Annotated in this window: 49 protein-coding genes and 1 riboswitch (1 of these 50 running past the window's edge); of the genes, 27 read left to right on the top strand and 22 right to left on the bottom strand. The window is 59.8% G+C overall.

The window, feature by feature from the left end; all coding sequences use genetic code 11:
• A protein-coding gene (gene betT / locus CQ009_RS28350; protein WP_064388136.1) for a choline BCCT transporter BetT crosses the window boundary here: on the bottom strand, positions 1-803 show its start. It extends 1,195 nt beyond the left edge of the window; only the first 803 of its 1,998 coding nucleotides appear in the window; it begins with the start codon at positions 801-803; its stop codon lies off the left edge, out of view.
• Positions 804-1,232: 429 nt separating this feature from the next.
• Between betT and betI the strand changes: the two genes are divergently transcribed.
• The 9 genes from betI to yccS all read left to right on the top strand — a co-directional run bounded on the left by betI (position 1,233) and on the right by yccS (position 15,077).
• Entirely contained in the window at positions 1,233-1,826 is a 594-nt protein-coding gene (gene betI, locus CQ009_RS28340; RefSeq protein ID WP_034153602.1) for a transcriptional regulator BetI, read from the top strand.
• An 88-nt stretch (positions 1,827-1,914) separates the two neighbouring features.
• Positions 1,915-3,387, top strand: a complete 1,473-nt coding sequence (betB, locus tag CQ009_RS28335) for a betaine-aldehyde dehydrogenase (RefSeq protein WP_077574839.1) — start codon at positions 1,915-1,917, stop codon at positions 3,385-3,387.
• Between the two features lie 180 nt (positions 3,388-3,567).
• Complete coding sequence (gene betA, locus CQ009_RS28330; RefSeq protein WP_105709360.1) at positions 3,568-5,271, top strand: choline dehydrogenase; 1,704 nt, start codon at positions 3,568-3,570, stop codon at positions 5,269-5,271.
• Between the two features lie 257 nt (positions 5,272-5,528).
• The gene (locus CQ009_RS28325; protein ID WP_105709359.1) at positions 5,529-6,971 is read left to right on the top strand and encodes a TldD/PmbA family protein; all 1,443 of its coding nucleotides are present in this window, start codon (positions 5,529-5,531) and stop codon (positions 6,969-6,971) included.
• Positions 6,971-8,308 carry a TldD/PmbA family protein gene (locus tag CQ009_RS28320; protein WP_064388131.1) on the top strand — a complete coding sequence of 446 codons (1,338 nt, stop codon included), beginning with the start codon at positions 6,971-6,973 and terminating at the stop codon, positions 8,306-8,308. Before CQ009_RS28325 ends, CQ009_RS28320 begins: the two co-directional genes overlap by 1 nt.
• Before the next feature lie 112 nt (positions 8,309-8,420).
• Positions 8,421-9,848 carry a multidrug transporter subunit MdtD gene (gene mdtD, locus CQ009_RS28315; RefSeq protein ID WP_105709358.1) on the top strand — a complete coding sequence of 476 codons (1,428 nt, stop codon included), beginning with the start codon at positions 8,421-8,423 and terminating at the stop codon, positions 9,846-9,848.
• Between the two features lie 128 nt (positions 9,849-9,976).
• Positions 9,977-11,314, top strand: coding sequence for an ATP-dependent RNA helicase DbpA (dbpA, locus tag CQ009_RS28310; protein WP_230669476.1), 1,338 nt, complete (start codon positions 9,977-9,979; stop codon positions 11,312-11,314).
• A gap of 137 nt (positions 11,315-11,451) precedes the next feature.
• Positions 11,452-12,630 carry an NAD(P)/FAD-dependent oxidoreductase gene (locus CQ009_RS28305; protein ID WP_064388128.1) on the top strand — a complete coding sequence of 393 codons (1,179 nt, stop codon included), beginning with the start codon at positions 11,452-11,454 and terminating at the stop codon, positions 12,628-12,630.
• A 254-nt stretch (positions 12,631-12,884) separates the two neighbouring features.
• Entirely contained in the window at positions 12,885-15,077 is a 2,193-nt protein-coding gene (gene yccS, locus CQ009_RS28300; RefSeq protein ID WP_105709357.1) for a YccS family putative transporter, read from the top strand.
• Between the two features lie 112 nt (positions 15,078-15,189).
• Here yccS and CQ009_RS28295 read toward each other — a convergent pair whose 3' ends face one another.
• Entirely contained in the window at positions 15,190-15,927 is a 738-nt protein-coding gene (locus tag CQ009_RS28295) for an ABC transporter substrate-binding protein (RefSeq protein ID WP_105709356.1), read from the bottom strand.
• Positions 15,928-16,182: 255 nt separating this feature from the next.
• Between CQ009_RS28295 and CQ009_RS28290 the strand changes: the two genes are divergently transcribed.
• Positions 16,183-16,635 carry a GNAT family N-acetyltransferase gene (locus CQ009_RS28290; RefSeq protein ID WP_064388125.1) on the top strand — a complete coding sequence of 151 codons (453 nt, stop codon included), beginning with the start codon at positions 16,183-16,185 and terminating at the stop codon, positions 16,633-16,635.
• Positions 16,636-16,820: 185 nt separating this feature from the next.
• Here CQ009_RS28290 and CQ009_RS28285 read toward each other — a convergent pair whose 3' ends face one another.
• Genes CQ009_RS28285 through CQ009_RS28275 form a run of 3 tightly spaced genes read right to left on the bottom strand, consistent with a single transcriptional unit; the run spans position 16,821 to position 19,804 of the window.
• A complete protein-coding gene (locus CQ009_RS28285; protein WP_008081019.1) occupies positions 16,821-17,117 on the bottom strand; it encodes a helix-turn-helix domain-containing protein in 297 nt (98 codons plus the stop codon).
• A gap of 24 nt (positions 17,118-17,141) precedes the next feature.
• The gene (locus CQ009_RS28280) at positions 17,142-17,636 is read right to left on the bottom strand and encodes a M48 family metallopeptidase (RefSeq protein ID WP_105709365.1); all 495 of its coding nucleotides are present in this window, start codon (positions 17,634-17,636) and stop codon (positions 17,142-17,144) included.
• 44 nt (positions 17,637-17,680) lie between these two features.
• The gene (locus CQ009_RS28275) at positions 17,681-19,804 is read right to left on the bottom strand and encodes a bifunctional diguanylate cyclase/phosphodiesterase (protein WP_064388124.1); all 2,124 of its coding nucleotides are present in this window, start codon (positions 19,802-19,804) and stop codon (positions 17,681-17,683) included.
• 321 nt (positions 19,805-20,125) lie between these two features.
• Here CQ009_RS28275 and CQ009_RS28270 point away from each other — a divergent pair, with 321 nt between their 5' ends.
• Positions 20,126-20,794: a polysaccharide lyase family 7 protein gene (locus CQ009_RS28270; RefSeq protein ID WP_064388123.1), complete on the top strand. Its 669-nt coding sequence runs from the start codon at positions 20,126-20,128 to the stop codon at positions 20,792-20,794.
• 185 nt (positions 20,795-20,979) lie between these two features.
• Here the strand turns inward: CQ009_RS28270 and CQ009_RS28265 are convergent, their stop codons facing one another.
• From CQ009_RS28265 to tkt, 7 genes are all read right to left on the bottom strand, one after another.
• Entirely contained in the window at positions 20,980-21,354 is a 375-nt protein-coding gene (locus tag CQ009_RS28265; protein WP_105709355.1) for a DUF6124 family protein, read from the bottom strand.
• A 397-nt stretch (positions 21,355-21,751) separates the two neighbouring features.
• A complete protein-coding gene (gene fba, locus CQ009_RS28260) occupies positions 21,752-22,816 on the bottom strand; it encodes a class II fructose-bisphosphate aldolase (RefSeq protein ID WP_008081027.1) in 1,065 nt (354 codons plus the stop codon).
• A 252-nt stretch (positions 22,817-23,068) separates the two neighbouring features.
• Positions 23,069-23,401, bottom strand: coding sequence for an MliC family protein (locus tag CQ009_RS28255; RefSeq protein ID WP_105709354.1), 333 nt, complete (start codon positions 23,399-23,401; stop codon positions 23,069-23,071).
• 57 nt (positions 23,402-23,458) lie between these two features.
• On the bottom strand, positions 23,459-23,680 hold the full coding sequence (locus tag CQ009_RS28250; RefSeq protein ID WP_064119176.1) for a hypothetical protein: 222 nt from the start codon (positions 23,678-23,680) through the stop codon (positions 23,459-23,461).
• Positions 23,681-23,714: 34 nt separating this feature from the next.
• Entirely contained in the window at positions 23,715-24,878 is a 1,164-nt protein-coding gene (locus tag CQ009_RS28245; RefSeq protein WP_007913753.1) for a phosphoglycerate kinase, read from the bottom strand.
• 12 nt (positions 24,879-24,890) lie between these two features.
• Complete coding sequence (epd, locus tag CQ009_RS28240; protein ID WP_093429868.1) at positions 24,891-25,943, bottom strand: erythrose-4-phosphate dehydrogenase; 1,053 nt, start codon at positions 25,941-25,943, stop codon at positions 24,891-24,893.
• Positions 25,944-26,093: 150 nt separating this feature from the next.
• Positions 26,094-28,091, bottom strand: coding sequence for a transketolase (gene tkt / locus CQ009_RS28235; RefSeq protein ID WP_064388119.1), 1,998 nt, complete (start codon positions 28,089-28,091; stop codon positions 26,094-26,096).
• A gap of 259 nt (positions 28,092-28,350) precedes the next feature.
• On the opposite strand from tkt, the gene CQ009_RS28230 reads away from it, so the two are divergent.
• The 4 genes from CQ009_RS28230 (at position 28,351) to CQ009_RS28215 (ending at position 32,969) form a co-directional block, all read left to right on the top strand.
• Positions 28,351-29,346, top strand: a complete 996-nt coding sequence (locus CQ009_RS28230; RefSeq protein ID WP_105709353.1) for a metalloregulator ArsR/SmtB family transcription factor — start codon at positions 28,351-28,353, stop codon at positions 29,344-29,346.
• An 18-nt stretch (positions 29,347-29,364) separates the two neighbouring features.
• On the top strand, positions 29,365-30,555 hold the full coding sequence (gene metK / locus CQ009_RS28225) for a methionine adenosyltransferase (RefSeq protein ID WP_016987231.1): 1,191 nt from the start codon (positions 29,365-29,367) through the stop codon (positions 30,553-30,555).
• Between the two features lie 245 nt (positions 30,556-30,800).
• Positions 30,801-32,477, top strand: a complete 1,677-nt coding sequence (gene ligB / locus CQ009_RS28220; protein ID WP_105709352.1) for an NAD-dependent DNA ligase LigB — start codon at positions 30,801-30,803, stop codon at positions 32,475-32,477.
• Positions 32,478-32,573: 96 nt separating this feature from the next.
• Positions 32,574-32,969: a DUF1090 domain-containing protein gene (locus CQ009_RS28215; RefSeq protein ID WP_064388116.1), complete on the top strand. Its 396-nt coding sequence runs from the start codon at positions 32,574-32,576 to the stop codon at positions 32,967-32,969.
• 167 nt (positions 32,970-33,136) lie between these two features.
• Here CQ009_RS28215 and CQ009_RS28210 read toward each other — a convergent pair whose 3' ends face one another.
• On the bottom strand, positions 33,137-33,586 hold the full coding sequence (locus CQ009_RS28210) for a cytochrome c (RefSeq protein ID WP_105709351.1): 450 nt from the start codon (positions 33,584-33,586) through the stop codon (positions 33,137-33,139).
• A 128-nt stretch (positions 33,587-33,714) separates the two neighbouring features.
• Here CQ009_RS28210 and CQ009_RS28205 point away from each other — a divergent pair, with 128 nt between their 5' ends.
• Entirely contained in the window at positions 33,715-34,893 is a 1,179-nt protein-coding gene (locus tag CQ009_RS28205; RefSeq protein WP_105709350.1) for a murein transglycosylase A, read from the top strand.
• A 124-nt stretch (positions 34,894-35,017) separates the two neighbouring features.
• Here the strand turns inward: CQ009_RS28205 and CQ009_RS28200 are convergent, their stop codons facing one another.
• Together CQ009_RS28200 and CQ009_RS28195 are read right to left on the bottom strand one after the other, a co-directional pair.
• On the bottom strand, positions 35,018-35,401 hold the full coding sequence (locus tag CQ009_RS28200; RefSeq protein ID WP_064388113.1) for an MAPEG family protein: 384 nt from the start codon (positions 35,399-35,401) through the stop codon (positions 35,018-35,020).
• Positions 35,402-35,440: 39 nt separating this feature from the next.
• Positions 35,441-36,274 carry an EamA family transporter gene (locus tag CQ009_RS28195; RefSeq protein ID WP_105709349.1) on the bottom strand — a complete coding sequence of 278 codons (834 nt, stop codon included), beginning with the start codon at positions 36,272-36,274 and terminating at the stop codon, positions 35,441-35,443.
• Between the two features lie 317 nt (positions 36,275-36,591).
• Here CQ009_RS28195 and CQ009_RS28185 point away from each other — a divergent pair, with 317 nt between their 5' ends.
• Positions 36,592-37,761, top strand: a complete 1,170-nt coding sequence (locus CQ009_RS28185; RefSeq protein ID WP_105709348.1) for an MFS transporter — start codon at positions 36,592-36,594, stop codon at positions 37,759-37,761.
• A gap of 289 nt (positions 37,762-38,050) precedes the next feature.
• Positions 38,051-39,313 carry a sodium:proton antiporter gene (locus CQ009_RS28180; RefSeq protein ID WP_105709347.1) on the top strand — a complete coding sequence of 421 codons (1,263 nt, stop codon included), beginning with the start codon at positions 38,051-38,053 and terminating at the stop codon, positions 39,311-39,313.
• Positions 39,314-39,344: 31 nt separating this feature from the next.
• Here CQ009_RS28180 and CQ009_RS28175 read toward each other — a convergent pair whose 3' ends face one another.
• Positions 39,345-40,208 carry a LysR family transcriptional regulator gene (locus CQ009_RS28175; protein WP_064388109.1) on the bottom strand — a complete coding sequence of 288 codons (864 nt, stop codon included), beginning with the start codon at positions 40,206-40,208 and terminating at the stop codon, positions 39,345-39,347.
• Positions 40,209-40,299: 91 nt separating this feature from the next.
• Here CQ009_RS28175 and CQ009_RS28170 point away from each other — a divergent pair, with 91 nt between their 5' ends.
• Positions 40,300-40,713 (top strand): VOC family protein, encoded by a 414-nt coding sequence (locus CQ009_RS28170; protein ID WP_064388108.1) that lies wholly within the window; start codon positions 40,300-40,302, stop codon positions 40,711-40,713.
• Positions 40,714-40,751: 38 nt separating this feature from the next.
• Positions 40,752-42,041 (top strand): cation:dicarboxylate symporter family transporter, encoded by a 1,290-nt coding sequence (locus CQ009_RS28165; protein ID WP_256585516.1) that lies wholly within the window; start codon positions 40,752-40,754, stop codon positions 42,039-42,041.
• Between the two features lie 2 nt (positions 42,042-42,043).
• On the opposite strand, the gene CQ009_RS28160 is transcribed toward CQ009_RS28165, so the two are convergent.
• Positions 42,044-42,940, bottom strand: coding sequence for a formate/nitrite transporter family protein (locus tag CQ009_RS28160; protein ID WP_105709345.1), 897 nt, complete (start codon positions 42,938-42,940; stop codon positions 42,044-42,046).
• 198 nt (positions 42,941-43,138) lie between these two features.
• Entirely contained in the window at positions 43,139-43,546 is a 408-nt protein-coding gene (locus tag CQ009_RS28155) for an acyl-CoA thioesterase (RefSeq protein ID WP_007913723.1), read from the bottom strand.
• Between the two features lie 198 nt (positions 43,547-43,744).
• A riboswitch (S-adenosyl-L-homocysteine riboswitch) is annotated at positions 43,745-43,844 on the top strand.
• Positions 43,845-43,867: 23 nt separating this feature from the next.
• On the opposite strand from CQ009_RS28155, the gene ahcY reads away from it, so the two are divergent.
• The 4 genes from ahcY to CQ009_RS28135 all read left to right on the top strand — a co-directional run bounded on the left by ahcY (position 43,868) and on the right by CQ009_RS28135 (position 49,391).
• Positions 43,868-45,277 carry an adenosylhomocysteinase gene (gene ahcY, locus CQ009_RS28150; protein WP_105709344.1) on the top strand — a complete coding sequence of 470 codons (1,410 nt, stop codon included), beginning with the start codon at positions 43,868-43,870 and terminating at the stop codon, positions 45,275-45,277.
• Positions 45,278-45,433: 156 nt separating this feature from the next.
• Positions 45,434-46,279: a methylenetetrahydrofolate reductase [NAD(P)H] gene (metF, locus tag CQ009_RS28145; protein ID WP_064388104.1), complete on the top strand. Its 846-nt coding sequence runs from the start codon at positions 45,434-45,436 to the stop codon at positions 46,277-46,279.
• Between the two features lie 193 nt (positions 46,280-46,472).
• Entirely contained in the window at positions 46,473-47,285 is an 813-nt protein-coding gene (locus tag CQ009_RS28140) for an ABC transporter substrate-binding protein (RefSeq protein WP_064388103.1), read from the top strand.
• 222 nt (positions 47,286-47,507) lie between these two features.
• Complete coding sequence (locus tag CQ009_RS28135) at positions 47,508-49,391, top strand: DEAD/DEAH box helicase (protein WP_064388102.1); 1,884 nt, start codon at positions 47,508-47,510, stop codon at positions 49,389-49,391.
• 259 nt (positions 49,392-49,650) lie between these two features.
• On the opposite strand, the gene CQ009_RS28130 is transcribed toward CQ009_RS28135, so the two are convergent.
• From CQ009_RS28130 to CQ009_RS28120, 3 genes are all read right to left on the bottom strand, one after another.
• Positions 49,651-50,226 carry a YceI family protein gene (locus tag CQ009_RS28130; protein WP_007913714.1) on the bottom strand — a complete coding sequence of 192 codons (576 nt, stop codon included), beginning with the start codon at positions 50,224-50,226 and terminating at the stop codon, positions 49,651-49,653.
• A gap of 31 nt (positions 50,227-50,257) precedes the next feature.
• A complete protein-coding gene (locus CQ009_RS28125) occupies positions 50,258-50,809 on the bottom strand; it encodes a cytochrome b (RefSeq protein WP_007913713.1) in 552 nt (183 codons plus the stop codon).
• A gap of 347 nt (positions 50,810-51,156) precedes the next feature.
• Positions 51,157-52,914: a flavin monoamine oxidase family protein gene (locus CQ009_RS28120; protein WP_105709343.1), complete on the bottom strand. Its 1,758-nt coding sequence runs from the start codon at positions 52,912-52,914 to the stop codon at positions 51,157-51,159.
• A 222-nt stretch (positions 52,915-53,136) separates the two neighbouring features.
• On the opposite strand from CQ009_RS28120, the gene CQ009_RS28115 reads away from it, so the two are divergent.
• Complete coding sequence (locus CQ009_RS28115) at positions 53,137-54,543, top strand: adenosylmethionine--8-amino-7-oxononanoate transaminase (protein ID WP_105709342.1); 1,407 nt, start codon at positions 53,137-53,139, stop codon at positions 54,541-54,543.
• A 132-nt stretch (positions 54,544-54,675) separates the two neighbouring features.
• A complete protein-coding gene (locus CQ009_RS28110; RefSeq protein WP_007913710.1) occupies positions 54,676-55,395 on the top strand; it encodes a 16S rRNA (uracil(1498)-N(3))-methyltransferase in 720 nt (239 codons plus the stop codon).
• Between the two features lie 131 nt (positions 55,396-55,526).
• On the opposite strand, the gene CQ009_RS28100 is transcribed toward CQ009_RS28110, so the two are convergent.
• Positions 55,527-56,144 (bottom strand): hemolysin III family protein, encoded by a 618-nt coding sequence (locus CQ009_RS28100; protein ID WP_007913708.1) that lies wholly within the window; start codon positions 56,142-56,144, stop codon positions 55,527-55,529.
• A 187-nt stretch (positions 56,145-56,331) separates the two neighbouring features.
• Between CQ009_RS28100 and CQ009_RS28095 the strand changes: the two genes are divergently transcribed.
• The gene (locus CQ009_RS28095; RefSeq protein ID WP_105709341.1) at positions 56,332-57,252 is read left to right on the top strand and encodes a LysR substrate-binding domain-containing protein; all 921 of its coding nucleotides are present in this window, start codon (positions 56,332-56,334) and stop codon (positions 57,250-57,252) included.
• The last annotated feature ends 419 nt before the right edge of the window (positions 57,253-57,671 follow it).

Below are 57,671 nucleotides of genomic sequence, written 5' to 3'. Positions count from 1 at the left end.
TTCAGGTTGGACAGACGACGGATGCCGTTTTCCACGCCGGACACGGCAGCGATGGTCGCCACGGTGCTCATCACGATGATCACGATCAACAGGTTGGTGTTGCTGTGTTCCATGCCGAACAGGTTTTCCAGGCCCGACGACACTTGCAGCGAACCGATCCCCAGGTTCGTCACCAGACCCAGCAGCGTTACGAACATGCCGAAACCGTCCACCGCATGACCGGCCGCGCCTTTGACCCAACGCTCGCCGACCAGCGGATACAGCGCCGAACGCAGGGCCAGCGGCTGATTATGACGGTACGCAAAGTACGCCACGGCCAGACCGACCAGCGCATAGATCGCCCAGCCGTGCAGGCCCCAGTGCAGGAAAGTCAGTTGCACCGCCTGACGTGCGGCCAGGTTGCTGGCCGAGGCGCCTTCCGGCGGATTGAAGTAGTGATCCAGTGGCTCGGACGCGCCGAAGTACAGCAGCGAAATACCGATACCCGACGAGAACAGCATCCCCGCCCAGGCGCCGTAACTGAAATCCGGGGTGTCGTCCTTGCTGCCCAGTTTGAGTTTGCCGTACGAGGAAAACGCCAGGCCCACCACAAACACCAGGTAGGCGGCGATGACCACCATGTAGTACCAGCCGAAGCTGCGCGACAACCAGGCCTGAGCGATACCCAACAGTCTGCCGGCCTCTTGCGGGGCGATAATCAGAATGGCGGTCAACAACAGAATCAGCGCGGTAGAGGTGTAAAACACCCAACCGTTGACCGTCACCTTCTCGGGCGGGGTCTTTATAAGCGAGGCAGAACTCATGGCACAAATGCTCCAGGCAGTGCGAGAGAAGAACACAAGGCAACACGGAACCCGACCAATCGGTTAGTTGGCAGCCGACCGGCGGGTGATATAAAGACACCCCGAAAAAAGCCCGAACCTGCCGAAATGGCGCTGCGAATCGCTTTCGTGGCCGAAGGTGGACGGACGTTCATCCGAAACCTGGCCCTGAGCGTCTTGCCCTTTCAACACGTCCATCGAATCGCGAACCGCGCCATGCCCCACGCAGGTTTCGAGCATTTTCGGATGTCGGTTTTATCGCCACTTACACGTAGGAAAAATCTGTAGGCAGCGACGATTTGTCGCAGATCTTATTCTTTGTTGATTGAACGTTCAATCAAAACAAAATAGACTGGCCGTCAATCCGATAGGCGTGATTCGCCGCTCGGAAGGCCTAAGGAGATGTGCAAGATGCCCAAGGTCGGTATGCAACCCATCCGCCGCCAACAACTGATCGAAGCCACTTTGCAGGCGGTCGATCAGGTCGGAATGGGGGACGCCAGCATTGCGCTGATCGCCCGTTTGGCCGGTGTCTCGAATGGCATCATCAGTCATTACTTTCAGGACAAGAACGGCCTGATTGCCGCCACGATGCGGTATCTGATGACAGCCCTCAGCGAGAGCGTCACCGCGCGCCGTCAGGCGCTGGCAGATGACAGCCCACGGGCGCATCTGCAGGTGATCATCGAAGGCAACTTCGACGCCAGCCAGGTCAATGGCCCGGCAATGAAAACCTGGCTGGCCTTCTGGGCCACCAGCATGCACCAGCCGTCTTTGCACAGGTTGCAGCGGATCAACGATCACCGTCTGTATTCCAACCTGTGCTGCGAGTTCCGCCGCGTGTTGCCGCTCGAAGATGCGCGCACCGCAGCACGTGGCCTGGCCGCGTTGATTGACGGTTTGTGGTTGCGCGGCGCTTTGTCGGGAGACGCTTTCGACACGGCGCAGGCGCAACAGATCGCTTACGAATACATGGATTTCCAATTGGCCAAGAAGGTGAGCTAGAGCACACAGAAAACGCTCGGCCCCTCACTGCCACCGCAGCCTTATCGCGGTGGTCAACGCCAACCACCAATGCACTTGCGAGGACACTATGGCCCGTTTCGAACTGCAAAAACTTTACATCGATGGCGCGTACTCTGACGCCGGCAGCGATGCCACCTTCGAAGCCATCAACCCGGCTAACGGTGAAGTCCTCGCACTGGTGCAACGTGCGACCAAGGAAGACGTCGAGCGCGCCGTGGTCAGCGCTGAAAAGGGTCAGAAAATCTGGGCCGCGATGACCGCCATGGAGCGTTCGCGCATCCTGCGTCGCGCCGTCGACATCCTGCGCGAGCGCAACGATGAGCTGGCCGCCCTGGAAACCCTGGACACCGGTAAATCCTTCTCCGAAACCAAATACGTCGACATCGTTACCGGTGCTGACGTACTGGAATACTACGCAGGCCTGGTGCCGGCCATCGAAGGCGAGCAGATTCCACTGCGCGACACTTCTTTCGTCTATACCCGTCGCGAGCCGCTGGGTGTTGTCGCCGGTATCGGCGCGTGGAACTACCCGATCCAGATCGCCCTGTGGAAATCCGCTCCAGCGCTGGCTGCCGGTAACGCGATGATCTTCAAGCCAAGCGAAGTCACTTCGCTGACCACCCTGAAACTGGCCGAGATCTACACCGAAGCTGGCGTTCCGAACGGTGTGTTCAACGTGCTGACCGGCAGCGGCCGTGAAGTCGGCACCTGGCTGACCGAGCACCCGCGCATCGAAAAAATATCCTTCACCGGCGGCACCGACACTGGCAAGAAGGTAATGGCCAGCGCTTCGGCTTCGTCGCTGAAAGACGTGACTATGGAACTGGGCGGCAAGTCCCCGCTGATCATCTGCGACGACGCCGACCTCGATCGCGCTGCCGACACCGCAATGATGGCCAACTTCTACAGCTCCGGTCAGGTCTGCACCAACGGCACTCGCGTGTTCGTTCCGGCGCACCTGAAAGCCGCTTTCGAAGCCAAGATCGTTGAGCGCGTTGCACGCATCCGCGTTGGCAACCCGGAAGACGAAAACACCAACTTCGGCCCGCTGGTCAGCTTCGCGCACATGGAAAGCGTGCTCGGCTACATCGCCAAGGGTAAAGAGCAAGGCGCTCGCGTACTGTGCGGCGGCGATCGTCTGACCGACGGCGAATTCGCCAAAGGCGCGTTCGTCGCGCCAACCGTGTTCACCGACTGCACCGACGACATGACCATCGTCCGTGAAGAAATCTTTGGCCCAGTGATGGCGATCCTCTCCTACGAAACCGAAGAAGAAGTGATCCGCCGCGCCAACGACACCGACTTCGGCCTGGCCGCCGGTATCGTCACCAAAGACCTGAACCGCGCGCACCGCGTGATTCATCAACTGGAAGCCGGTATCTGCTGGATCAACGCCTGGGGCGAGTCCGACGCAAAAATGCCGGTGGGCGGTTACAAGCAGTCGGGCGTTGGCCGTGAAAACGGCATCAGCTCGCTGAACAACTTCACCCGCATCAAATCGGTACAGGTCGAGCTGGGCGATTACGTCTCGGTGTTCTAAGACCCGAGATTTTCGTTGCCCGCGAAGGCCTCTTCGCGGGCAAGCCCGCTCCCACAGGTTTGGAGTCGTCCATCCAATTTGTGGCAGCCCCCAATCCCTGTGGGAGCTGGCTTGCCAGCGATTCGAGTGCACAGCACTCGCCAAGGTCCGACCTGACCACTATCAAAGAGGGTGCATTCAATGTCCCAAGAATTCGATTACATCATCATCGGTGCCGGCTCGGCCGGTAACACCCTGGCGACCCGTCTGACTGAAGACGCCGGCGTCACCGTTCTGCTGCTCGAAGCAGGCGGCCCGGACTACCGTCTCGACTTCCGCACGCAAATGCCGGCCGCTCTGGCGTTCCCGCTGCAAGGTCGTCGCTACAACTGGGCTTACGAAACCGACGCCGAGCCACACATGGACGGTCGCCGGATGGAATGCGGTCGCGGCAAAGGCCTCGGCGGTTCCTCGCTGATCAACGGCATGTGCTACATCCGTGGTAACGCGATGGACTACGACGGCTGGGCGAAACTGCCAGGCCTGGAAAACTGGTCGTACCTCGACTGCCTGCCGTACTTCCGCAAAGCCGAAACCCGCGACATCGGCCCGAACGATTACCACGGTGGCGAAGGCCCGGTCAGCGTGACCACGCCGAAGGCTGGCAACAACCCGCTGTTCCACGCCATGGTTGAAGCTGGCGTGCAGGCCGGTTACCCGCGCACCGAAGACTTGAACGGTTATCAACAGGAAGGCTTCGGCCCGATGGACCGCACCGTGACGCCGAACGGTCGTCGTGCATCCACCGCCCGTGGCTACCTCGACACCGCCAAGAAGCGTTCGACCCTGACCATCGTCACCCACGCCCTGACCGACAAGATTCTGTTTGAAGGCAAGCGTGCGGTCGGCGTGCGTTACCTGGTCGGCGACGCTGAAGAGCGCGTTGAAGCCAAAGCCCGTAAAGAAGTCCTGCTGTGCTCCGGCGCCATCGCTTCGCCGCAGATTCTGCAGCGCTCCGGTGTCGGCCCTGCCGAACTGCTGAAGTCCCTCGACATCCCGGTGGTTCACGATCTGCCGGGCGTTGGTGAAAACCTGCAGGATCACCTTGAGCTGTACCTGCAATACGCGTGCACCCAACCGGTGTCGCTGTACCCGTCGCTGCTCTGGTACAACCAGCCAGCCATCGGTGCCGAATGGCTGTTCAACGGCACCGGCATCGGCGCCAGCAACCAGTTCGAAGCCGGCGGTTTCATCCGTTCGCGTCCGGAATTCGAATGGCCGAACATTCAGTACCACTTCCTGCCGGTAGCGATTAACTACAACGGCAGCAACGGTGTGAAAGAGCACGGTTTCCAGGCGCACATGGGCTCCATGCGTTCGCCGAGCCGTGGTCGCATCCAGGCCAAGTCGAAAGACCCGCGCCAGCACCCGAGCATCCTGTTCAACTACATGGCCACCGAGCAGGACTGGCAGGAATTCCGCGACGGCATCCGCCTGACCCGTGAAATCATGCAGCAGCCTGCGCTGGACGCTTTCCGTGGCCGCGAAATCAGCCCGGGCATCGAAGTGCAAACCGATGAGCAACTCGACAAGTTCATCCGCGAGCACGCCGAAACCGCGTTCCACCCGTCCTGCTCGTGCAAGATGGGCACCGACGAGATGGCTGTGGTTGATGGCGAAGGTCGCGTGCACGGCATGCAGAGCCTGCGTGTGGTCGATGCCTCGATCATGCCGATCATCACCACCGGCAACCTCAACGCGCCGACGATCATGATCGCCGAGAAAATCGCCGACAAGATCCGTGGCCGCCAGCCGCTGCCACGCAGCACCGCGCCGTACTACGTTGCGGGCGATGCGCCGGTGAAGGGCAAGCCGATGCGTGATATCACCCCGGTTGCTCAGTAGCCTGAAGTGATCGTTCCCACGCTCTGCGTGGGAATGCATCCCGTGACGCTCTGCGTCACACAGCGGACGCAGAGCGTCCATGGCGGCGTTCCCACGCAGAGCGTGGGAACGATCTCCTGCCTTGCACAGTAAATCCCCCTACACCCCCTCTTCACTTGATCCTACCCCCACGCAGGCCTACTCTAGACCTCGCGCAACCGTTTCACCCCCTTCCTCGCCGTAGCTCTACCGCTTCCCCCTGACAAGGAGGTTCCCGAATGTTCGATTTCCACCCCCAGCTCAAGCAGCGCTTCGCTGCCTTGCGCACGGGCGCTGAGTTCTTTTCCCTGCGGTATGTACGCGAGTCCGGGCAGTACCTGTCGGTGCGCAAGAACGTCGCCGAACCGCCGAGCCTGAGCCGTGACGAAGGCGCGATGCTCACCGTTCGCGTCAACGGCGTTGAGGCCTACGCGGCCACCAACGACCTGTCGCAACAAGGTCTGCAAGCCGCCCTCGAACGCGCTGAGATTCAGGCCCGCCGCCTGAAGCCGCACGCCTTGCTCGACCTGCGCGATCAGCCGGTGTCCAGAGATCGCGCTGATTACCTTTCGCCCAATCTCGAACAACCCTTTCCGTCCCTGAGCGAATGCTTCGAGCTGCTCGGCGCGGAATCCGCCTCGGTGCCAAAGGATGAGCGCCTGGTGAATTGGCAAGTGAGCATTGGCATTACCCACGTCGAACAGATCTACCTGAGCAGCGCGGGGGCCGAATTGCGCCAGGCCCAGCGCTTCGTTTACCCAAGCCTCGACGTCACCGCCTACGACGGCAACGACAGCCAGACCCGCAGCCTCGGCCGCGAGAACTTCGGCCAACAGGGCGGCGCTGACGTGATCAGCCGTTGTGGCCTGATCGGCGCCGGCCCGCAAGTTGCTGATCAAGCGTTGCAACTGCTGCTCGCGCCGAACACTCCGCAAGGCCCGCGCGATCTGCTGTTGATGCCCGATCAGATGATGCTGCAGATCCACGAATCCATCGGCCACCCGTTGGAACTCGACCGCATCCTCGGCGACGAGCGCAATTACGCCGGCACCAGTTTCGTCAAAGCGAGCGACTTCGGCAGCCTGCAATACGGCTCGAAACTGCTCAACGTGACGTTCGACCCGGGCATCCCCGAAGAACTCGCCAGCTATGGCCACGATGACGACGGCAGCAAAGCGAGCAAACAATTCCTGATCCGCGATGGCCTGTTGCTGCGTCCGCTGGGCGGTGCGCTGTCGCAATATCGTGCCGGGATGGAAGGCGTCGCCAACAGCCGCGCCTGCGGCTGGAACCGCGCGCCGATCGACCGCATGGCCAACCTCAATATCGAACCGGGCGATCAGCCGCTGAACAAACTGATCGAAGGCATCGAGCACGGCATCCTGATGAGCACCAACCGTTCGTGGTCGATCGACGATGCGCGCAACAAATTCCAGTTCGGCTGTGAATGGGGCCAGTTGATCGAAAACGGCGAACTGAAAGGCGTGGTAAAAAACCCGAACTACCGGGCGATTTCCGCGCACTTCTGGAAAAGCCTGCGCGCCGTCGGCGACGCCAACACCGTCAAGGTGCTGGGCACGCCGAACTGCGGCAAGGGCGAACCGAACCAGGTGATCCGCGTCGGCCACGCTTCGCCGGCCTGCGTATTCAGCAACGTTGATGTGTTTGGGGGAGACGCCTGATGAGCATTTCGAAGAGTCAGTCCGACGCCTTCAAGGTCATGGTCAATTGGCTGCGCGACAGCGTGCGCGAGCCGGAACAGTTCACCCTCAGCTATGCCGCCGAGTCTTCGGCGTTCGTGCGTTTCAACCACGCCAAGGTACGCCAGGCCGGGCAAGTGCAGCAGGCCAACATCGTGCTGAAGCTGATCAACGACGGGCGTCACGCCGACCTGCAGGTCACCCTGTCCGGGGATCAGGAAGGCGATCTGCAACGCCTCGCCGAAGGCCTGCAGCAACTGCGCGAAACCCTGCCGCTGCTGCCACAGGATCCGTATCTGCTACTCAACCACAACGGCTGGCAAAGCCAGAACGTGCAGGAGCATCCGCTGCCGGACACTGAGCAGGTTGTCGATGAAATCTGCGCCGCCGCTGAAGGTCTGGATCTGGTCGGCTTTTATGCTGCGGGCCCGATCAGCCGTGGTTTCGCCAGCTCTTCGGGGGCGTTTGGCTGGCATCAGGCCAACAGCTTCAACTTCGATTTCAGCCTGTTCCACGACAACGGTGAAGCGGTTAAGGCCAGCTACGCCGGGCATGACTGGAGCAGCGAGGGTTTTGCCAAGCGCTTTGCTCAGGCACGTGAGCAACTGGAGTTTCTCGGCCGCCCGCTGCGCACGTTGGCACCGGGGCAATACCGCGCGTACCTGGCACCGGCGGCGCTGGAAGAAATCATGGGCATGTTGAGCTGGGGCGGTTTCTCGGCGCAGTCGATCGCCAGCAAGAGCAGTCCGTTGCAGAAGCTGTATGTCGGCGATCAGGCGTTCAGTCCGCTGCTGTCGCTGGACGAGAAAGTCAGCGAATCGCTGAGCCCGGCGTTTTCCGGCGAAGGTTATCCACGCAGCGATCTGCGGCTGATCGTCGAAGGCAAGGCTGGCGATCAACTGGTCGGCTCGCGCAGTGCCGCCGAATATGGTTTGACCGCCAATGGCGCCAGCGGCGGTGAATCGCCGAGTGCGTTGAACATGGCGGCCGGTGATCTGTCCCAAGCGGAGATCCTCAAGCAGTTGGGCACCGGGTTGTACATCAGCAACCTGTGGTACCTGAACTTCTCGGATCAACCGGCGGCGCGCATGACCGGCATGACCCGCTTCGCGACCTTCTGGGTCGAGAACGGCGAGATCCAGGCGCCGGTCAGCACCATGCGCTTTGACGACAGCGCTTACAGCCTGCTCGGTTCGCAGCTGGAAGCGTTAACCGCCGAGCGCGAGTTGCTGCTGTCGGCGAGTACGTATAGCCAGCGCAATACCTCGTCGGCGTTGCTGCCGGGGGCACTGGTCAGCCGACTCACGCTGACGCTTTAAAAGCATCGCGAGCAGGCTCACTCCTACATAGGATTTGTGATCGACACAGAATAAATGTAGGAGTGAGCCTGCTCGCGATGAGGCCTTCACTGACTCCACAACAAGAGGTTCCATGCCCAACCGCCCGCCTCTCGACGCCATCACCGCCCGCTGGTTGCCGTGGGTCGTCGCTATCGCTTTCTTCATGCAGTCCCTCGACGGGACCATCCTCAACACCGCGCTGCCAGCCATGGCTCGCGATCTCGCCGAAGACCCGCTGCGCATGCAGGGCGTGATCATCGCCTACATGCTCACCGTGGCCTTGCTGATTCCCGCCTCGGGCTGGATCGCCGACCGCTTCGGCACCAAGAAAATCTTCTTCGGCGCGATTCTGCTGTTCAGTTTCGGTTCACTGCTTTGCGCACTGTCGAGCAGCCTGAGCATGCTGATCGGCGCCCGCGTCATTCAGGGTCTGGGCGGTGCGTTGATGCTGCCGGTCGGGCGACTGGTGGTACTGCGCGCTTACCCGCGCTCCGAACTGGTGCGGATCATGGGCTTCATCACTATCCCCGGTCTGCTCGGCCCGCTGATCGGCCCGACCATGGGCGGCTGGATGGTCGAATACCTGACGTGGCACTGGATCTTCCTGATCAACCTGCCGGTCGGCGTCATCGGTTGCTACGCGGTGTGGAAATTCATTCCCGACCTGCGCGGCACTGAGCGCACACGTTTCGATAGCCTCGGCTTCCTGCTGTTCGGCGCGGCGATGATCCTGATCACCATCGCCATGGAAGGCCTCGGCGAATTGCACTTGCCGCACCTGCGCGTGATGTTGCTGCTGTTCGGCGGCATGGCCTGTCTGGCGGCGTACTGGTTGCGCGCCGGGCACATTGAGAACCCGCTGTTCGCGCCCTCGCTGTTCAAGACCCGCACGTTTGCCGTCGGCATTCTCGGCAACCTGTTCGCGCGCTTGGGCAGCGGTGCACTGCCGTTTCTGGTGCCGTTGCTACTGCAGGTGGCGCTGGGTTATTCGCCGTCGCAAGCGGGGATGAGCATGCTGCCGCTGGCGGCGGCGGCGATGATCGCCAAGTGGGTGGCACGGCCGCTGATCGAGCGTCTGGGCTATCGCATCGTCCTCACCGGCAACACCTTGGCACTGGGGATCATGCTGGCGAGCATGGGTCTGGTCAGTGAGCAGACGCCGTACTGGCTGCTGCTGTGCCTGCTGGCAGTGCTGGGCGCGATCAACTCGCTGCAGTTCACGGCGATGAACACCGTGACCCTGATCGACCTCGATGACGCGAGCGCCAGCAGTGGCAACAGTTTGCTCTCGGTGGTGGCGCAGTTGTCGTTGAGTCTGGGCGTGGCGTGCGCCGGTGCGTTGCTCGGCGGGTTTACAGCAGAGGTCGGTAACGATGGCGTGGAAACCGTGCTCGGCGCGTTCCAGCTGACTTTTGTCACCGTCGGCATCATGGCGATGCTCGCGGCAACGATCTTCTCGCAATTGTCGAAGGAAGACGGCCGCCGCGCCAAACGCCCGCAAGAGCACATCGAACATTAACCACTGTTCGTCCAGAACTTTCGAAGAAAGTGGCACGGGGCTGCTACACTGCGCGACATTTTGTTTTGCAGGCCAGTCCCGTGACCACCATCGCCACCGCTTTTAATACTCTGCCGCTGTCCGCCGCCATGCTGGCTAACCTCGAATCCCTCGGTTATGCCCAGATGACGCCGATCCAGGCGCAGAGCTTGCCGGTGATCCTCAAGGGGATGGACCTGATCGCCCAGGCCAAGACCGGCAGCGGCAAGACCGCGGCCTTCGGCATCGGCCTGCTCAACCCGATCAACCCGCGCTACTTCGGTTGCCAGGCACTGGTAATCTGCCCGACGCGCGAGCTGGCCGACCAGGTCGCCAAGGAAATCCGTCGTCTGGCCCGTGCCGAAGACAACATCAAGGTCCTGACCCTGTGCGGCGGCGTGTCCTTCGGCCCGCAGATCGCTTCGCTGGAACATGGCGCGCACATCATCGTCGGCACCCCGGGCCGCATCCAGCAGCACCTGCGCAAGGGTTCGCTGGTCCTCGATGGCCTGAACACGCTGATCCTCGACGAAGCCGACCGCATGCTCGACATGGGTTTCTACGACGCCATCGAAGACATCATCGTCAAAACCCCGGAGCGCCGTCAGACCCTGCTGTTCTCCGCCACCTACCCGGTGGGCATCAAGCAACTGGCGTCGAAATTCATGCGTGATCCGCAAACGGTGAAAGCCGAAGCGTTCCACGATGACACGCAGATCGAGCAGCGTTTCTACGAGATCTCCCCGGAAGACCGTATGAGCGCAGTGACCAAAGTCCTGCACCACTTCCGTCCGGCCTCCTGCGTGGCGTTCTGCTTCACCAAGCAGCAGGTTCAGGAAACCGTTGATCACCTGACCGCCAAGGGCATTTCCGCAGTCGGCCTGCACGGCGATCTGGAACAGCGTGATCGCGATCAGGTGCTGGCGATGTTCGCCAACCGCAGTACCTCGGTACTGGTTGCCACCGACGTGGCTGCCCGTGGTCTGGACATCGATGCGCTGGACATGGTGATCAACGTCGAACTGGCCCGCGATTCGGAAATCCACATTCACCGCGTTGGCCGTACCGGTCGTGCTGGCGAGAAAGGCATCGCGATCAGCCTGGTTGCTCCGGGCGAAGCGCATCGTGCGCAAGCCATCGAGCAACTGCAGAAGTCGCCGCTGAACTGGGATCAGGTCGATAACCTCAAGTCCCAGGGCCTCGCGCCGCTGCAGCCGCCGATGACCACGCTGTGCATCGGTGCCGGCCGTAAAGACAAGGTGCGTCCGGGCGACATTCTGGGTGCACTGACTGGCGATGCCGGCATTCCGGGTGCGCAGGTGGGCAAGATCGCGATCTTCGACTTCCAGGCTTATGTGGCCGTTGACCGCACCGTGGCCATGCAGGCCTTGCAGCGCTTGAACGACGGCAAGATCAAGGGCCGTTCGCTGCGCGTCCGCATCCTGTAAGAACAACGTAACTCCCCTGTAGGAGCTGCCGCAGGCTGCGATCTTTTGACTTTGTTTTTAAAGAGCAAGATCAAAAGATCGCAGCCTGCGGCAGCTCCTACAGTTCGTTTTGTGGTGACATTTCAGAGGACACCGTTTTGCGCTCTACCGAAGTCGTGATCATTGGCGCTGGCGCCGCTGGGTTGATGTGTGCACTGACCGCCGCCGGGCGTGGGCGTCAGGTGTTGCTGCTCGACCATGCGAACAAGGCCGGCAAGAAAATCCTGATGTCGGGCGGTGGCCGCTGCAATTTCACCAACATGTACACCGAGCCGAGCAATTTCCTCTCGCAGAACCCGCATTTCTGCAAATCCGCACTGGCGCGTTACACCCAGTGGGATTTCATCGGCATGGTCGGCAAGCACGCCGTGCCGTACCACGAGAAAAAACTCGGCCAGTTGTTCTGCGATAACAAGTCCAGCGACATTCTTGAAATGCTCCTGACCGAGTGCGATCAGGCCGGCGTCGAGCTGCACCTGGATACCTCGATCCAGACCATCGAGAAAGTCGAGAACGGTTACCTGCTCGACACCACCCTCGGCCAGATCCAGTGCCAGTCGCTGGTGATTGCCACCGGTGGCCTGTCGATCCCGACGCTCGGAGCGACCGGTTTTGGTTATCAAGTCGCCAAGCAGTTCGGCCATGAATTGCTGCCGACCCGCGCCGGGCTGGTGCCGTTTACCATCACCGATCAGCTCAAGGAACTGTGCACCGAGCTGTCCGGCACATCGGTGGATTGTCTGGTCAGCTGCAACGATCAGAGCTTTCGCGAGAACATCCTGTTCACTCACCGTGGCCTTAGCGGCCCGGCGATTTTGCAGATCTCGTCGTTCTGGGAGTCTGGCGACACCGTCGAGATCAACCTGCTGCCGGATCACGACGCGGCGAGCTGGCTGCAACAGCAAGTGGCCGAACGCCCGAACAGCGAATTGAAAACCCTGCTGGGTGAGATCTTCACCAAGAAGATGGCCAATCTGCTGGCGGACAACTGGTTTGTGTCCAAGCCGATGAAGCAGTACACCCATGCCGAATTGGCTGAGATTGCCGACAAGCTCGGCAGCTGGAAAGTCGTGCCGGCGGGGACTGAAGGTTATCGCACCGCCGAAGTGACCCTCGGCGGCGTCGACACCCGCGAAGTGTCGTCCAAAACCATGGAATCACTGAAAAGCCCGGGCCTGTATTTCATTGGCGAAGTCCTCGACGTCACTGGCCACCTGGGCGGCTTCAACTTCCAGTGGGCCTGGGCCTCCGGCTACGCGGCCGCGCAATACGCTTAATTCAAAGCTAAATACAAAAACCTGTGGGAGCTGGCTTGCCAGCGATGAGGCCGGCAGATCCAACATCATTGTTGACTGTCATGCAGCCATCGCTGGCAAGCCAGCTCCCACAGGGTTCCGTGCCCAATTCAAGATTTAGTTCTACACAAGATCTCAAAGGAACACTTTTTGCTGTCAGATGTGATCGGCGCCATTGCGTCGGCGTCATTACTGGCTCAATTTAGCGGCATCGCCTCGGAAGGCCTTCGCACTTCATGTCCTCGACCTCGTTTCGTCAGTCTTTGCGGCGCCTGTGGGCGCTGGATAAATTCAGCTACAGCGTGCGGGTGTTCATCGCCCTGACCGGCAGCATGGCGCTGTGTTGGTATCAGGATGAAATGGGCCTGCTGATCCCGTTGTTCCTGGGGATTATCGCCAGCGCCCTGGCCGAAACCGACGACAGTTGGCAGGGCCGCCTCAACGCCCTCGCCGTGACGCTGGTGTGCTTCAGCATCGCCGCGCTGTCGGTGGAATTGCTCTTCCCCTACCCCATCGTGTTTGCCATTGCCCTGGCGCTGGCCAGTTTCGGCCTGACCATGCTCGGCGCTCTCGGCGAGCGTTATGGCGCGATTGCTTCGGCGACGCTGATTCTGTCGGTGTACACGATGATCGGCGTTGATCAGCGCGGCGGCGCGGTCACCGATTTCTGGCACGAACCGATGCTGCTGGTCGCCGGTGCGGCGTGGTACGGCTTGCTCTCGGTGCTGTGGCAGGCGCTGTTTTCCAATCAGCCGGTGCAGCAAAGTCTGGCGCGATTATTCCGTGAGCTGGGCTTTTACCTGAAGCTGAAATCCTCGCTGTTCGAGCCGATCCGGCAGATGGACGTCGAAGCCCGGCGCCTGGAACTGGCTCAGCAAAACGGTCGCGTGGTCGCTGCGCTGAACAGTGCCAAGGAAATCATTCTGCACCGTGTTGGCAACGGCCGCCCCGGCTCGAAAGTCAGCCGTTACCTGAAGCTGTACTTCCTCGCTCAGGACATCCACGAACGCGCCAGTTCTTCGCACTATCCGTACAACGCGCTGGCCGACGCGTTCTTTCACAGTGACGTGCTGTTCCGCTGCCAGCGCCTGTTGCGCCAGCAAGGCAAGGCCTGCCGGGCGCTGGCCGAGTCGATCCAGATGCGCCAGCCGTTCATTTACGACGCGAGTTTCGCCGAAGCCCTGAGCGACCTCGATGCCTCCCTCGAACATCTGCGCATCCAGAGCAACCCGGCCTGGCGCGGGCTGCTGCGTTCGCTGCGTGCACTGGCGGCCAACCTCGGCACCCTCGACCGTTTGCTCAGTGACGCCAGCAACCCCGACGCCTTGGCCGATGCGACCGACAGCAGCCTGCTCGACCGCTCACCGCGCAACCTCAAGGACGTCTGGATTCGTCTGCGCACGCAACTGACGCCGACTTCTCTGTTGTTCCGTCACGCCCTGCGCCTGCCCTTGGCGCTGAGTATCGGCTACGGCATGGTGCACTTGATTCACCCGTCGCAGGGTTACTGGATCATCCTCACCACCCTGTTCGTCTGCCAGCCAAACTACGGCGCGACACGACGCAAACTCGGTCAGCGGATTTTCGGTACCGCCATCGGCCTGACCGTGGCGTGGGCGCTGTTCGATCTGTTCCCGAGCCCGTTGGTGCAGTCGTGTTTCGCCATCGCTGCCGGCGTGGTGTTCTTTACCAACCGCACCACCCGCTACACCCTGGCGACGGCGGCGATCACCATCATGGTGCTGTTCTGCTTCAACCAGGTCGGCGACGGTTACGGACTGTTCCTGCCACGGTTGTTCGATACTTTGCTCGGCAGCCTGATTGCCGGGCTGACAGTGTTCCTGTTCCTGCCGGACTGGCAGGGCCGGCGCCTGAACAAAGTGCTGGCCAACACCCTGACCTGCAACAGCATCTACCTGCGCCAGATCATGCAGCAATACGCCGCCGGCAAAAGCGACGACCTCGCTTATCGTCTCGCTCGACGCAATGCGCACAACGCCGATGCCGCGCTGTCGACGACACTGGCAAACATGCTGATGGAGCCGGGGCATTTCCGTAAGGAAGCGGATGTTGGATTCCGCTTTCTGGTGCTGTCGCACACGCTGTTGAGTTATCTGTCAGGGCTGGGTGCGCATCGCGAGACCCAATTGCCGGCGGAAGTGCGCGAGCATTTGATTGATGGCGCCGGGGTGAAGCTGGCGACGAGCATTGATGAAATCGCTCAGGGACTGGCGAGCAAAGAGCCGGTGGCGATTCAGAGTGATGAAGAAGAAGCGCTGGCCAATGAGCTGGAGCAGATGCCCGATGAGATTGATGAAGGGCAGCGGTTGGTGCAAACGCAATTGGCGTTGATCTGCCGGCAGTTGGGACCATTGCGCACGTTGGCGGCGCATCTGATCAAGGACACCTCAGAAATCAGCGGCGGTTGACAGGGCGTCATCGCGAGCAGGCTCACTCCTACAGGGGAACGCATTCCAAATTGTAGGAGTGAGCCTGCTCGCGATAGCGAAATCTGCCACACAGAAGATTCTGGATCACCCCTCACATCCCATGCTGGCGAAGCAACTTGTCATAACTCCCATCCGCCTTCATCGCCGCAATCGCCTTATCAAACCCCGCAACAATCTGCTCATGCTGCGGATTCTTCAGACTGACCAATATATGCAGGCTGTTCTCACTCAACGGCTTGGGCAAGAACTCCACCGAATTGCGCACCTTGGCGGATTCCCGCGCCAGGTAATACTTCGCAACGTACTCATCCTCCAGCGTCAACTTGACCCGATCCGCCGCGAGCATGCGCACAGCCATGGCAAAGTTATGCACAGGGACTTTCTGCAGCGCGGTATCGGCATCGAATGGCGCCGAGTAGGCATAACCGCGCACCACAGCAATCGGATAGGTGTGCAGTTGTTGCAAGCTGGAGTAATCGAGCGGAGTGTCTTTGCGCTTGAGAAAGCGAATGCGGTTGAGCAGGTATTCCCCGGAAAACTGGCCGAGCTTGGTCCGTTCATCGTTGTACCAAGCGTTGACCAACACATCGTAGCGGCCCTCGCCAACGCCAAGCAGCGCCCGCGCCCAAGGCACCTGCTCATAAGCGCTGGCATAACCGGCCCGGGCCAGCGCGGTGCTGACAATGTCGGTGGCCAGTCCGCCGTTGACCAGGGTGTCGTCGGTAAAGGGTGGCCAGATATCAAACACCAGCCGCAGCTTATCCGCTGCGGCGGTCTGAGCCAGCAAGAGCAATCCGATCAAAGCAAAGGCTCGATGCAATCGCGGCATGCTTGAAAATCCTTAGCGGGCGGGCTGCCCAGCGTGTTTTCAGTCAAAACCCCAAGGCCCCTTACCGGCGAAACCCAGGCACTAACATTAGCTCAAGGAAGCCAAGGCACTGCGCTCACCAGCAGATTACACAAAGAAGTCATCCGTGCGAGAAAGGAATGATGGCATTTTGACCTTTGTCACAGACTCTTACGCCATAAAGACATCTTTGCCGTAGACGCTTAGTATCGGGCGACACGTTCAAGGAATCGGCACATGACAATCGAATGGGTCTGCAAACATCACAGTGATCTGGGCAAGGAGCAGCTGTACGCGCTGTTGAAACTGCGCTCGGACGTGTTCGTCGTCGAACAGAAATGCGCCTATCCGGACCTCGACGGTCAGGATCTGGAAGGCGATACCTATCACCTGATGGGTTGGGAAGATGATCAGTTGATGGCCTACCTGCGCCTGCTGGATCCGCAATCCCAAGGCGGAGACGTGGTGATCGGCCGGGTGCTGACTGCACCTGCGGGTCGCGGCAAAGGGCTGGGGCACGAAATGATGGAGCAGGCGTTGAAACAGGCCGAGAAGCATTGGCCACAGGTGCCGATCTATCTGTCGGCGCAGGCGCATTTGCAGGGGTATTACGGCAGGTACGGGTTTGTTGTGGCGGGTGAGGAGTATCTGGAGGATGACATTCCGCACATCGGCATGCGTCGCGCCTGAAAAGCCCTCACCCTAGCCCTCTCCCAAGGGGAGAGGGGACTGACCTTATCGTCTTGCGTCAGACATCGACCTGAAAAACCGCGTCGATTATGGATTCACAGCAATTCGCCCAAGTCGGCGAACTTCTCCAATCTCCCCCAATCGGCTCCCTCTCCCTCTGGGAGAGGGCTGGGGTGAGGGGCTCTTCAGGGATACTCCAGAACAGCCTTGATCTGCCGCAAATTACGCTCGATCCACCCGCGATCAATCGCCCCCCACTCACGAATCCGATAGCGCCCGGCATGATTACGTGCGCCCTCTTCCTGCTCGAATTCACAGACGATGTCCAGATCGGCCAACGCGGCAATCGTGTCCTGCGCCGTGCGCCGGGGCATGCCGGTGACGTCAGTCAGGGTCGGCACACTCGGCGCCAGACCGCTGTCGATCAGGTACGCCACATACAAGCGGCGGTAGAAACTGCTTTTGGTCTTGCTGACGTCCATCCCCACCTTCCTGGTTGCGTACGGTTAAGCCTGCATATCCCGCCACGTCAGGTACACCCGCAGATCGAACTCGACCTGGTGATACCCCGGCAGCATGTGCTCGCACAATTTATAAAACGCCTTGTTGTGATCCGACTCTTTGAAGTGCGCCAGTTCATGCACGACGATCATTTTCAGAAAGTCCGGCGCAGCCTCCTTGAACAACGAAGCGATACGAATCTCTTTCTTGGCCTTGAGCTTGCCGCCCTGCACTCGCGACACCGTAGTGTGCAGGCCCAAAGCGCGATGGGTCAGGTCGAGGCGGTTGTCGAACAGCACCTTGTCGATGGCCGGGGCGTTACGCAGGTATTCCTGCTTCAGGTCCAGCGCGTAGCTGTACAGCGCCTTGTCGCTCTGCACATCGTGCCGCCCCGGATAACGCTGAGTCAGGTAATCGCCCAGGCGTCCTTCAGCGATCAGTTGGCGCACTTGATCCTGCAATTGCGCGGGATAGGCCTGGAGGTACTTCAACACTGTCATGGACTGGCGACACGGTTCAAAAAAGGTGCGCCAGTGTAGCGAATTCAACCGGGCAGCGCGCTCCAGTCAAACGGTTCGGCAAAGCTGGCTGCATCCTCGGCGACCAATGGCCGCGCCACGAGGAAGCCCTGCACGTACTCGCAGCCGTGGGCTTGCAGCCATTGGTATTGCTCGATGGTTTCCACCCCTTCGGCAATCACCAGCAAACCGTATTCCTTGCACAGACTGATGACCGTGCTGACCAGTGAGGCGTCGCGTTTCGAGTCCGGCAATCGCGCAATGAGATGGCGATCAATTTTCAGCGTATCGAGCTCCAGATCGCGCAGATGTGCCAGCGAACACGGCCCGGAACCGAAGTCATCCAGCGCCACGCGCACCCCGAGATTACGCAGCAGACGCAACTGTTTGCGCGTTTCATCGGGATTTTGCATCAGCGCTTCTTCGGTGACTTCGACCTCCAGCTGACGAGGCTGCAGCGCGTGTCGTTCCATGACCTGGCGCAACTCGCTGACCAGATTCGGCAGGCTGAACTGGGTGTTGCTCAAGCTCACGCCGAGCACCAGGTCCTCGGCAAACAAGGTTTCCCAGGCTTTGCGCTGGCCGGCGCCGCGATGATAGATCCAGCTACCGAGCCGACTGATCAACCGCGCTTCTTCCAGCAACGGCAGGAACAGGCCCGGTGGAACATCGCCGACACTCGGATGCTGCCAGCGCAACAACGCTTCAAACCCGCGTATCTGCCCCGTGTCGATCGCCACCTGTGGCTGATACACCAAGTTGAAATCGCGGTTTTCGATGGCCGTGCGCACGCTTTCTTCGAGCATCAGGCGCGAACGGGCGCGACCATTCATTTCATGATCGTAGAAGCGATATTGCTGACGCCCGGCACGTTTGGCCTCGTACATGGCGATGTCGGAAGCACGCAGCAAACCGTCGAGGTTCGAACCGCAATCCGGATACGTGGCAATGCCGATGCTCGCGCCCAGGGCGATATCCAGCCCTTCGATTTGCTGACAGATCGACACGCGTTCGATGAGTTTCTCGGCGATCTTCGCTGCCTGCTCCGGGAACTCCAGATCCAGCAACGCGGTGAATTCATCACCGCCCATGCGCGCGAGTATGTCGAACGGCCGCAGACACGCCTTCAATTGCTCGGAAACCCAACGCAACACACGGTCGCCGGCATCATGACCAAGGGAATCGTTAACCCGTTTGAAGCCGTCGAGATCCAGATACAACAGCACCCAACTGCTGTCACTGCGTTCACCGCGCAGCAGCAGGTTTTCCACGGTCTGGTAGAAGCCGCGGCGGTTGAGCAAACCGGTCAGCGGATCGGTCACGGCTTGAAACTCAAGCTGTTGGTGCAGGTGACGCACTACCGACATGTCGAGAACCGTGACCACCATCGCATGTTGTTCTGTGGGTAGCGCCGCGCAGGACAAGGCCACTGGCACCTGCTGGCCGGGCGCGGTGCGCAATAATGCGTCGTGCAGTCTTAACGTTTCGCCACGTTTGTAGCTGGCGTAAAAATCGGAATCGGCCCACAACGGAACATGCGGTTTCTGCAGGTAATCGAGGAACTCCTTACCCTCCAGCTCCTTTACCGGCGCATTGAGCAGACGCGAAATTGCCGGATTGGCAAAGCGGATCAGGCCGTCCTCACCGACCACCAGAATCCCCTCGGCGGCGTTATCCAATACCGAGGCATTGAAGGCTCGAGCGACTTCCAGATCATGACTCAGGCGCTGCAAGGCACGACGATTGCGCTGGTGTTCCAGCAATGCCTGCACTTTCGGTTTGAGAATCTGCGGATCAAACGGTTTGAACAGGTAATCCACCGCCCCACTGGCATAGCCCTTGATCACGGCATCCTGGGACTGCTCGTTGGCGGTGAGGAATATGATCGGGGTCAGACGTGTGCGCTGGCTGCCGCGCATCAATCGCGCGACTTCGAAGCCGTCCATGCCGGGCATCTGCACATCCAGCAGCACCAGGTCGACGTCGTGCTCCAGCAACAGGCTGAGCGCCTCGAAACCGGAGGCAGCGGTGATGACCTGCCAATCCTGACGCTGCAGCAACGCGCGCATGCTGATCAGATTTTCAGGGTAATCATCAACGATCAAAAGGACAGAGTTGCCTTCACCTGGCTGGGATTGCGCGCATTCCATGCTGCTTCTCTTGTCGGGACTTTTGGTCGGCTTCCGGTAAAAACCGTACACATACTGAGCCTTCACTCTAGTACTGGATCCAAGAAAGCAGAAGCTGTCATCAGGCCATCATTTAACCAAAGCGTGAATTTGCCGACTAACGGTCACCGCTGAAGCCCCCGGAAACCGGCAGAGATGGCATTTCGACAGGATGTTGACGTCAATCATCTGCCAAACGGGCGTTAACAAAAAATCCCTCAACGCTTATAAAGTCCGCCCCAAAACGTGCGGGCTAGAGCTTCTGGCACGTACGTGCAGTGAAACTTGAGTGGAAGAACCGACATGATCGATCTCGCAACCTGGAACCTCAGCGTTCCCGTTGGCAGCCCGCCATACACCGTCGAAACCTCCAAACTGGTGAACGGCTTCAAGGATCAGTACTTCCATTCCGACACAGGCACCTTGTTCTTCTGGTCACCGGTTACCGGGTCAAAAACCGAAAACGCCATCTACCCGCGCACCGAACTGCGGGAGACCTATAGCAACGGCACGCTGCGCAACTGGTATTACCCGGATGCCGATAACCTGCTGCGCGCGACGGTTACAGTCAACAAAGTGCCCAGTTCCGGCAAAATCGTCATCGGCCAGATTCACGCTTATGAAAGCCAGAAACCGATGGTCAAACTCGAATATCAATACAAGACCAAAACCGAGACCGGCAACCTGGTGATCAAAGTCCGCATGCACCCGGATGATGACGAAAGCCGCGTCATCACCCTGGCGACCGGGATCAAACTGGATCGCGAATTCAACTACCTTATTCACCTGAGTCCTGGCGGTGCGTTGGGTGTCAGTGCGGCGGGTTATCAGTGGGATTCACAGATCAGCGCGACGTGGCGTAACAAGCCGTTGTACTTCAAGGCCGGGGTTTATGTGCAGGACAATACGGGGTACACCAGCGAAGGTGGCCAGGTAACCTTCTCCAAACTCGACATCGATCACGATAAATAACTTCGCCGAGCCCCCCCCTGTGGGAGTTGGCTTGCCAACGATGACGGCCTCAAAGCCACCTAACTTCCTAAGGTTCACATCCGATCCAACTGTAGGAGTGAGCCTGCTCGCGATGACGGACCAACATCCAGCATCAGTGGTGACTGATCTACCGCAATCGCGAGCAGGCTCACTCCTACAGGGGGTCAGCTGGGTATTACAGACTGCGTCACTTCCACATTATCCAGCACCCGATTTACCGCCAGCTCAGCCAGCATGATGATCTGCTGAATCGCCAGAATCGTATGCCGCTGCGGGATATCGACATACGCCGCAATATCGCTGGTCATGATGCTCGCCGAAGCCAGTGATTCGCAGGCGTGGGCCAACAGGCTTTCGTTATCCATGTCAGGAGCAACCTGAAACATCGTGCTGGGCTTGTGGAACTTCAGGGCGGTGACGTTCGGTTCAAGGTAGTGATCGAGCGCACGCTCGGCGGCGTCGTGGAGCTTTCTTGAATCGAGGGATTCGTACGGGGATGTGCAATCGCCTTCAGGCGGATTGGGTGTTGGTTTGATCATCGTGAAACTCCAAGTGATGCATTGAGCTGCCACTGATCGCTGCGACGCGACGGAGGGAGGTAGCTGTACGCGGGGTCGCAGACCGGATCACTTGGAAATCCGGCATACCCGAGGGTATTCCGCGCACAGCCACCATCGACCAAACACAAACACCGAGGCGTTGCGGTTTGGGGTGGCGATTATGCACCAAGTGAGCTGAACGGACTGCGACGTCCGATCGCTGAATTCAGCGATCCCCAGAGCCTATCTATCCCACTTCCGACGGACAACCGACGCGAGCTGTCGGAATAATCACTCCGAACGCCAATATCTGTAGGACAAGCACTTTGCCTACAACCCGCCCACAAAAAACCCGCCTCTCGGCGGGTTTCTTGAATCAGCGGTCCAACACTCAGGCTTAGTTAACCTTAGCGTTCAACTCACCCTTCAGATAACGCTGATACATCGCTTCCAGCGAGATCGGTTTGATCTTCGATGCATTACCGGCAGTACCGAACGCTTCATAACGAGCGATACACACGTCACGCATTGCAGTAACAGTCGCGCCGAAGAATTTACGTGGGTCGAATTCGCTCGGGTTGGTGGCCATCAGGCGACGCATGGCGCCGGTGGATGCCAGACGCAGGTCGGTGTCGATGTTGACCTTGCGCACGCCGTGCTTGATGCCTTCGACGATTTCTTCAACCGGTACGCCGTAAGTTTCTTTGATGTCGCCGCCGTACTGGTTAATGATCGCCAGCCACTCTTGTGGCACCGAGGACGAACCGTGCATCACCAAGTGGGTGTTCGGAATGCGCTTGTGGATTTCCTTGATGCGGTCGATTGCCAGCACGTCACCTGTAGGTGGCTTGGTGAACTTGTAGGCGCCGTGGCTGGTGCCGATGGCGATGGCCAAGGCATCGACCTGGGTGCGTTTGACGAAGTCAGCGGCTTCTTCCGGGTCGGTCAGCATTTGGCTGTGATCCAGAACGCCTTCGGCGCCGATGCCGTCTTCTTCACCGGCCATGCCGGTTTCCAGCGAACCCAGGCAGCCCAGCTCGCCTTCTACCGAAACGCCGCAGGCGTGCGCCATGGCCACGGTTTGCTGGGTAACGCGGACGTTGTAGTCGTAGTCGGTCGGGGTCTTGCCGTCTTCGCCCAGCGAGCCGTCCATCATCACCGAGCTGAAGCCCAGTTGGATCGAGCGCTGGCAGACGTCAGGGCTGGTGCCGTGGTCCTGGTGCATGCACACCGGGATGTGCGGGAATTCTTCGATCGCGGCGAGGATCAGGTGACGCAGGAATGGCGCGCCGGCGTATTTACGGGCGCCGGCCGAAGCCTGAACGATCACCGGGGAGTCAGTCTTGTCAGCGGCTTCCATGATGGCGCGCATCTGCTCAAGGTTGTTGACGTTGAAGGCTGGAACGCCGTAGCCGAATTCGGCTGCGTGGTCCAACATCTGGCGCATGCTGATAAGTGCCATTGTGTGTGTCTCTCCCGGTTGAGGGTCGTTAATCGTGCCAGCCTGCCGGAGCGGCGGCGGCTATTCAAGTGATTGCAGATCGGGGGTTGAGGCCCGGTCTGGTGATTCGATAAAGCAAAATCCTGAGAGCTACACAGAACCCCTGTGGGAGCGAGCCTGCTCGCGAAGGCAATCTTGCAGTCGCTGATGCAGTGCCTGTCAGACCGCTTTCGCGAGCAGGCTCGCTCCCACATTAGAACTGTGGTGTGTCAATTACTGCGCTTTGCAGCCGCGGCCGATCAGGTCATTGGTGGCGACCCAGTACACCAGGCCTTCCTCACCCTTGACGTGAAACGCCAGCATGCCGTCGCTGTACAGCGTGCCCGAGGCGCCCGGCTCTTCTTTCAGGCGATAGACCTGATCACCGCCGCCGAGGCGAACGTCGACTTCCTTCTGGCCGGCGTCGGCGTAACGCCAGAGCACTTTGGCCTGGCTGTCGCAGGTCCAGGTCGTCCAGCTATCCGCCGGGGCGGACGACTGAAACAGGTTCAACTGCGCGCAACCGCCCAACAATGCCAACGCCGCAATGGCGATCAAGCCTTTCATCCGTGTTCCTCGACTGACGGCACACGCCGCCAGCCTTGAGTTAAAGAGTCAGACCCGTCAAGGACAACCATGTTCCTTGGCCGGGGTTTGCGTCTCGTATTTCTCCAGGCCGTCCGGGCCCGAGCGCTTGTTCAGCACCGGGTTGGTTTCGGCCTGCCAGTCGGCCTGATAACAGCCCTTCTGCGACTCGCTCGGCGCCGGCGTGGCCTCGGCCTTCGGGTTACTCCCGCAGGCCGCCAGCGTACCGGTCAGCAACAACAGCGCTAACGACTTGACCATGTGAACACTCCTTTGCCTGGCCAAACGGGCGGCCTCAGGCCTTGGCCCGGCTTTCCAGGACTTCAACGGCTGGCAGCACTTTGCCCTCGACGAATTCGAGGAACGCGCCACCACCGGTGGAAATGTAGGAGATTTGCTCAGCCACGCCATATTTATCGATAGCGGCCAAGGTGTCGCCACCGCCAGCGATGGAGAACGCCGAGCTTTCCGCGATGGCCTGGGCCAGCACTTTGGTGCCGTTGCCGAACTGGTCGAATTCGAAGACGCCAACCGGGCCGTTCCACAGGATGGTTTTCGACGATTTCAGCAGTTCGGCGAAGTTGGCTGCGGTTTGCGGGCCGATGTCCAGAATCATGTCGTCAGCCGCGACGTCAGCGATCAGCTTGACGGTAGCTTCGGCGGTTTCAGCGAATTCCTTGGCAACCACGACGTCAACCGGCAGCGGCACGCTGACTTTGGCAGCGATGGCGCGCGCGGTGTCGAGCAGGTCCGGTTCGTACAGCGACTTGCCAACCGGGTGACCAGCGGCCGCGAGGAAGGTGTTAGCGATGCCGCCGCCGACGATCAGTTGATCGCAGATCTGGCTCAGGCTGTTCAGCACGTCGAGTTTGGTCGACACCTTGGAGCCGGCAACGATGGCCGCCATTGGCTGAGCCGGTGCGCCGAGGGCTTTGCCCAGTGCGTCCAGTTCAGCGGCCAGTAGCGGGCCAGCCGCAGCAACTTTGGCGAACTTGGCCACGCCGTGAGTCGAACCTTCAGCGCGGTGAGCGGTGCCGAACGCGTCCATCACGAACACGTCGCACAGGGCGGCATATTGCTGGGCCAGTTCGTCAGCGTTCTTTTTCTCGCCTTTGTTGAAGCGCACGTTTTCGAACAGCACGATGTCGCCGGCCTTGACGTCAACACCACCGAGGTAATCAGCCACCAGCGGCACTTCACGGCCCAGCGCTTTGCTCAGGTAGTCAGCGACAGGCTTGAGGCTGTTCTCGGCGGAGAACTCGCCTTCGGTCGGACGGCCAAGGTGCGAGCAGACCATCACGGCCGCGCCTTTTTCCAGGGCCAGCTTGATGGTCGGCAGCGAAGCCAGGATACGCGCATCGCTGGTGACAACACCGTCCTTGACTGGGACGTTGAGGTCTTCGCGGATCAATACGCGCTTACCTTGCAGATCGAGGTCGGACATCTTCAACACGGTCATGGGTCGCACTTCCTACGGTTTTTTTGAAGTTGCTGTTTGCAGATAGTGTTCTGCAACGTCCAGCATTCGGTTGGCAAAACCCCATTCGTTGTCGAACCAGGCCAGGATGTTCACCAGCTTGGGGCCGGAAACACGGGTCTGACTGGCATCGACGATGGCCGAATGTGGGTCATGGTTGAAATCACAACTGGCGTGCGGCAACTCGGTATAGGCGAGCAGGCCTTTGAGCGGGCCACTGGTGGCGGCCTCGCGCAGGATCCGGTTGACCTCATTGGCATCGGTAGCGGTGGCGGTCTGCATCGTGATGTCGAGGCAGGACACGTTGACCGTCGGCACGCGTACGGCTTTGGCCTGAATTCGCCCGGCAAGTTCCGGCAGCAGGCGCTCGATACCTCGCGCCAGACCGGTGGACACCGGGATCACCGACTGGAACGCCGAACGCGTGCGGCGCAGGTCTTCGTGGTGATAGGCGTCGATCACTGGCTGATCGTTCATTGCCGAGTGAATGGTGGTGATCGACACGTAATCAAGGCCAATGGCCTTGTCGAGCAAACGCAACAGCGGCACACCGCAGTTGGTGGTGCAGGAGGCGTTGGACACCAGCAGTTCGTCGCCGGTCAGGCAATCCTGATTGACGCCGTAAACGATGGTGGCGTCGACATCCGCCTCGCTGGCCATCGGCTGCGAGAACAGTACGCGTGGCGCGCCGGCGTCGAGAAAGCGCTGGCCGTCTTCACGGGTGTTGTAGGCACCGGAACACTCAAGCACCAGATCGACGCCCAGCGACGCCCAATCGATGCCTTCGGGGGTGGCACTGCGCAGAACCTTCACGCAGTCGCCATTAATATGCAGACAATCGCCTTCTACTCGCACCTCGCCCGGAAAGCGGCCGTGGGTGGAGTCGAAGCGTGTCAGGTATTCGATGCTGGCCATGTCTGCCAGATCGTTGATCGCGACAATTTCAAACCCGGCTTTCTCGCCTCGCTCAAACAACGCACGCAAGACGCAACGACCAATCCGGCCGTAGCCGTTGAGTGCAACTTTGTAAGGACGCGGTTGAGGCATGGGGTTCTCGATTACCGTGGTGAATCAGGCAGTGCGATGTTGCCTGAACCAACACTTTCGCGAGCAGGCTCGCTCCCACATTGGAATGCATTTCCCTGTGGGAGCGAGCCTGCTCGCGAAGGCGTCAGCTCAGACGACATCTTTTCTGGATCAGTCTTCCAGTAGCTCTTCAGCCTGACCGAGGATGTTTTCCAGGGTGAAGCCGAACTCTTCGAACAGTGCCGAAGCCGGAGCCGATTCGCCGTAGGTGGTCATGCCGATCACGCGACCTTCCAGACCCACGTACTTGAACCAGAAGTCGGCGTGAGCCGCTTCGATCGCGATACGCGCGCCAACCTGCAACGGCAGCACGTCCTGCTTGTAGCCAGCATCCTGAGCATCGAACACGCTGGTGCAAGGCATGGAAACCACACGCACTTTACGACCCTGCTCGGTCAGTTTGTCGTACGCCTGAACCGCCAGGCCCACTTCCGAACCGGTCGATATCAGGATCAGCTCAGGCTCGCCTGCGCAGTCCTTCAGCACGTAACCGCCACGGCTGATGTCGGCAATCTGGCCGGCATCGCGTTCCTGGTGTTGCAGGTTCTGACGCGAGAAGATCAGCGCCGATGGGCCGTCCTTGCGCTCCAGAGCGTTTTTCCAGGCCACAGCCGATTCAACGGCATCGGCTGGACGCCAGGTGTCGAGGTTCGGTGTGGTACGCAGGCTGGTCAATTGCTCGATCGGCTGGTGCGTCGGGCCGTCTTCGCCCAGACCGATGGAGTCGTGGGTGTAGACGTGGATCACTTGCTTCTTCATCAGCGCGGACATGCGCACGGCGTTGCGGGCGTATTCCATGAACATCAGGAAGGTCGCGCCGTAAGGCACCAGGCCGCCGTGCAGGGTCACGCCGTTCATGATCGCGGTCATGCCGAATTCGCGCACGCCGTAGTACATGTAGTTGCCGCTGGCATCTTCAGCGCTGACGCCTTTGCAACCTTTCCACAGGGTCAGGTTGGAACCGGCCAGGTCAGCGGAGCCGCCGAGCAGTTCCGGCAGCAACGGGCCGAACGCGTTCAGGGTGTTCTGGCTGGCTTTACGGCTGGCGATGGTTTCGCCTTTGGCCGCGACTTCAGCAATGTAAGCCGAAGCTTTTTCGGAGAAGTCAGCCGGCAGCTCACCGCTCAGGCGACGCACCAGTTCGTTGGCTTCGGTCGGGAACGCAGCGGAGTAGGCAGCGAAACGCTGGTCCCACTCGGCTTCGGCCGCGCGACCTTTTTCCTTGGCATCCCATTCGGCATAGATGTCGGCCGGGATTTCGAACGGGCCGTGGTTCCAGTTCAGCGCCTGACGGGTCAGCGCGATTTCCGCGTCACCCAGTGGAGCGCCGTGGCAGTCTTCTTTGCCCTGCTTGTTCGGCGAGCCGAAACCGATGGTGGTCTTGCAGCAGATCAGCGTCGGTTGTGCGCTCTTGCGCGCGGTCTCGATGGCGGTCTTGATCTCTTCCGGGTCGTGACCGTCAACGTTGCGGATCACCTGCCAGTTGTAGGCTTCGAAACGCTTCGGGGTGTCATCGGTGAACCAGCCCTCGACTTCGCCGTCGATGGAGATGCCGTTGTCATCGTAGAACGCGATCAGCTTGCCCAGGCCCAAAGTACCGGCCAGGGAAGCGACTTCGTGGGAAATGCCTTCCATCATGCAGCCATCACCCAGGAACACATAGGTGTGGTGATCGACGATGTCGTGGCCAGGACGGTTGAACTGCGCGCCCAGGACTTTTTCCGCCAAGGCGAAGCCCACAGCGTTGGCCAGACCCTGACCCAGCGGGCCGGTGGTGGTTTCAACGCCCGGGGTGTAACCGAATTCCGGGTGACCCGGGGTGCGGCTGTGCAGTTGACGGAACTGCTTGAGGTCGTCGATCGACAGGTCGTAACCGGTCAGGTGCAGCAGCGAGTAGATCAACATCGAGCCGTGGCCGTTGGACAGCACGAAGCGGTCACGGTCGGCGAACGATGGATTGCTCGGGTTGTGCTTGAGGTAGTCGCGCCAAAGCACTTCGGCAATATCTGCCATACCCATTGGGGCACCGGGATGGCCGCTGTTGGCTTTTTGCACGGCATCCATGCTGAGGGCACGAATGGCGTTGGCACGCTCACGACGGCTAGGCATCGCTGATCTCCTGGGTGTGAATAGATTGAAACGGAAAAAAGGAGGGCATTTTCCCTCACCGGAGCGCCTCGGGGCAATGACAGATAGTCATCCGGGGGCGTTTTTCCCATGGTTAGCGGCGGTTTCGGTTGGTGAAACCTTTCCGCTACTTGTTTCTAGAGTTAACCGTCTCGTGAGAAGTGCCATTTATCGAGCAATATCAAAACTTTTTGATATTGCCCTTGCGATGGATTCCCCCCCTCTCTAGACTGCCAGCCCTATGAACTTACGCGTGCCTTCCATTCGCCATGACGATTGCGACGAGCTGGCGGCCCTGTGCAAGGCCGGCGGCGATCCGCTGCGGCTGAATGTATTGCGCGCCCTGGCCAACGATTCGTTTGGTGTATTGGAGCTGGCGCAGATTTTCGGCATCGGTCAGTCAGGTATGAGTCATCACCTTAAAGTGTTGGCGCAGGCCGATCTGGTAGCGACCCGCCGTGAAGGCAACGCGATTTTCTATCGCCGCGCCCTGCCCCACACCGAACTGTTGGGCGGCAAGTTGCACGCAGCATTGTTAGAAGAAGTCGACAACCTGGTACTGCCGAACGATGTGCAAGCACGCATCGAACAGGTCCACGCTCAACGGGCCGCCGCCAGCCAGGACTTTTTCGCCCGGGTCGCGGAGAAATTTCGCGCCCAGCAAGACTTGATCGCAGGCCTGCCGCAGTACCGTGACAGCGTGCTGGCCCTGCTCGACAAACTGAACTTCGATGGTGCTGCCACGGCCATTGAAGTCGGCCCCGGCGATGGTGCTTTTTTGCCGGAACTGGCGCGACGCTTCGACACCGTAACCGCGCTGGACAACAGCCCGGCGATGCTCGAACTGGCGCGTCAGGTTTGCGTTCGTGAACAGCTGGCTAACGTCAGCCTGCAATTGGCCGATGCATTGAACGGCACAAGCCTTCAGGCCGATTGCGTGGTGTTGAACATGGTGTTGCACCATTTCGCCGCGCCGGCCGATGCGCTCAAGCACATGGCCGACCTGCTGCAACCGGGCGGTAGTCTGCTCGTGACAGAGTTATGTAGCCACAACCAGAGTTGGGCCAGGGAGGCCTGCGGTGATCTCTGGTTGGGGTTTGAACAGGACGATTTGGCCCGTTGGGCCACCGCTGCGGGACTCGTTCCCGGGGAAAGCCTCTATGTAGGCTTACGTAATGGTTTCCAGATCCAGGTCCGCCATTTTCAGCGACCGACTGGCGACACTCACCATCGGTAAATTCAGGAAAACATCGAGATGAGCGAATACTCCCTCTTCACCTCCGAGTCCGTGTCCGAAGGGCATCCGGACAAAATCGCCGACCAGATTTCCGATGCGGTGCTGGACGCCATCATTACCCAGGACAAACACGCACGCGTTGCCGTGGAAACCCTGGTCAAGACTGGCGTGGCCATCGTTGCCGGTGAAGTGACCACCAGCGCCTGGGTCGATCTGGAAGAGATCGTGCGTAACGTGATTCTCGACATCGGCTATAACAGCTCCGACGTCGGCTTCGACGGCGCGACCTGCGGCGTGATGAACATCATCGGCAAGCAGTCCCCGGACATCAACCAGGGTGTCGACCGTGCCAAGCCTGAAGATCAGGGCGCCGGCGACCAGGGCCTGATGTTCGGCTACGCCAGCAACGAAACCGACGTTTTGATGCCAGCGCCGATCACCTTCTCGCACCAGTTGGTGCAGCGCCAGGCCGAAGCCCGTAAATCCGGTCTGCTGCCTTGGCTGCGTCCGGACGCCAAGTCGCAAGTGACTTGCCGTTACGAAGGCGGCAAGGTTGTCGGTATCGACGCGGTTGTTCTGTCGACTCAGCACAACCCTGAAGTGTCGTACAAAGACCTGCGCGAAGGCGTGATGGAGCTGATCGTCAAGCACGTGCTGCCTGCCGAACTGCTGAGCAAAGACACCCAGTTCCACATCAACCCGACCGGCCAGTTCATCATTGGCGGCCCGGTAGGTGACTGCGGTCTGACCGGTCGCAAGATCATCGTCGACAGCTACGGCGGCATGGCCCGTCACGGCGGCGGCGCGTTCTCCGGTAAAGATCCATCGAAAGTTGACCGTTCGGCTGCCTACGCTGGCCGTTACGTTGCCAAGAACATCGTCGCTGCCGGCCTGGCCGAGCGTTGCGAGATCCAGGTTTCCTACGCGATCGGTGTGGCTCAGCCAACTTCGATCTCGCTGAACACCTTCGGCACCGGCAAGATCAGCGATGACAAGATCGTCAAACTGGTCCGTGAAGTGTTCGACCTGCGTCCATACGCAATCACCACCATGCTCGATCTGCTGCACCCGATGTACCAGGAAACTGCAGCGTACGGCCACTTCGGTCGCACGCCAGAGACCAAGACTGTTGGCGAAGACACCTTCACCACCTTCACTTGGGAAAAAACCGACCGCGCCGACGCCCTGCGTTCTGCTGCTGGCCTGTAAGCCTTCCCCGGCGGTACAAAAAAGCCCTGCACGGTTCGCGCCGTGCGGGGCTTTTTTATGCCTTGAAGATCAAAAGATCGCAGCCTCCGGCAGCTCCTACAAGTGAAACGCACGCCTCCTGTAGGAGCTGCCGGAGGCTGCGATCTTTTGATCTTCATAACTGAAACACGATGCAAAACACCCACCCGTTGCTGCTCTGAATCCTGACTAATCTTCAAGCATTCCCCTGAGCAAGGACGCTCAACATGCTTGCCACGCTGCGCCTTTTTTCAATTCTTCTGCTGAGCTTCACCCACCTGATCGCTTACGCCGCTTGCCCTGACTGGCCTGTCCCCACCGCGCAAAACGAAATCGCCGCCCTGCAAACACAGATCGACAAATGGGACGACGCCTATCACCGCGAAGGTCGCTCACTGGTTGCCGACGAACTCTACGACCAATCCCTTGCGCAACTGAACGAGTGGCGAGCGTGTTTCAACGTGCCCTCGCCACCCGATCCTTTGCGCACAGTTTCAGGCTCAAACGCCCACCCCATCGCCCACACCGGCCTGGATAAAATCCATAAAGTGGAGGCCGTGGAGGCCTGGCTACGTGATCGCGAGGATGTCTGGATACAACCCAAAGTCGACGGCGTCGCAGTGACGCTGATTTATCGCGCGGGCGTTTTGCAACAGGTCATCAGTCGCGGTGACGGGGTTCGTGGGCAAGACTGGACGCCATCAGCGCAGAAGATCGGCGCCATTCCTCAACGCCTGACACAACCGCTGGATATGCTGGTGCAGGGCGAACTCTACTGGCGCTTGAACGAGCACGTGCAAGCTCGATCCGGCGGCGTTAACGCTCGCTCCACCATCGCGGGACTGATGGGACGCAAAACCCTGGATGCCGGGCAAGCTTCCGGTATCGGACTGTTCGTCTGGGACTGGCCACTAGGCCCAGCGCAATTGCCCGAGCGAGTCGCCACGTTGGCGAAGCTGGGTTTCGCCACGATTGAACCGTACAGTCATCCTGCCCCCGACTTTACTGCCGCGCAAAAATGGCGCGATCACTGGTATCGCTCTCCTCTGCCCTTTGCCACTGACGGGGTGGTGTTGCGCCAGAGCCAGCGTCCACCCGCCGAGCGCTGGCAGGCTCGCGCGCCGTACTGGGCAGTTGCGTGGAAGTATCCTTTTGCTCAAGCGCTGGCCGAAGTGCGCAAGGTCAACTTCAAGATCGGGCGCACCGGGCGTATCACGCCAGTACTCGAACTCAAACCCGTCATGCTCGATGACAGGGAAATCAAACGGGTCAGCGCCAGTTCCTTCAAACGCTGGCAAGACCTGGATATCCGCCCCGGCGACCAAGTGGCAATCAGCCTCGCCGGCCTGACCATTCCACGGCTCGACAGCGTGGTGCTACGCGCCGCCGAACGCACAGACCTCAACATCCCCAACGCCGAAGACTTCCACACCTTGAGCTGCTGGCAACCCACGCCCGGCTGCAAAAGCCAGTTTCTCGCGCGCCTGACCTGGCTCAGTGGCAAGCAGGGTCTGGCAATGCAACATGTCGGTCGTGGCACCTGGGAGAAACTTCTCGAAACACGCCGCGTAAACAACCTGCTGGATTGGTTGACCCTCGACGCGCCAGAGCTTGCTAACATTGCGGGCTTCGGCGAGCGCAGCAGCGAACGCCTGATGAACAGCTTTCACAGCGCCCGCCAGCGGCCGTTCGCTCAATGGCTCAAGGCCTTGGGCTTGCCGCCAACCGGTCAGGCCCGATTGCCTGATTCGTGGCAGGCGCTGGTACAGCGCAACACCGAACAATGGCAGGCAGAAGCCGGTATCGGCCCGGGACGCGCAGCGCAATTAAGCGCATTCTTTCGCGACCCACAAGTACTGGCCTTGAGCGAAACCTTACATGCCGCCGGAATCGACGGTTTTTGACTACGCAATCCCGGCGCGCCGGGAACCCATCGGCCGCCGAGGCGCTCCAACAGCGCAGTGCCTGACCAACCCGAACGCCTTTGCACATGGAGCTTTATGAAATTTCTTGCACCGCTCGCCATGCTCACCCTCTGCGGCATGATGGCCGCCCCCGTAATGGCCGACGAAGACGCCCCGGGCCTGACCGGCTGCGCTGCGAAAAAGCAGGGCATCATGAACCAGATCGAACAGGCCAAGTCGCGCGGCAATGCCGATCAGCAGGCGGGTCTGGAAACGGCCCTGCGCGAAGTGAATGAACACTGCACCGATGCGGGCCTGAAGAAAGAACGCGAAAACAAGGTGCTCGAAGCCAAGCACGAAGTAAGTCAGCGTCAGGCCGATCTCGACAAGGCGATGAAGAAAGGCGACCCGGAGAAGATCAACAAGCGCAAAGACAAACTGGCCGAGTCGCGTAAAGAACTGCAGGACGCGCTGGACGAAATCGATAAGTAATTGATGGCCCTGTGACGAGGGGATCTCTCCCCGTCCGGCGGCGAAGCCGTCGCAAATCCGGCTAGTCGGGTCTGACTGAAAAAACTCGGCTGTATGGTTTTGGGGCTGCTTCGCAGCCCAACGGGGATAAATCCCCTCGCCACAGGGTTACTCAGCAGTCTTGAAGATCAATGATCCCGAAACTGTTTATGGCAAGCGCTGCAGGCATCCTCAACCTTCTGCACCGCGGGTCCGAGGTTGCTGGCTTTGTATGGCAGAAGCTGACTGGCGGTCACCAATTCACCGGTGGCCGCTTCAAGGTTGCGGGCCATTTCCTGAAACTGCGCCTGTTTCTGCCAGACATCATCCTTGGCGCTGGTGTGATCTTCTTCGCGCACCTGCGGGAAATGCTTCCACGGCTCGTGGGACAACGCATCGAGGTTGACCGCGCCTTCGGCGAACTTCGGCCCGTCGAACGGAATGCGCCCACGCAACATGCCGCCGAGATCTTCACCGGTCTTGAGCATTTGTTTGAAAATTGCCTTGCGTTGACCCAGCGGCGAATTCGGGTCGACACCGCCGCAGGCGGACAAGGTCAGACAGGCCAGCAATACAACAGACATTTTTTTAAGAGTCATGGTGGCTTCAGGTCACGGAATTCGGCGGCCAGTATCCTCGCGCCACCGCCAAACACCAATAGCCCTATTAAAAATACGGGTTGAACGAGCGCATGGAGCACTCGGCCAACCGGCACAGGAATCACTCCATGAACAGCCGTTACAAGGCCTGGCGTCATCCGCTGATCGCGACCCTCCCTCTGCTGGCGATTCTCGCCGGCTGCACCGGTGGCGAGAGCGCCAAGCCGAAAACCCACGCGCTGGCCACTTACTCCAGCGCCACGTGGGATGCCCTGCCGGTTGTGTCCGACAGCGATCTGGTCGCCGGTTTCGGCTCGTGGCGCAGCGCCTGCACCCGGCTCAAGGCTGATACGGTCTGGGGCCCGACCTGCGCAGCGGCGGCCAATGTGCCGCAGAACGCCAACGAGATTCGCACGTTCCTCAAGCAGAACCTCGATGTCTTCGGCCTGCGCGCCGAGAACGACAACCCCAACGGCTTGATCACCGGCTATTACGAGCCGGTCTATCCCGGCAGCCTGACACCCACCGACGTGGCAAACGTGCCGGTGTATGGCGTACCCGAAGACATGATCATTGTTTCGCTGGACAGCATCTATCCCGAACTCAAGGGCAAACGCCTGCGCGGTCGCCTCGAAGGCCGCGTGCTCAAGCCATACGACGACGCCGCGACCATCGAATCCAAAGGCGTGAAAGCGCCCGTGGTGGCTTATCTGACCGACCCTATGAACCTGCAATTTCTACAGATCCAGGGTTCCGGACGGATTCAGACCCAGGACGGCAAACAACTGCGCATTGCCTACGCTGATCAGAACGGTCATCCATACCGGCCAATAGGTCGCTGGCTGGTCGAGCAGGGTGAGCTGAAAAAAGAAGACGTGACCATGAGTGCGATCAGCAACTGGGCCAAAGCCAATCCGGCGCGCATCCCGGAATTGCTCGGCAGCAACCCGAGCTACGTGTTCTTCACCCGCAACCCGGACAGTAACGAAGGTCCTCGTGGCTCGCTCAACGTACCGCTGACTGCCGGTTACAGCGCAGCAGTGGATCGCAAGGTAATTCCGCTGGGCAGCCTGTTGTGGCTATCAACCACAAAACCAGATGGTACGGCACTGGTTCGCCCGGTGGCGGCGCAGGATACCGGCGGCGCAATTGCCGGCGAGGTACGCGCGGACCTGTTCTGGGGGACGGGGGATGCGGCCGGGCAACTGGCCGGAGACATGAAACAGCAAGGGCAGATCTGGATGCTCTGGCCAAAAGGTGCAGCGCTGCCGCAAGTGCCGCAGGTGGCGGATACAGAGAAGAAGTAACCCTTGGAATCTGCTGAGGTAATCAGATAGCTATCGCGAGCAGGCTCACTCCTACAGGGGAACGCATTCCAAAATGCAGGAGTGAGCCTGCTCGATGAGGCCATCAGCAACACCAGTAAAATAATCAGACCGACACAAAGAAGAACGAAGCAATCAACCCCATTCCCACAAACCAAACCAGCGAACGCAAGATCGCCCAGTCCGCCAGATAGCAAATGATGTAAAGCAGGCGACTGGTGATAAACAGCACCGCCAGCACATTAACCGTCACCAGCTCTGCCGTACCCACCAGATGCGCGACAATTACCGCCGCCGCAAACGCCGGCATCACTTCAAAGCTGTTCAGTTGCGCCGCATGCGCCCGTCTCGCCACACCGTTGAGACTTTCCAGAAAATCGCGCGGATCGTGGTTGTCACTCAACCGATAGCCACCCACGGCTTTCGCCACGCCTGTGCAGACATACGGCAGAAAAATCGCGATCAACACACACCACAGAGCCACCGTCATAACGCCGTCCTTTTTTCGAGTTATAGAATTCGCGGGCTGTCAGAACTTCATGATCAACATGCCGATCAGCACCAGCCCACAGGCTAAGAGCCGTGGCCGGCCGAAAGGTTCTTTCAGGTAGCGCATACCGAACAGCACCACCAGAATCACACTGATCTCACGCAGTGCCGCCGCTTCGGCAATCGAGCCCAACTGCATCGCCCACAGCACCAGAGCGTAGCTGGCCAACACGCAGAAGCCCACTGCCAGCCCGAGCTTCCATTGCTCGCGCCAGAACTGCATGAAGGCCGGGCGCTTGGCGACCCATGCCAACAGCGGAAACGGCCAGGCACTGAGCAGCGTGACCCATACCAGGTAGTCCAGCGGGTGCGACCAACGCCGTAGCGCTTGACCATCAATATAGGTGTAGCAGCCAATGCACAGGCCGATCAGCGCCACCACCGGCACCATCGACCATGGCAGGTGCTTGCCGCCGCCGCCTTGCCAGAGCAGGCAAACCATACCCAAGGGAATCAGCATGATGCCGAAGATCTGCTGCGTGGTGAGTACTTCCCCAGCGAAGATCAGGGTCAGTGCCAGCACCACCAGCGGCGACAAACCGCGCATCAGCGGATAGACCAGGCCGAGATCACCGACGCGATAGGCCTGAATCAACAGATAGCGATAGAGCAGTTCGAACGCCGCCGAAGCGAGAATCCACGGCCAGATGCTAATGGGTGGCACGTTCACGAAGGGCAACGCGATGGCGACGACCAGCAGCGCCACGGTGTCCATGCACGCCACCACGAGCAGCCGCTCGGCGCTGAATTTGATCAGGGTATTCCACGCCGCATGCAACAGCGCCGCCATCAATACCAAAGCTGTCGCCAACACGTTTCACTCCTTATTATTTTTCACGCCCCCCCTGTAGGAGCTGCCGAAGGCTGCGATCTTTTGATTTTGATTTTCAACAACAAGATCAAAAGATCGCAGCCTGCGGCAGCTCCTACAGTGAAAATCGATAATTCGAATAGTCAGATTATTGATTCGCGATGTGTCAGCAGGTGTTTATACTGCAAGCGACCACGCCGCACTCAGTTGCGCACAGAAAAAAACCAATAATTCCTGCCTGCACCGCCCTCCTTCGAGAGCGGTCGTCGGCCTGCGTATGCCTGATCAAAGCGTCAAGACTACCGACAGAGACCTTGCGCATGCCACTCGCCTTGCTTGCCCTTGCTGTTGCCGCGTTCGGCATCGGCACCACTGAATTCGTCATCATGGGCCTGCTGCCCGACGTTGCCCGCGATCTTGCCGTGAGCATTCCTCATGCCGGCCTGTTGATCACCGGTTACGCGCTGGGCGTGGTGTTCGGCGCGCCGATTCTGGCGATCGGCACCGCCAATATGCCGCGCAAAGCGACGCTGTTGGGCATGACGCTGATGTTCATCCTCGGCAATATCCTCTGCGCCCTGGCACCGAACTACGCAACATTGATGGCGGCGCGCGTGGTCACCGCGTTGTGTCATGGCGCGTTTTTCGGCATCGGTTCGGTGGTTGCCGCCGGGCTGGTCGCACCGAACAAACGCGCGCAGGCAATTGCCATGATGTTTACCGGCCTGACGCTGGCCAATGTCCTTGGAGTGCCGCTGGGCACAGCGCTGGGTCAATACGCAGGCTGGCGTTCGACGTTCTGGGCAGTGTCGGTCATCGGCGTGATCGCAGCGCTCGCCCAATGGCTGTGGCTGCCCAAACACATCCCGATGGACAAGGCCAACCTCGCCAGCGAATTCAAAGTGCTGGGCAAGGTCAATGTGCTGCTGGCCTTGGGCATGAGCGTATTGGCATCGACCAGTCTGTTCAGCGTATTCACTTACATCGCGCCGATCCTGCAGGACATCACCGGCGTCAGCCCCCATGGCGTGACCGTGATGCTGCTGCTGTTCGGCGTCGGCCTGACCGGCGGCAGCATGCTCGGCGGACGCCTGGCGGATAGCCGTTTGCTGCCTTCGCTGGTCGGCGTGGCGTTGGCGGTGGTGGTGATTCTGGCGGCGTTCAGCCAGACCAGCCGTTCGGTGGTGCCGGCGGCGATCACGCTAGTGCTGTGGGGGATTTTTGCTTTTGCGCTGTGTCCGATCCTGCAGTTGCTGATCATCGATCAGGCGCATGAAGCGCCGAACCTAGGGTCAACGTTGAACCAGAGCGCTTTCAATCTCGGCAACGCGGCGGGTGCGTGGATTGGCGGGATGGTGGTGGCCAGTGGCGCGGATCTGGCGGATCTGCCGTGGACCGGTGCGCTTGTTGGCGTATTGACCGTGCTGACGGCGCTGTTTTTCATCTATCTGCAACGTCGCGAAGCGGCTGCGGTCAATGTGTCCGGCTGATCGGGTTTAGCCTGCAAGAGCCCTCACCCTAGCCCTCTCCCAGAGGGAGAGGGGACTGACCGTGTTGAATGTTCGAGTTACATCGATCTGAAATTTCGAGCCGAACTCAGGCCCTGAAAGACTTGAAGATCTGCTCCCTTTCCGCCTCTCCCTAAGGGAGAGGGCTGGGGTGAGGGGGCTCTTGATCTCATCACACCATCAACTGTGTCCCGATCCTGACTCAGCCCATCCAATCCCTGCACCAAAGATCCGGTGCGCTATCTTTCACCCCTCATCCAAAGGACCCCGGATGCTTGAACTTGTCGCCGCTTTCATCTGCCTCACCACTCTCCTGACCTTCGTCAACTTCCGCTTCATCGGCCTGCCGCCGACCATCGGCGTAATGGTTACCGCTTTGTTGTTCTCGCTGATCCTGCAAGGCCTGAGCGTGCTCGGCTACCCCGGTCTCGAAGAGCGCGTGCAGCAACTGATCGGCCAGATCGACTTCGGCGATCTGCTGATGAACTGGATGCTTTCGTTTCTGCTGTTCGCCGGCGCCTTGCACGTCAACCTCAATGACCTGCGCAGCTATCGCTGGCCGATTGGCCTGCTGGCAACCTTCGGCGTTCTGATTGCCACTGCAGTGATCGGCAGCCTCGCCTATTACATCTTTGCGTTGTTCGGCTGGCATGTGAGCTTTCTCTACTGCTTGTTGTTCGGCGCGCTGATCTCGCCGACCGACCCGATCGCAGTGCTCGGCGTGCTGCGTACCGCCAATGCCTCAAAGCCGCTGAAAACCACCATCGTTGGCGAATCGCTGTTCAACGACGGCACAGCTGTTGTGGTGTTCACCGTATTGCTGGGCATCGCCCAACTCGGCGAAACCCCGACCCTTAGCGCCACGGCGATGCTGTTCGTTCACGAAGCCATTGGCGGCGTGCTGTTCGGTGGCCTGATCGGTTATCTGGTCTATCGGATGATCAAGAGCATCGAGCAACACCAGATCACCGTGATGCTGACGCTGGCGCTAGTGATTGGCGGCTCGGCGATGGCCACCGAAATTCATGTTTCAGCGCCGATTGCGATGGTGGTCGCCGGTCTGATCATCGGCAACGTCGGGCGCAATCTGGCGATGAATGACATGACCCGGCGCTATCTCGACGGCTTCTGGGAATTGCTCGATGACATGCTCAACGCGCTGTTGTTCGCGCTGATCGGCATGGAACTGTTGCTGCTGCCATTCAACTGGCTGCACATGGCAGCGGCCGGTTTGCTGGCGGTGGCGATTCTGCTGTCGCGCCTGCTCACCGTGGCCCCGGCGATCGTCCTGCTACGGCGCTGGCGTACGGTGCCGGCCGGCACCATCCGGATTCTGACCTGGGGCGGTTTGCGTGGCGGTGTTTCGGTGGCGCTGGCATTGGCCCTGCCGTTAGGGCCAGAGCGCGACTTGCTGTTAAGCATCACTTACATCGTGGTGCTGTCGTCGATCCTGTTGCAGGGTCTGACCATCGGCAAACTGGTCAAGCATGCGACACGCAACGAGCCGAATGCTGCGACTGAACCAGCACACTGACGCACCACTGCAGCGCCGTCGTGAACTGCTTTCATGACGCGTTGCAGAGCAATTCGAGCAGATGCCGCATCGCCAACGGGCGGTGCGGCGTCGAACTGTGCATCACCACCAGCTCCCGCGAGTAACGCTGCCCATCCTCCACCGGCATGGCACACACACCGTCCAACGCCATTGCGGCCCATTGCGGCACCAGCGATACCCCCATCCCCTGCGCGACAAGCATGACGATGGTCTCCAGCGCATCCAGCTCACAGAGCACATTGGGCTCGATCGCCTGTTCATCGAGGTAGCGCTGAGCAATCTGGCCACCCCATGAGCGCGCGTCGTAACGTATGAACGGGCCTGCTCGCAGCAACGTTTCCAGCGACTGCCCGGCATGTGAGGCCGGGGCAACCAGAACCAGCGGCTCGACCTTCAGCACTGTCTGCGTCAAAGCTTTGGGTGGTTGAAACGGCGGCCTGACCAGAATCGCGGCGTCCAGTTCGCCCGCCAGCACTTTCTCGTAAAGGCTTTTTGAGTCCCCCGGCGTTATCTTCAATTTCAGCGCCGGTGCCGATAACGCCAAGCGCTCGATCAATCCTGGCAAGACACCGGTCAGCGCCGTCGAGACCGCACCGATCGTCACTTCACCCGTCAGAGCATCGTGATGCAGATCATTTTGCAGCGCCTGCGTCTGTTCGATGATCGCGCGGATTTTCGGTAACACCAGCAGGCATTGATCCGTCGGCCGTGTGGCATGCGCGGTGCGTAGCAACAGGGCATAACCCAATGATCGCTCGAGTGCCTGCACGCGCTGACTGATCGCCGCCGCCGTGCGGTTTTCGCGGCGCGCGGCCGCCGCAATCGAACCGGTTTCGACCACTGCTATCAGGCTTTGAAGAAAGCGCACATCCATAAGTTTTCCTTTCGCTCAGAACAAGGCGAAGCCGTTTTGCCCCACCGATCAGCCTGTTTACCCTGAGCGCTCCTTCACTCAGGGCTATCACATGAACAGACCCTTTCACGCTGCATACCATGTTTGCGACCTGGAACAGGCGCGGATTTTTTATCGAGATGTGTTGGGTTGCACTGAGGGCCGCAGTACAGAGAGCTGGGTCGACTTCGATTTTTTCGGCAATCAGATTTCGCTGCACCTGGGCACACCCTTTGCCACCACCCGCAGCGGAAACGTCGGCGAACACAAAGTCTTGATGCCGCACATCGGTGTCGTGCTGCCACTGGATGAATGGCTGGCACTGGCCGAGCGCCTGCACCGCCTCGACACCGTTTTCGAGATCCCGCCGGTGATCCGCTTCGCCGGCGAACCCGGCGAGCAACGCACGATGTTCTTCCTTGATCCCAGCGGCAATCCGATCGAAATCAAAGGCTTCAAGGACTTCAGCGGCCTGTTTGCGCATTGATTCCACCCCCAACAAACACAAAAAAAAAGGGGCACTGCATGAGTAGCAAAACACCCACCAGCCTGGTCACCCGCATAATGATCGGGCTCGCCGCCGGGGTAATCGTCGGCATCCTTCTGAACCAGTTTCCCGAACACAAGACCTGGTTTATCGACAACCTGCTGCAACCGGCGGGCGACCTGTTTATCAGACTGATGAAAATGATCGTCGTACCGCTGGTGTTTGCCTGCATGGTCGTCGGCATAGCCGGCGCGGGCAGTACCAAAGCGCTTGGCCGTGTCGGGGTCAAAACGCTGGTGTATTTCTTCACGATCACCAGCATCGCCATCGTCTTCGGTCTGATCGTCGGCAACGTCTTCCAGCCCGGCGCGGGCGCGGACTTCAGCAGCACTTTACAAGCACCGGTCACCGGGCTGGCCACGATGGGCGAAACACAGAACCTTGGCCGCACACTGGTAAACATTGTCCCCGACAACATCGTGCTGGCCATGTCTCAGGGCAAGCTGCTCTCGGTGTTGTTCTTCGCCATCCTGTTCGGCTGCGCCCTGTCGATGCTGCCCGAGCAGCAGAAGGCGCCGTTGATCGCGGTGATCCAGGCGGTTTCCGACACCATGTTCAAGGTCACGCATCTGGTCATGCACTACTCGCCGATTGGCATTTTCGGCCTGATCGGTGTGACCGTGGCCAGTTTCGGCCTGAGCGCGCTGCTGCCACTGGCCAAGCTGATCGGCATCACCTACGTGGCGGTGTTGCTGTTCGCACTGTGCGTGCTGGGTGTGGTGGCGCGAATGGCCGGGATCCGTTTTTTCCACCTTATACGGGCAATACGCAGTGAACTGCTGTTGGCTTACAGCAGCGCCGCTTCGGCCACGGTAATGCCGCAGTTGATCGAAAAAATGGAACGCTACGGGGCACCGCGCCCGATCACCAGCATGGTCATTCCATTGGGTTACTCGTTCAACCTGGATGGCGCATCACTGTTCGCGGGGCTGGGCACGTTGTTCATCGCCCAGGCCTACGGCATCGATCTGGGCCTGGCTGATCAAGCGATGCTGGTGCTGATCATGGTGCTGACATCGAAAGGCGCGGCGGGCGTGCCGGGCTTCATGTTCATCATTCTGACGGCAACATTGACCGCCGCCGGGTTGCCGGTAGAAGGTGTGGCGATCATCGCCGGTGTCTACCGCTTGATGGACATGCCAGTGACTGCGCTCAATGTATTGGGCAATGCGCTGGCGCCGCTGGTCATCGCGCGCTGGGAAGGCCAGCTCAAGGCGCCTGATAGCGCACCGACCATAGAACCGGCCAGGGCGCCATTCAAGGCCTGAAGCTATTGGCTTTTGCTGTCCGAGTCATCTTCGCGGGTTTCGCCAGAGCCGGGTTTATCGGCCTTTGGCGCCCCGCTCTCACTGCGGATCTGCGCATGGCTGATCAGCGCGAAAATAAAGCTGCCGCCAATGATGTTCCCCGCCAGCGTCGGCCCCGCGAACACCGCCCAGAAATCACTCCACGGCAATTCGCCGGCAAACACCAGATACGACACCTCGGCCGAACCGACGACGATGTGGGTGAAATCACCGAGCGCCATCAGATAGGTGATGAGGATGATGATCCACATCTTCGCGCTCTCCATCGACGGGATCATCCAGACCATGGTGGCGATCATCCAGCCGGAAACGATGCCTTTGGCGAACATCTGGCTGGCGTGGTTTTCCATGACCTTGCGGCCGATTTCGAGGAAGGCGTGGTCAGTCTTGGTGTCGAAGATCGGCAGTTCGAGCATCACGTACGCCACCAGAATCGTGCCGCAGAGGTTGCCGACCAGCACCACTGTCCACAGGCGGATCAGACGGCCGAAATTGAGCAGGGTCGGTTTGGTCATCACCGGCAGCACGGCGGTCAGGGTGTTTTCGGTGAACAACTGCTGGCGTGCGAGGATCACCGCGAGGAAGCCTGCGCAGTAACCGAAACTGGCGATCACCTTGAATTCGTCGCCCTCGGGCAGGCGCGAGTTGAGCAAGCCCATGCCCATCAATGACAGGCCCATGGTCAACCCGGCGGCCAGCGCCGACCACCAGAGCGCGGCGATGCTGCGCTCCAGTTCCTGATCGCCTTGGCTGCGGATGATTTCGTGCAGGACAGCCGCACGCGGCGGCTGGCTTTTCTCGACTTCGTGCTGTTCTTTGGCCGAGAGGTCGGGGGTTTTGCCGTCGGTGGGAGTGGTCATGGCGTGGGAACCGTGGGGGTGGTGTTTACCTACGACCCTTGCGGCTTGGAATACGTTCTGTGAGCGCCACGCAAATCCTATGTCGGACATGTAGGAGCTGCCGAAGGCTCGGGCCGCGATCGGACGATCTTTTGATTTTGATTTTTTAGAAACAAGATCAAAAGATCGCAGCCTGCGGCAGCTCCTACGGGGCTCGCATTACTCGCTGACTAATTCATCTTCCTGGAACTGGTCTTTGACGTACTTGATCTCGGTGCGGCCATGCGGTGCCGGCAAGCCGTCTTCGCCGAGGTTCACAAACACCATCTTCTCAACCGTCAGAATGCTCTTGCGAGTGATCTTGTTGCGCACTTCGCAGGTCAGGGTGATCGAGGTACGACCGAACTCGGTGGCGGTGATGCCCAGTTCGATGATGTCGCCCTGGCGCGAGGCGCTGACGAAGTTGATTTCGGAAATGTACTTGGTCACCACGCGCTGATTGCCCAGTTGCACGATGGCGTAAATCGCCGCTTCTTCGTCGATCCAGCGCAACAGGCTGCCGCCGAACAGGGTGCCGTTGGGGTTGAGGTCTTCGGGTTTTACCCATTTGCGGGTGTGGAAATTCATCTTCACTCCTGAGTGTCTTGCCGAACGATGGACGGTATCTTGGCAGACTGAGCGGTCAGGCTCCATGCGGCTTCGACTATGGTCGTCATTAACGATCTTCATCTGGCCGACAGAAACCCTTTGGAAGATCAGTCTAGACGGCTATAATCGCCCCCGTTTCAAAACGGTCATCTTCAATTGATACCGTTTTCCCGCCACCTGTCCGAGGGGCGCTGCAGCAGGTTCAACCTGTCAGGCTCGGATGGGGCGTTGACTGGCCTTAGGCCGGACACTAAACGCACAACGGCGCCCATTCGCATACATTACGAATGGAGGCTCTTCATGAGCGCTGTTATCACGCCTGCAGATTTTAACGATTACAAAGTTGCCGACATGTCCCTGGCTGCCTGGGGCCGTCGCGAAACCATCATCGCCGAATCGGAAATGCCGGCTCTGATGGGTCTGCGTCGCAAGTACTCCGGCGAACAGCCGTTGAAAGGCGCCAAGATCCTCGGCTGCATCCACATGACCATTCAGACTGCCGTGCTGATCGAAACCCTGGTTGCCCTGGGTGCCGAAGTACGCTGGTCGTCGTGCAACATTTTCTCGACTCAGGATCAGGCTGCTGCCGCTATCGCTGCTGCCGGCATCCCGGTTTTCGCCTGGAAAGGCGAAACTGAAGAAGAGTACGAGTGGTGCCTGGAACAAACCATCCTGAAGGATGGCCAGCCATGGGACGCCAACATGATCCTCGACGACGGCGGCGACCTGACTCAGCTGCTGCACGACAAGTACCCACAAGTACTGGATCGCGTTCACGGCGTGACCGAAGAAACCACCACTGGCGTACACCGTCTGCTGGACATGCTGGCCAAGGGCGAGCTGAAAATCCCGGCCATCAACGTCAACGATTCGGTGACCAAGTCCAAGAACGACAACAAGTACGGCTGCCGTCACAGCCTGAACGATGCGATCAAGCGTGGTACCGACCACCTGCTGTCCGGCAAGCAAGCGCTGGTCATCGGTTACGGTGACGTGGGCAAGGGCTCGGCCCAGTCCCTGCGTCAGGAAGGCATGATCGTTAAGGTTTCCGAAGTTGACCCGATCTGCGCCATGCAAGCGTGCATGGACGGTTTCGAACTGGTTTCGCCGTTCATCGACGGTATCAACAACGGCACCGAAGCAAGCATCGACAAAGCGCTGCTGGGCAAGATCGACCTGATCGTGACCACCACCGGTAACGTCAATGTTTGCGACGCGAACATGCTCAAAGCCCTGAAGAAGCGCGCCGTTGTCTGCAACATCGGTCACTTCGACAACGAAATCGACACCGCTTTCATGCGCAAGAACTGGGCATGGGAAGAAGTGAAGCCACAGGTTCACAAGATCCACCGTACCGGCGCTGGCGCTTTCGACGCTCAGAACGACGACTACCTGATCCTGCTGGCCGAAGGCCGTCTGGTAAACCTGGGTAACGCCACTGGTCACCCAAGCCGCATCATGGACGGTTCGTTCGCCAACCAGGTGCTGGCGCAGATCTTCCTGTTCGGCCAGAAGTACGCCGACCTGTCGCCAGCTCAGAAAGCCGAGCGTCTGACCGTTGAAGTACTGCCGAAGAAACTCGACGAAGAAGTGGCCCTGGAAATGGTTCGCGGCTTCGGCGGCGTGGTCACTCAACTGACCAAGCAACAGGCTGACTACATCGGCGTCACCGTCGAAGGCCCGTTCAAGCCGCACGCTTACCGCTACTAACAGGCGCTTGCTCGCTCTCCCTGTGGGAGCGAGCCTGCTCGCGAAGGCGTCTCAACATTCAACATCCGTGTTGTCTGACTCGGCGCTTTCGCGAGCAGGCTCGCTCCCACATGGGATTGCAGCGCCTCGAAGGTTCTTGTTTCCAAGGGTATGACCATGTCCCAAGACCGTCGCTACAGCTTCGAGTTCTTCCCGACCAAGACCGATGCTGGGCATGAAAAACTGCTCGCCACTGCCCGTCAGCTGGCCACTTACAACCCTGATTTCTTTTCCTGCACCTATGGCGCTGGTGGTTCGACCCGTGATCGCACCCTCAACACCGTTCTGCAACTGGAAAGCGAAGTCAAAGTACCGGCCGCACCGCACCTGTCGTGCGTCGGCGACAGCAAGGACGACCTTCGCGGCCTGCTGAACGAGTACAAGGCTGCCGGCATCAAGCGCATCGTTGCCCTGCGCGGTGACCTGCCGTCCGGCATGGGCATGACCAGCGGTGAGCTGCGTCACGCCAATGAACTGGTGGAATTCATTCGTGAAGAAACCGGTGACCATTTCCACATCGAAGTCGCTGCTTACCCGGAGATGCATCCGCAAGCACGCAACTACGAAGACGATCTGGCCAACTTCGTGCGCAAGGCTCGCGCCGGCGCCGATAGCGCGATCACCCAGTACTTCTTCAACGCCGACAGCTACTTCTACTTTGTCGACCGTTTGCAGGCGCAGGGTGTCGATCTGCCGATCGTCCCGGGGATCATGCCGATCACCAACTACAGCAAACTCGCGCGCTTCTCCGATGCCTGCGGTGCGGAAATTCCGCGCTGGATCCGCAAGCAACTGGAAGCCTACGGCGATGACACTCAGAGCATTCAGCGCTTTGGTGAACAAGTCGTCAGCGAGATGTGCGAGCGTCTGTTGCAGGGCGGCGCGCCGGGGCTGCACTTCTATTCCATGAACCAGGCTGAGCCTAGTCTGGCGATCTGGAATAATTTGAAGTTGCCGCGCTGAAGCAGCTGCAAGCTTCAAGCTGAAAGCTACAAGCAAGATCAAAAGATCGCAGCCTTCGGCAGCTCCTACACAGGGTGATTAATACCAATGTAGGAGCTGCTGCAGGCTGCGATCTTTTGCTTTTAAATGCCCGAAACAGAGCTTCTACTACCACCTTCTGGCTCTTTCGCGTTTCTCGTCGTAATCTCAAGCCATGCCTTTGATCACGCAGTTATTCGCCGTGCTGGTTTTTGCTTGCCTGAGCTTCGCCGCTCGAGGCGAGAAGCTGCGTATTGTCACCGAACCATGGGCGCCTTACGTCTATGAAGAGAACGGCAAGAACCTCGGTCTCGACTACGAAACCACTGCCATCGTCTTCAAACGTCTGGGTATCGAAGTGGAATGGCAATTCCTCCCGTGGAAGCGCTGCCTGTCGATGCTGGAGACCGGTCAGGCGGATGGCGCGCTGGATATTTTTCACAGTGACGAGCGTGATGCCACCCTGCTTTACCCGAGCGAACCACTGTCGGACGTCGAGTTCGTGATGTTCTACGCCAACGACCGGCCGCACCCGTTCAGCAAACTCGAAGAACTCAAGGGCCTGACCATCGGCACCTCACCGGGTTATCTGTATAGCCCCGACTTCAGCAATTCAACGCTGTTTACCCGTGAGCCCGCGCCGACCCACGAAGCCAACTTTGGCAAACTGGTGCGCGGTCGCATCGACCTGTTGATCACCGATCGCCGCGTTGGTCAGCACTTGCTCGACGAATTGAACATTCGCGATCAGATCAGTGAAAACCCGACCGTTATTAGCCGTCAGAGCCAGTTTCTGGCAGTTCGGCGCAACGCCGGCATGGATTTGCTGGTGCAGCGTTTCGGTGCCGAGCTCAAGCGATTCAAGCGTGAACCCGCGTATGCAGAGTTGAGCGCCCGCTATGGCACCGCGCCCGCCAGCGGCCCCTCGATGGATTCGGCCACGGCCAGCGGCAAAACCGTTGAGCAGCAGGAAAGCAGCGCGCAGTGATTGCTCTGTTATACTCCGGCGTTCCCGCCAGGCTCACGCCCGGACGCCCGGAACCGTAACAGGCCTCTCGACCCGCTACAGCGCAGCTTTGCAGCCCGCGCGAGCGCTCCAGACGTGCCTTCGGAACCGCAGCAGGACCGGACGGGATTGCGTCCTCTTAAACGTGATTCGCGCCAGGCAAGACTCCCATTGGGCCAAGCCCTAACTAAAACAGGATTACTCATGTCCTTTGCTTCCCTCGGTCTCTCCGAGGCTTTAGTCCGCGCCATCGAAGATGCGGGCTATACCGAGCCTACTCCGGTGCAACAGCGGGCCATTCCCGCCGTGTTGCAAGGTCGCGACCTGATGGTTGCGGCACAGACAGGTACCGGTAAAACCGGCGGTTTCGCCCTTCCGATCCTGGAGCGGTTGTTCCCCAACGGTCACCCGGACAAATCCCAGCGTCATGGCCCGCGCCAACCGCGCGTACTGGTCCTGACCCCGACCCGCGAACTCGCGGCCCAGGTTCACGAGAGCTTCAAGATCTACGCCCGTGACCTGAAATTCGTCAGCGCCTGCATCTTCGGCGGCGTCGGCATGAACCCCCAGGTTCAGGCCATGTCCCGTGGCGTCGACGTGCTCGTTGCCTGCCCGGGTCGCTTGCTCGATCTGTGCGGCCAGGGCAGCGTTGACCTGTCCCACGTGGAAATCCTCGTCCTCGACGAAGCCGACCGCATGCTCGACATGGGTTTCGTGCACGACGTGAAGAAAGTTCTCGCGCGTCTGCCGTCCAAGCGTCAGAACCTGCTGTTCTCGGCGACGTTCTCCAAGGACATCACCGATCTGGCCGGCAAGCTGCTGCACAACCCGGAACGCATCGAAGTGACGCCGCCGAACACCACGGTCGAGCGCATCGAACAACGCGTCTTCCGTCTGCCGGCCAGCCACAAGCGTGCGCTGCTGGCGCACTTGATCACCGCCGGCGCGTGGGAACAGGTGCTGGTGTTTACCCGCACCAAGCACGGCGCCAACCGTCTGGCCGAGTACCTGGACAAGCACGGCCTGCCGGCTGTGGCGATCCACGGTAACAAGAGCCAGAACGCGCGCACCAAAGCGCTGGCCGACTTCAAGGCCAACCAGGTACGCATCCTGGTCGCCACCGACATCGCCGCGCGCGGTCTGGACATCGATCAGTTGCCACACGTGGTCAACTTCGAACTGCCGAACGTCGATGAAGATTATGTTCACCGTATCGGCCGTACCGGCCGTGCCGGTCGTTCGGGCGAAGCGATCTCGCTGGTTGCCCCGGACGAAGAAAAACTGCTGAAAAGCATCGAACGCATGACCAAGCAGAAAATCGCCGACGGCGACCTGATGGGCTTCGATTCGAGCACCATTGAAGCCGAGAAGCCGGAAGTGCGCGAGCGTCCGGACGTGCGCAACCCGCGCAATCCACGTGGCCCACGCGGCGACGGGCCGAATGGCGGCGGCGGTGGTGGCGGTCGTAAAGACAAAGGCAAGGACAAGGGCAAAGACAAGCCGGCCGGTGAACGTGGCGAGCGCCCTGCCCGTCAGCAGAAACCGCGCGAAGGCACTCCGGCCCGTGAACAGCGTCCGAGCCAGCCGCCGCGTGCTGCTGCCGATCGCGCACCGGACGAGTTCCTCGACGACGATATCGATAACTTCGGTAACCGCGTTGATTACGTGCCGAAGCCGGCTCCTGCTGGCGGCCGTGGTCGTCGTCCAGGCGCACCGGCTCAAGGTGCTGGCGCAGGTTCGGGCGCACCACGCGGCGGTCAGTCGCAAGGTCGTCAGAACGGCCCGCGCAACAGCAACGGTTCAAGCACCGGCACCCCGCCAGCCAAACGCAGCGGCCCGCGCAACGGCGCACCGCGTGATGGTCAGTCGGGTCGTCGCGACGATTCCGCCTCGTCGTCGCGCAACCGTCGTCCGGCCCGTGACGATCAGCCACGCAGCGAGCCAGCCGTACAGAACCCGCGCAGCAATGGCCCAAAGATCATGCACAAGGAATCGAAAGCAGACCGCTTCCCGACGCCTGAGCAGCTCGATCAACTGCCAAGCCGTCCGCGTGGTGAAAAACCAGCCTTGCTGACCCGCAATCGCTGATTTGACGCTGCAATGAAAAATGCCCCGCCTCGCAAGAGCCGGGGCATTTTTTATGGCGCCACAAATACCCCTGAATCACCGCATATCCCCTGTGGGAGCGAGCCTGCTCGCGAAGGCGCCGGGTCAGTCAGCAATGATGTTGCCTGAATGACTGCTTTCGCGAGCAGGCTCGCTCCCACAGGGGATGTGTGTGTGTCGCAGACAATAAAAAACGCCCCCGGCCTTTCGACCGGGGGCGTTTTTCTGTGGCGGGGGAAAGTTATTTAACTTTCACGCCTTCCAGCGAGATGTCCAGATCCGCAGTTTGCGAGGTAGGACCTGGGCCCTTGATCCCGAAATCGTTCAGGTTGAGGGTGGTCTTGGCGTTGAAGCCAGCGCGTTCGCCGCCCCATGGATCCTTGCCTTCGCCATTGAACGTGGCTTTGAAGGTCACAGGCTTGGTCACGCCGTGCAGGGTCAGGTCGCCGGTCACGTCAGCCGTCTTTTCACCGGTCGATTTAACGGCGGTGGAGACGAACTTGGCATCAGCAAACTTGCCAACGTCGAGGAAGTCTTTGCTGGCGATGTGCTTGTCACGTTCAGCGTGGTTCGACCACAGGCTGGCGGTTTTCACATCAACAGAGATCTTGCTGGCTTCAGGCTTGGCCGAATCCCACGAGAACGTACCGTCGAAATCCTTGAAAGTACCGTGGATGAAGCTGTAGCCCAGGTGGCTGATTTTCCAGTCAACGAAGGCGTGCTGACCTTCCTTGTCGATTTTGTAGTCCGCTGCCATGGCCTGAGCCGAGAGCAGTGCAGAACCGATTGCCAGAGCGGCCAGAGTCTTTTTCAACATGCTTTCTTTTCCTTTGAGTCGAGGTTGAATTTCAGGCTTTGCGACCGAGCATTCGTGTCAGGGTCGCATCACGATCGATAAAGTGGTGCTTCAATGCTGCCAACGCATGGAGACCGGAAAAAATTACCAGCGCCCACGCCAGCCAGAGATGAATCACCCCGGCGGTATCTGCCTGATCCGGTAGCCCGGAAACCAGTGCAGGAACTTCAAACAGGCCAAACACCGGGATCCCGACACCGTCTGCGGTGGAAATCAGGTAACCGGCAAGCATCACAGCGAACAGCGCCAGATACAGAAACCCGTGGCCAAACTTGGCGCCGATGCGGGTCATCCGGCTGTAGCTCTGCAGCGTCGGCGGTGGTGGGCTGATAAAGCGCCACAGCACCCGCAACACCATCACGGCCAGCAACACCAGGCCAATACTCTTGTGCAGATCCGGCGCTTCTTTGCGCCAGCTGCTGTAGTAATCCAGCCCGACCATCCACAAGCCCAGCGCGAACAGCCCGAAGACCACCAGCGCCACGCCCCAGTGCATGAAGATGCTGACCCAACCATAGCGCGAAGAAGAGTTACGTAGCTGCATTGCCCAAATCCTGTGAGAACTGCGAACCAAGACTAGCGAGTTATCTATCGAATTAAAGCGGAAAATTTCGCTTTGAAATATCGAGAAATACGATCAAGAGTCTGTAAGTGGCGTGTTAAGGAAAGATTAACGGGGAAAGTGTGGCGGGATGTTAGGTGGCAGATCCTGATGATGCGCTGTCTGGACAGGCCTCATCGCGGGCAAGCCCGCTCCCACAGTGGTCGGTGGCGTTCACAAATACTGCGTTCACCTCAGAAACCTGTGGGAGCTGGCTTGCCAGCGATGGGGCCCTTACAGGCAAAAAAAAGCGCGGCATAAACGCCGCGCTTCTTCATTCACCGCAAGGCTTACTGCGCCTTGGTCTCGGTCGTTGCCGCTGGCTTCTTCGCCGGTTCAGCCTTCTTCGCTGCCGGTTTCGCCGCAGGCTTTTTCGCTTCGGTTTTAGCCGCCGGCTTCTTCGCCGCAGGCTTGGCCGCCGCTTTCTTCGCCGGTGCAGCTTTCACTGGTGCCGCAGGCTTCGGTGCTTCCACCGGAGCTGGCACAGGTGCCGGAGTCGGCGCAGGTGCTGGCGCGACCGGAGCTGGAGCCGGCTCTGGCGCCTTCACAGGCTCAGGCTTCTTGTCGTCATCCGAACCGCCGAACAGGTTGCTGAAGAAGTTGCCCTTCTTCGCCGCCACGGCACCCGCCGCGCCTGCCGCTGCTGCAGCCGGAACCACTTTCGCCGGTTCAAACGATTTGCCAGCCGCCAGGTCTTCAACTTGGCTGGCTGCACGCTGGCCAGTGCGCAGTGCGCCTTCCAGGGTGCCCGGGTACAAGGTGTCGGTGTGTTCGCCGGCGAAGGTCACGCGTTGCAGCGGACGTTCCCACAGGCGCCAGAATTTGCTGATCTGGCCCGGGCCATAAGCCAGGTAAGCGCCGCCCATCGACGGGTCGGTGCTGTAGCGACGGATTTCATAACCGGTGAACGAGCCACGGGCCTGTGGATAAAACGCGTGCAGACGAATCAGCACCTGATCGACCATCTGCTTGTCGCCGAACGCCTGCATCACGCGGGCGTTGTCGCCGGACAGGTTGATCACCACGTTGGCGCCGCCCTTCAGCGCAGGTTCGATCCAGAGCATGCCGAGACCGGTGTTGCTGTAGATCTCGCCGGACATGCGCGCCTTGCTTTCCCACACCGGCGTCTTGAACTTCAGCATGATCTGGTCGCGCCAGCCGTAGTTGGTGCCTTTGATCGCGGCCAGATGCTGAGCATCCAGTGCCGGGGTCAGGGCAATCTTGTTCAGTGCGCGCAATGGCACGGCCAGTACGACGTAATCAGCCTGGTAGCCAACACTGCCGACCTTGACGGTCACGCCGTCCTTGTCCTGATTGATCGCCGACACCGGCGAGTTGGTCTTGATGGTCTTGATCTGTTTGACGAACGCCTGCGCCAGCACCTGGCTGCCGCCAACCAGACGCGAAGCGCGCAGGTCACGGTCGGAAACGCCACGATACACGCGGTTCTGCTGAGCGAAATACAGCAACGACAGACGCGAAGGTTCGTCGTAGTGAGTGCGGATGTCCTGGTTGATCAGCTGGCGCGCGGTGGCCGGCAGATTCTGCTTGTCGAGCCAGCTCGATACGGTGATCTGGTCCAGCGCGTGCAGCGTGCTGGTCGCCGCCGGGTTCTGCGGGTCGTCGATCGAGCGGGCCAGATCGTCAAGGGTTTTCTGGTAGCGCTTCAAGGCATCGGCGGTGGCCGGTTGCTTGGTCGCCAGATCAGCGGCGGAGAAATACTCGCCGTCGATCAGATAACCCGGAGTACGTACGAATTCCGGAGCCGGCGTGGTGCCCAGCTTGAATGTCGAAACGTACTTGTTCAGCACCGGCTGCGTCTTGTCGTTGCCAATCCACTCGCTGGTGGCCATGCCGGAGCGACCGCCCAGGCTCGGCTTGGCTTCGAGCAGCGTGACCTGCCAGCCTTTGTTTTGCAGTTCGTAAGCGGCGGTCAGGCCCGACAGGCCGCCGCCGATCACGATTGCAGTTTTATCCTTGGCCAGCGCCGTAACGCTGAACAGCCCCAACATCACCAGCGCACAGGCGCGCAGCCAACCGACAGACATTCAGCGAACTCCGGAAATAACACAGAAAAAAGCAGTTGTGCGGGTCAGACAACCCAAAGAACCGCGAAGAATACGTTAGCCATCAAAACGCCGCCAGCGACGTCTATCGGCTCATACAAAGTAGCTCAATCGACACAATGGGTTGTCCCCGCGCGACGCATTGCATAGGCTTGCGCGATTGTTTGCCCGCGCCTGACGCGAGCCGCCTCGAGGAGACTGTAAATGGGCCTGAATAACCAGTGGATGCAACGCGACCTCGCGGTGTTGTGGCATCCCTGCACCCAGATGAAAGACCACGAACAGCTGCCGCTGATCCCGATCAAGCGCGGTGAAGGCGTCTGGCTCGAAGACTTCGAAGGCAAGCGTTACCTCGATGCTGTCAGCTCCTGGTGGGTCAACGTGTTCGGTCACGCCAACCCGCGCATCAACCAGCGCATCAAGGATCAGGTCGATCAACTGGAACACGTGATTCTCGCCGGCTTCAGCCATCAACCGGTGATCGAGTTGTCCGAGCGTCTGGTGAAGATGACGCCGGAAGGGCTGAACCGGGTGTTCTACGCCGATAACGGTTCGTCCTGTATCGAAGTCGCGCTGAAAATGAGCTTTCACTACTGGCTCAATCGCGGCCAACCGAACAAAAAGCGCTTCGTCACCCTGACCAACAGCTACCACGGCGAGACCATGGCGGCGATGGCCGTCGGCGACGTGCCGCTGTTCACCGAAACCTACAAAGCGCTATTGATGGACACCCTCAAAGTGCCGAGCCCGGATTGCTACGGGCGCCCTGAAGGCATGAGCTGGGAAGAACATTCGCGCAACATGTTCGCCGCCATGGAACAGACTCTGGCCGAGAATCATGACAGCGTCGCGGCAGTGATTGTCGAGCCGTTGATTCAGGGCGCCGGTGGCATGCGCATGTATCACCCGGTGTATCTGACGTTGCTGCGCGAAGCCTGTGATCGCTACGGCGTGCACCTGATCCTCGACGAAATCGCCGTTGGTTTCGGTCGCACCGGGACGATGTTTGCCTGTGAGCAGGCCGGCATTCGCCCGGACTTCCTCTGTCTGTCGAAGGCCCTGACCGGCGGCTACCTGCCACTGGCGGCGTGCCTGACCACCGACGAGGTTTACAGCGCGTTCTACGATGACTATCCGACCCTGCGCGCCTTCCTGCACTCGCACAGCTACACCGGAAACCCGCTGGCGTGTGCGGCGGCACTGGCGACGCTGGATATCTTCGAGCAGGACAACGTTATCGAAAACAACAAGGCACTGGCCCAGCGCATGGCCTCGGCGACGGCGCATCTTGTCGATCACCCGAACGTCTCCGAAGTGCGCCAGACCGGCATGGTTCTGGCCATCGAGATGGTCAAGGATAAAGCCACCAAAGAGGCCTACCCTTGGCAGGAGCGCCGCGGTTTGAAGGTGTTCCAGCATGCGCTGGAGCGTGGTGCGTTGCTGCGCCCGCTCGGCAGCGTGGTGTATTTCCTGCCGCCGTACGTAATCACCCCGGAGCAGATCGACTTCCTCGCCGAAGTCGCTAGCGAGGGTATCGACATTGCCACGCGCGACAGCGTCAGCGTCGCCGTACCGAAAGACTTCCACCCCGGCTTCCGCGATCCGGGCTAACCGTAACTTATCGTTCCCACGCTCCGCGTGGGAATGCAGCCCGGGACGCTCCGCGTCCCAAAGCGGACGCAGAGCGTCCATTGAGGCATTCCCACGCAGAGCGTGGGAACGATCTAATCTGAGAGACCCGAAATGAGACTGTCCCGCTTCTTTATCGACGCCCCCCTGAGCACCGGCGAACACGAATTGCCGGAGGCCCAGGCGCATTACATCAGCCGCGTGCTGCGCATGGCCGAGGGCGATGCGGTGCAGTTGTTCGACGGATCTGGCCATGAGTTTCGCGGCGCTCTGCTGGAAGTCGGCAAGAAGCGCGTGACCGTGCAGATCGACGAGCAATTCGCCGGTCAGGTCGAATCGCCGCTGCACATCCATCTCGGCCAGGGTTTGTCCCGTGGCGAGCGCATGGACTGGGCGATTCAGAAAGCCACCGAGCTGGGCGTGAATGAAATCACGCCGATCTTCAGTGACCGCTGTGAAGTCCGCCTCAAGGACGAACGCGCCGACAAACGCCTGCTGCACTGGCGCCAGGTGGCGATCAGCGCGTGTGAACAGTGTGGGCGCTCGCGGGTGCCGGTGATTCATCCGCCGGTGTTGTTGGCAGACTGGATCAAGCAGACCGAAGCCGAGTTGAAACTGGTGCTGCACCCGGTCGCGGAGCCGTTGGTGAGTCATGCCAAACCGGCGACGCTGGCTTTCCTGATCGGGCCGGAAGGCGGTTTGACGGATGCCGAAGTCGAGCAAGCCAAAGGCAACGGCTTCCACGCCGCCCGCCTCGGCCCGCGGGTGTTGCGTACCGAGACCGCGCCAGTGGTGGCACTGGCGGTGGCCCAGCAGCTTTGGGGGGATTTCTAATCCACAATTTGGAATACGTTCCCCTGTAGGAGTGAGCCTGCTCGCGATAGCGGTGGATCAGCCACAAACGCTGTCGACTGACAGGACGCTATCGCGAGCAGGCTCACTCCTACAGGGGGATGGTGGCGTCTCTAGAGGACATAAAACAGAATCGCGACAAAGTGCAGCAAGCTCCCGGCAATCACGAACAGATGCCAGATCCCATGCGCGTGCCGCAGCCGGTGATCCAGGGCAAAAAAGATAATCCCCACCGTGTACAAAACCCCGCCTGACGCCAGCCAGGCAAACCCGGTAGTGCCCAGCGCCGCAATCAGCGGCTTCACCGCCACCAATACAATCCAGCCCATCACCGCATAAATCACGATCGACAGAATCCGCGCCTCTGATCGCGGTTTGATCTCTTGCAGGATGCCAATCAGCGCCAGCCCCCAGACAATCCCGAACAACGTCCAGCCCCATGGCCCGCGCAGGGTCACCAGGCAGAAAGGCGTGTAGCTACCGGCAATCAACAGATAGATCGAAAAGTGATCGACCTTCTTCATGATCGCTTTCTTGCGCCCGCGCACGCTGTGGTACACGGTGGAAGCGCTGTAGAGCACCAGCAAGGTGAACGCGTAAATCGCCACACTGACAATCTTCCACGGGCTACCGTCGAGGCAGGCGATCACCAACATCCAGACGCCGCCGACAAAAGCCGCCACTGCCCCGACCAGATGGGTCCAGGCGTTCAATCGTTCTCCGTGATACATGTATTGCTTACCTCATATTCATTACCGCAGCGCGCAAGGCTCGGGCCTTGAGCGTAAAAGCGCAATCAAAAGATCGCAGCCTTCGGCAGCTCCTACCTTCGAACGCATTCCAATGCAGGAGCTGCCGAAGGCTGCGATCTTTTGATCTTCAAGGCACAATCGACGCATTCCAAAAAGAGTCCGCGCCATGCTGATCGACGAAGAATTGACCCTGAAAAAACTCGAGGTGTTCCTCGCTTTCATGCGCACCGGCAACCTCGCCCGTGCTGCTGCCGAGCTGCAGACCAGCAACGTCAGCGTGCACCGCGCGATCCACTCGCTGGAAAGCGCCCTGCGCTGCCCGCTGTTCAAACACGAAGGCCGCAACCTGACACCGCTGGAAAGTGCTTATGTGCTGGAGGAGCGCGCGCAGAAGCTGATCAACGACGTCGTCGAAAGCGTACGCCTGACCCGCGAAGCCGCTGGCTTCTCGGCTGAACGCTTCAAGCTTGGCTCGCTGTACTCGCTGACAGTGAAAACCGTGCCGCAACTGATCATGGGCCTGAAAATCCGCCGCAGCGAACTCAACATCGACCTGATCCTCGGCTCGAATATCGACCTGCTGTACAAGCTGAAGAACATGGAAGTCGACGCGATACTGGTGTCGCTGGACGACAGCATCAACGACCCGGATTGCGAGCAGATTGCACTGTTTTCCGATGACATCTTCCTCGCCACCCCGGCGGACTCAAAGTTCGCTCAGCGCAGTGAAGTGGATCTGGCTGAGGTGCGTGATGAAACGTTCATTACCCTGACCCAGGGCTTTGCGACGCATCAGGACGGCAACCGGGTGTTCAAGCAGGCGGGGTTCGAGCCGAAGGTGGCGATGCAGGTGAATGACATTTTCACGCTGTTGAGCATGGTCAGTTCGGGGGTGGGTTATGCGTTGCTGCCAGGAAGGATTGCGGCGGTGTATGAGAATCGGGTGAAGCTGATTCCGTTGCAGGCGAAGTATCGGTTGCAGCAGCACATTGGCGTAGTGTTTTTGAAAGCCAAGGAGCGCGATCCGAATTTGCTGGCGTTGCTGGCGGAGTGCCGGATGTATGCGAATCGGCAGTTGGTGGATTAACAGCAGATCAAGAGCCTACCCCCTCACCCCAGCCCTCTCCCCCAAGGGGGCGAGGGGGAAAGGGAGCAGATCGGGGGCTTTTCAAAACCTGAGTTCGACTCAGGAATTTCAGGTCGGCGTACCTCCAACATCCACCTCGGTCAGTCCTCTCTCCCTCAAGGGGTAGAGGGAGCAGATCTCCATGGGTCTCAAAGCCTGAGTTCGACTCAGGACTTTCAGGTCGATGTATAACGCCAAAACACCTCGGTCAGTCCCCTCTCCCCCCGGGTGTATGTACCGGACACATGGTGGACGGGTGTTCGGAGACATGGTGGACACTTTTTAATAGACACATTGCTCATTACCAAGGAGATGACCTGTGTCCTGGGAAGAGGTGTCCACCGTGCAGCTTCGTTCAGAATTCGTGCTTTTGGCTCGGC

This window comes from Pseudomonas sp. MYb2 (assembly GCF_002979955.1).
Lineage (GTDB): Bacteria > Pseudomonadota > Gammaproteobacteria > Pseudomonadales > Pseudomonadaceae > Aquipseudomonas.
The sequence above is the reverse complement of the archived record's forward strand: the minus strand, read 5'-3'. Positions and strand labels throughout refer to the sequence as shown.

What these genes read in the sequence shown, in the direction of transcription:
- betI (WP_034153602.1), top strand. Translation starts at nt 1,233, where the DNA reads ATGCCCAAGGTCGGTATGCAACCCATCCGCCGCCAACAACTGATCGAA.
- betB (WP_077574839.1), top strand. Translation starts at nt 1,915, where the DNA reads ATGGCCCGTTTCGAACTGCAAAAACTTTACATCGATGGCGCGTACTCT.
- betA (WP_105709360.1), top strand. Translation starts at nt 3,568, where the DNA reads ATGTCCCAAGAATTCGATTACATCATCATCGGTGCCGGCTCGGCCGGT.
- CQ009_RS28325 (WP_105709359.1), top strand. Translation starts at nt 5,529, where the DNA reads ATGTTCGATTTCCACCCCCAGCTCAAGCAGCGCTTCGCTGCCTTGCGC.
- CQ009_RS28320 (WP_064388131.1), top strand. Translation starts at nt 6,971, where the DNA reads ATGAGCATTTCGAAGAGTCAGTCCGACGCCTTCAAGGTCATGGTCAAT.
- mdtD (WP_105709358.1), top strand. Translation starts at nt 8,421, where the DNA reads ATGCCCAACCGCCCGCCTCTCGACGCCATCACCGCCCGCTGGTTGCCG.
- dbpA (WP_230669476.1), top strand. Translation starts at nt 9,977, where the DNA reads ATGCTGGCTAACCTCGAATCCCTCGGTTATGCCCAGATGACGCCGATC.
- yccS (WP_105709357.1), top strand. Translation starts at nt 12,885, where the DNA reads ATGTCCTCGACCTCGTTTCGTCAGTCTTTGCGGCGCCTGTGGGCGCTG.
- CQ009_RS28295 (WP_105709356.1), bottom strand. Translation starts at nt 15,927, where the DNA reads ATGCCGCGATTGCATCGAGCCTTTGCTTTGATCGGATTGCTCTTGCTG.
- CQ009_RS28290 (WP_064388125.1), top strand. Translation starts at nt 16,183, where the DNA reads ATGACAATCGAATGGGTCTGCAAACATCACAGTGATCTGGGCAAGGAG.
- CQ009_RS28285 (WP_008081019.1), bottom strand. Translation starts at nt 17,117, where the DNA reads ATGGACGTCAGCAAGACCAAAAGCAGTTTCTACCGCCGCTTGTATGTG.
- CQ009_RS28280 (WP_105709365.1), bottom strand. Translation starts at nt 17,636, where the DNA reads ATGACAGTGTTGAAGTACCTCCAGGCCTATCCCGCGCAATTGCAGGAT.
- CQ009_RS28275 (WP_064388124.1), bottom strand. Translation starts at nt 19,804, where the DNA reads ATGGAATGCGCGCAATCCCAGCCAGGTGAAGGCAACTCTGTCCTTTTG.
- CQ009_RS28270 (WP_064388123.1), top strand. Translation starts at nt 20,126, where the DNA reads ATGATCGATCTCGCAACCTGGAACCTCAGCGTTCCCGTTGGCAGCCCG.
- CQ009_RS28265 (WP_105709355.1), bottom strand. Translation starts at nt 21,354, where the DNA reads ATGATCAAACCAACACCCAATCCGCCTGAAGGCGATTGCACATCCCCG.
- fba (WP_008081027.1), bottom strand. Translation starts at nt 22,816, where the DNA reads ATGGCACTTATCAGCATGCGCCAGATGTTGGACCACGCAGCCGAATTC.
- CQ009_RS28255 (WP_105709354.1), bottom strand. Translation starts at nt 23,401, where the DNA reads ATGAAAGGCTTGATCGCCATTGCGGCGTTGGCATTGTTGGGCGGTTGC.
- CQ009_RS28250 (WP_064119176.1), bottom strand. Translation starts at nt 23,680, where the DNA reads ATGGTCAAGTCGTTAGCGCTGTTGTTGCTGACCGGTACGCTGGCGGCC.
- CQ009_RS28245 (WP_007913753.1), bottom strand. Translation starts at nt 24,878, where the DNA reads ATGACCGTGTTGAAGATGTCCGACCTCGATCTGCAAGGTAAGCGCGTA.
- epd (WP_093429868.1), bottom strand. Translation starts at nt 25,943, where the DNA reads ATGCCTCAACCGCGTCCTTACAAAGTTGCACTCAACGGCTACGGCCGG.
- tkt (WP_064388119.1), bottom strand. Translation starts at nt 28,091, where the DNA reads ATGCCTAGCCGTCGTGAGCGTGCCAACGCCATTCGTGCCCTCAGCATG.
- CQ009_RS28230 (WP_105709353.1), top strand. Translation starts at nt 28,351, where the DNA reads ATGAACTTACGCGTGCCTTCCATTCGCCATGACGATTGCGACGAGCTG.
- metK (WP_016987231.1), top strand. Translation starts at nt 29,365, where the DNA reads ATGAGCGAATACTCCCTCTTCACCTCCGAGTCCGTGTCCGAAGGGCAT.
- ligB (WP_105709352.1), top strand. Translation starts at nt 30,801, where the DNA reads ATGCTTGCCACGCTGCGCCTTTTTTCAATTCTTCTGCTGAGCTTCACC.
- CQ009_RS28215 (WP_064388116.1), top strand. Translation starts at nt 32,574, where the DNA reads ATGAAATTTCTTGCACCGCTCGCCATGCTCACCCTCTGCGGCATGATG.
- CQ009_RS28210 (WP_105709351.1), bottom strand. Translation starts at nt 33,586, where the DNA reads ATGACTCTTAAAAAAATGTCTGTTGTATTGCTGGCCTGTCTGACCTTG.
- CQ009_RS28205 (WP_105709350.1), top strand. Translation starts at nt 33,715, where the DNA reads ATGAACAGCCGTTACAAGGCCTGGCGTCATCCGCTGATCGCGACCCTC.
- CQ009_RS28200 (WP_064388113.1), bottom strand. Translation starts at nt 35,401, where the DNA reads ATGACGGTGGCTCTGTGGTGTGTGTTGATCGCGATTTTTCTGCCGTAT.
- CQ009_RS28185 (WP_105709348.1), top strand. Translation starts at nt 36,592, where the DNA reads ATGCCACTCGCCTTGCTTGCCCTTGCTGTTGCCGCGTTCGGCATCGGC.
- CQ009_RS28180 (WP_105709347.1), top strand. Translation starts at nt 38,051, where the DNA reads ATGCTTGAACTTGTCGCCGCTTTCATCTGCCTCACCACTCTCCTGACC.
- CQ009_RS28175 (WP_064388109.1), bottom strand. Translation starts at nt 40,208, where the DNA reads ATGGATGTGCGCTTTCTTCAAAGCCTGATAGCAGTGGTCGAAACCGGT.
- CQ009_RS28170 (WP_064388108.1), top strand. Translation starts at nt 40,300, where the DNA reads ATGAACAGACCCTTTCACGCTGCATACCATGTTTGCGACCTGGAACAG.
- CQ009_RS28165 (WP_256585516.1), top strand. Translation starts at nt 40,752, where the DNA reads ATGAGTAGCAAAACACCCACCAGCCTGGTCACCCGCATAATGATCGGG.
- CQ009_RS28160 (WP_105709345.1), bottom strand. Translation starts at nt 42,940, where the DNA reads ATGACCACTCCCACCGACGGCAAAACCCCCGACCTCTCGGCCAAAGAA.
- CQ009_RS28155 (WP_007913723.1), bottom strand. Translation starts at nt 43,546, where the DNA reads ATGAATTTCCACACCCGCAAATGGGTAAAACCCGAAGACCTCAACCCC.
- ahcY (WP_105709344.1), top strand. Translation starts at nt 43,868, where the DNA reads ATGAGCGCTGTTATCACGCCTGCAGATTTTAACGATTACAAAGTTGCC.
- metF (WP_064388104.1), top strand. Translation starts at nt 45,434, where the DNA reads ATGTCCCAAGACCGTCGCTACAGCTTCGAGTTCTTCCCGACCAAGACC.
- CQ009_RS28140 (WP_064388103.1), top strand. Translation starts at nt 46,473, where the DNA reads ATGCCTTTGATCACGCAGTTATTCGCCGTGCTGGTTTTTGCTTGCCTG.
- CQ009_RS28135 (WP_064388102.1), top strand. Translation starts at nt 47,508, where the DNA reads ATGTCCTTTGCTTCCCTCGGTCTCTCCGAGGCTTTAGTCCGCGCCATC.
- CQ009_RS28130 (WP_007913714.1), bottom strand. Translation starts at nt 50,226, where the DNA reads ATGTTGAAAAAGACTCTGGCCGCTCTGGCAATCGGTTCTGCACTGCTC.
- CQ009_RS28125 (WP_007913713.1), bottom strand. Translation starts at nt 50,809, where the DNA reads ATGCAGCTACGTAACTCTTCTTCGCGCTATGGTTGGGTCAGCATCTTC.
- CQ009_RS28120 (WP_105709343.1), bottom strand. Translation starts at nt 52,914, where the DNA reads ATGTCTGTCGGTTGGCTGCGCGCCTGTGCGCTGGTGATGTTGGGGCTG.
- CQ009_RS28115 (WP_105709342.1), top strand. Translation starts at nt 53,137, where the DNA reads ATGGGCCTGAATAACCAGTGGATGCAACGCGACCTCGCGGTGTTGTGG.
- CQ009_RS28110 (WP_007913710.1), top strand. Translation starts at nt 54,676, where the DNA reads ATGAGACTGTCCCGCTTCTTTATCGACGCCCCCCTGAGCACCGGCGAA.
- CQ009_RS28100 (WP_007913708.1), bottom strand. Translation starts at nt 56,144, where the DNA reads ATGTATCACGGAGAACGATTGAACGCCTGGACCCATCTGGTCGGGGCA.
- CQ009_RS28095 (WP_105709341.1), top strand. Translation starts at nt 56,332, where the DNA reads ATGCTGATCGACGAAGAATTGACCCTGAAAAAACTCGAGGTGTTCCTC.